The organism is Burkholderiales bacterium, from assembly GCA_015075645.1.
Taxonomy (GTDB): domain Bacteria; phylum Pseudomonadota; class Gammaproteobacteria; order Burkholderiales; family Casimicrobiaceae; genus VBCG01.
Window position 1 is genome coordinate 344367 of record JABTUF010000004.1, and the last position, 57671, is coordinate 402037.

At 71.9% G+C, this 57671-nt stretch carries 45 protein-coding genes and 1 riboswitch (2 of these 46 cut by a window edge); of the genes, 9 read left to right on the forward strand and 36 right to left on the reverse strand.

All coding sequences use genetic code 11. The annotated features are described in order from the left end of the window. The 4 genes from HS109_11875 to HS109_11890 form a co-directional block, all read right to left on the reverse strand. Positions 1-543: the 5' portion of a carbohydrate ABC transporter permease gene (locus HS109_11875; GenBank protein ID MBE7523070.1), read on the reverse strand. The gene continues 294 nt to the left of window position 1, outside the view; the window shows 543 of its 837 coding nt (coding positions 1-543); it begins with the start codon at positions 541-543; its stop codon lies beyond the left edge, outside the window. Positions 544-591: 48 nt separating this feature from the next. Continuing rightward, positions 592-1467 carry a sugar ABC transporter permease gene (locus HS109_11880; GenBank protein ID MBE7523071.1) on the reverse strand — a complete coding sequence of 292 codons (876 nt, stop codon included), beginning with the start codon at positions 1465-1467 and terminating at the stop codon, positions 592-594. A 73-nt stretch (positions 1468-1540) separates the two neighbouring features. Next, positions 1541-2821, reverse strand: a complete 1281-nt coding sequence (locus HS109_11885; protein ID MBE7523072.1) for an ABC transporter substrate-binding protein — start codon at positions 2819-2821, stop codon at positions 1541-1543. A 35-nt stretch (positions 2822-2856) separates the two neighbouring features. Then, positions 2857-3951 carry an ABC transporter ATP-binding protein gene (locus HS109_11890; protein MBE7523073.1) on the reverse strand — a complete coding sequence of 365 codons (1095 nt, stop codon included), beginning with the start codon at positions 3949-3951 and terminating at the stop codon, positions 2857-2859. Between the two features lie 204 nt (positions 3952-4155). Between HS109_11890 and HS109_11895 the strand changes: the two genes are divergently transcribed. Continuing rightward, positions 4156-5028, forward strand: coding sequence for a hypothetical protein (locus tag HS109_11895; protein MBE7523074.1), 873 nt, complete (start codon positions 4156-4158; stop codon positions 5026-5028). Between the two features lie 92 nt (positions 5029-5120). Here the strand turns inward: HS109_11895 and trpC are convergent, their stop codons facing one another. The 7 genes from trpC to rpe form a co-directional block, all read right to left on the reverse strand. Next, positions 5121-5921, reverse strand: a complete 801-nt coding sequence (gene trpC, locus HS109_11900; protein MBE7523075.1) for an indole-3-glycerol phosphate synthase TrpC — start codon at positions 5919-5921, stop codon at positions 5121-5123. 8 nt (positions 5922-5929) lie between these two features. Next, on the reverse strand, positions 5930-6967 hold the full coding sequence (trpD, locus tag HS109_11905) for an anthranilate phosphoribosyltransferase (GenBank protein MBE7523076.1): 1038 nt from the start codon (positions 6965-6967) through the stop codon (positions 5930-5932). 20 nt (positions 6968-6987) lie between these two features. Beyond that, positions 6988-7554: an aminodeoxychorismate/anthranilate synthase component II gene (locus HS109_11910; protein ID MBE7523077.1), complete on the reverse strand. Its 567-nt coding sequence runs from the start codon at positions 7552-7554 to the stop codon at positions 6988-6990. 29 nt (positions 7555-7583) lie between these two features. Beyond that, entirely contained in the window at positions 7584-8879 is a 1296-nt protein-coding gene (locus HS109_11915) for a DUF4397 domain-containing protein (GenBank protein MBE7523078.1), read from the reverse strand. A gap of 64 nt (positions 8880-8943) precedes the next feature. Beyond that, entirely contained in the window at positions 8944-10425 is a 1482-nt protein-coding gene (locus HS109_11920; protein ID MBE7523079.1) for an anthranilate synthase component I, read from the reverse strand. 173 nt (positions 10426-10598) lie between these two features. Further along, positions 10599-11339: a phosphoglycolate phosphatase gene (gph, locus tag HS109_11925; GenBank protein MBE7523080.1), complete on the reverse strand. Its 741-nt coding sequence runs from the start codon at positions 11337-11339 to the stop codon at positions 10599-10601. Then, complete coding sequence (gene rpe / locus HS109_11930; GenBank protein ID MBE7523081.1) at positions 11336-12016, reverse strand: ribulose-phosphate 3-epimerase; 681 nt, start codon at positions 12014-12016, stop codon at positions 11336-11338. Before rpe ends, gph begins: the two co-directional genes overlap by 4 nt. 68 nt (positions 12017-12084) lie before the next feature. Between rpe and apaG the strand changes: the two genes are divergently transcribed. Continuing rightward, a complete protein-coding gene (apaG, locus tag HS109_11935) occupies positions 12085-12465 on the forward strand; it encodes a Co2+/Mg2+ efflux protein ApaG (protein ID MBE7523082.1) in 381 nt (126 codons plus the stop codon). 148 nt (positions 12466-12613) lie between these two features. Continuing rightward, the gene (locus HS109_11940) at positions 12614-13855 is read left to right on the forward strand and encodes a murein transglycosylase A (GenBank protein ID MBE7523083.1); all 1242 of its coding nucleotides are present in this window, start codon (positions 12614-12616) and stop codon (positions 13853-13855) included. An 82-nt stretch (positions 13856-13937) separates the two neighbouring features. On the opposite strand, the gene lipA is transcribed toward HS109_11940, so the two are convergent. The 4 genes from lipA to HS109_11960 form a co-directional block, all read right to left on the reverse strand. Beyond that, positions 13938-14915 (reverse strand): lipoyl synthase, encoded by a 978-nt coding sequence (gene lipA / locus HS109_11945; GenBank protein ID MBE7523084.1) that lies wholly within the window; start codon positions 14913-14915, stop codon positions 13938-13940. After that, complete coding sequence (gene lipB / locus HS109_11950) at positions 14912-15676, reverse strand: lipoyl(octanoyl) transferase LipB (protein ID MBE7523085.1); 765 nt, start codon at positions 15674-15676, stop codon at positions 14912-14914. The genes lipA and lipB overlap by 4 nt, the downstream gene beginning before the upstream one ends. Continuing rightward, positions 15601-16290 carry an RES family NAD+ phosphorylase gene (locus HS109_11955; protein MBE7523086.1) on the reverse strand — a complete coding sequence of 230 codons (690 nt, stop codon included), beginning with the start codon at positions 16288-16290 and terminating at the stop codon, positions 15601-15603. Before HS109_11955 ends, lipB begins: the two co-directional genes overlap by 76 nt. 428 nt (positions 16291-16718) lie before the next feature. Then, positions 16719-17087 carry a DUF2384 domain-containing protein gene (locus HS109_11960; protein ID MBE7523087.1) on the reverse strand — a complete coding sequence of 123 codons (369 nt, stop codon included), beginning with the start codon at positions 17085-17087 and terminating at the stop codon, positions 16719-16721. 447 nt (positions 17088-17534) lie between these two features. On the opposite strand from HS109_11960, the gene HS109_11965 reads away from it, so the two are divergent. Next, the gene (locus HS109_11965) at positions 17535-18161 is read left to right on the forward strand and encodes a hypothetical protein (protein ID MBE7523088.1); all 627 of its coding nucleotides are present in this window, start codon (positions 17535-17537) and stop codon (positions 18159-18161) included. Here HS109_11965 and HS109_11970 read toward each other — a convergent pair. Both HS109_11970 and HS109_11975 read right to left on the reverse strand, forming a co-directional pair. Further along, positions 18145-18417: a DUF493 domain-containing protein gene (locus tag HS109_11970; protein ID MBE7523089.1), complete on the reverse strand. Its 273-nt coding sequence runs from the start codon at positions 18415-18417 to the stop codon at positions 18145-18147. The two genes, HS109_11965 and HS109_11970, sit on opposite strands and share 17 nt — an antisense overlap. A gap of 228 nt (positions 18418-18645) precedes the next feature. After that, on the reverse strand, positions 18646-19848 hold the full coding sequence (locus HS109_11975; GenBank protein ID MBE7523090.1) for a class I SAM-dependent methyltransferase: 1203 nt from the start codon (positions 19846-19848) through the stop codon (positions 18646-18648). 223 nt (positions 19849-20071) lie between these two features. Here HS109_11975 and HS109_11980 point away from each other — a divergent pair, with 223 nt between their 5' ends. Next, the gene (locus HS109_11980) at positions 20072-20578 is read left to right on the forward strand and encodes a flavin reductase family protein (protein MBE7523091.1); all 507 of its coding nucleotides are present in this window, start codon (positions 20072-20074) and stop codon (positions 20576-20578) included. A gap of 41 nt (positions 20579-20619) precedes the next feature. Here HS109_11980 and HS109_11985 read toward each other — a convergent pair whose 3' ends face one another. The 11 genes from HS109_11985 to HS109_12035 form a co-directional block, all read right to left on the reverse strand. Next, the gene (locus tag HS109_11985) at positions 20620-21486 is read right to left on the reverse strand and encodes a D-amino acid aminotransferase (GenBank protein MBE7523092.1); all 867 of its coding nucleotides are present in this window, start codon (positions 21484-21486) and stop codon (positions 20620-20622) included. 46 nt (positions 21487-21532) lie between these two features. Beyond that, positions 21533-22666, reverse strand: a complete 1134-nt coding sequence (locus HS109_11990) for a D-alanyl-D-alanine carboxypeptidase (protein MBE7523093.1) — start codon at positions 22664-22666, stop codon at positions 21533-21535. A 112-nt stretch (positions 22667-22778) separates the two neighbouring features. Then, positions 22779-23540, reverse strand: a complete 762-nt coding sequence (locus HS109_11995; protein MBE7523094.1) for a hypothetical protein — start codon at positions 23538-23540, stop codon at positions 22779-22781. Positions 23541-23546: 6 nt separating this feature from the next. After that, on the reverse strand, positions 23547-24818 hold the full coding sequence (locus HS109_12000) for a D-amino acid dehydrogenase (GenBank protein MBE7523095.1): 1272 nt from the start codon (positions 24816-24818) through the stop codon (positions 23547-23549). 2 nt (positions 24819-24820) lie between these two features. After that, the gene (gene gcvP / locus HS109_12005; protein ID MBE7523096.1) at positions 24821-27793 is read right to left on the reverse strand and encodes an aminomethyl-transferring glycine dehydrogenase; all 2973 of its coding nucleotides are present in this window, start codon (positions 27791-27793) and stop codon (positions 24821-24823) included. A 24-nt stretch (positions 27794-27817) separates the two neighbouring features. After that, on the reverse strand, positions 27818-28198 hold the full coding sequence (gcvH, locus tag HS109_12010; protein MBE7523097.1) for a glycine cleavage system protein GcvH: 381 nt from the start codon (positions 28196-28198) through the stop codon (positions 27818-27820). 12 nt (positions 28199-28210) lie between these two features. Then, positions 28211-28738, reverse strand: coding sequence for a GNAT family N-acetyltransferase (locus tag HS109_12015; protein MBE7523098.1), 528 nt, complete (start codon positions 28736-28738; stop codon positions 28211-28213). A 32-nt stretch (positions 28739-28770) separates the two neighbouring features. Then, positions 28771-29862, reverse strand: a complete 1092-nt coding sequence (gene gcvT / locus HS109_12020; protein MBE7523099.1) for a glycine cleavage system aminomethyltransferase GcvT — start codon at positions 29860-29862, stop codon at positions 28771-28773. Positions 29863-30008: 146 nt separating this feature from the next. Continuing rightward, positions 30009-30104, reverse strand: a riboswitch (glycine riboswitch). A gap of 172 nt (positions 30105-30276) precedes the next feature. Next, on the reverse strand, positions 30277-30597 hold the full coding sequence (locus HS109_12025) for a c-type cytochrome (protein ID MBE7523100.1): 321 nt from the start codon (positions 30595-30597) through the stop codon (positions 30277-30279). Between the two features lie 124 nt (positions 30598-30721). Beyond that, complete coding sequence (locus HS109_12030) at positions 30722-32770, reverse strand: thioredoxin domain-containing protein (protein MBE7523101.1); 2049 nt, start codon at positions 32768-32770, stop codon at positions 30722-30724. A gap of 290 nt (positions 32771-33060) precedes the next feature. Further along, complete coding sequence (locus HS109_12035; GenBank protein ID MBE7523102.1) at positions 33061-34704, reverse strand: hypothetical protein; 1644 nt, start codon at positions 34702-34704, stop codon at positions 33061-33063. 282 nt (positions 34705-34986) lie between these two features. On the opposite strand from HS109_12035, the gene HS109_12040 reads away from it, so the two are divergent. Beyond that, the gene (locus HS109_12040) at positions 34987-35214 is read left to right on the forward strand and encodes a hypothetical protein (GenBank protein MBE7523103.1); all 228 of its coding nucleotides are present in this window, start codon (positions 34987-34989) and stop codon (positions 35212-35214) included. Positions 35215-35275: 61 nt separating this feature from the next. On the opposite strand, the gene HS109_12045 is transcribed toward HS109_12040, so the two are convergent. The 6 genes from HS109_12045 to HS109_12070 all read right to left on the reverse strand — a co-directional run bounded on the left by HS109_12045 (position 35276) and on the right by HS109_12070 (position 51311). Then, positions 35276-39127, reverse strand: a complete 3852-nt coding sequence (locus HS109_12045; GenBank protein ID MBE7523104.1) for an FAD/FMN-binding oxidoreductase — start codon at positions 39125-39127, stop codon at positions 35276-35278. 55 nt (positions 39128-39182) lie between these two features. Continuing rightward, complete coding sequence (locus tag HS109_12050) at positions 39183-39731, reverse strand: hypothetical protein (protein MBE7523105.1); 549 nt, start codon at positions 39729-39731, stop codon at positions 39183-39185. Then, complete coding sequence (locus tag HS109_12055; protein ID MBE7523106.1) at positions 39728-40468, reverse strand: hypothetical protein; 741 nt, start codon at positions 40466-40468, stop codon at positions 39728-39730. The genes HS109_12050 and HS109_12055 overlap by 4 nt, the downstream gene beginning before the upstream one ends. Further along, entirely contained in the window at positions 40465-46830 is a 6366-nt protein-coding gene (locus HS109_12060; protein ID MBE7523107.1) for an acyltransferase domain-containing protein, read from the reverse strand. Before HS109_12060 ends, HS109_12055 begins: the two co-directional genes overlap by 4 nt. Before the next feature lie 129 nt (positions 46831-46959). Beyond that, positions 46960-50820 (reverse strand): amino acid adenylation domain-containing protein, encoded by a 3861-nt coding sequence (locus HS109_12065; GenBank protein MBE7523108.1) that lies wholly within the window; start codon positions 50818-50820, stop codon positions 46960-46962. A 68-nt stretch (positions 50821-50888) separates the two neighbouring features. After that, positions 50889-51311, reverse strand: a complete 423-nt coding sequence (locus HS109_12070; GenBank protein MBE7523109.1) for a DedA family protein — start codon at positions 51309-51311, stop codon at positions 50889-50891. A gap of 98 nt (positions 51312-51409) precedes the next feature. Here HS109_12070 and HS109_12075 point away from each other — a divergent pair, with 98 nt between their 5' ends. Then, positions 51410-54052, forward strand: coding sequence for an AMP-binding protein (locus HS109_12075; protein ID MBE7523110.1), 2643 nt, complete (start codon positions 51410-51412; stop codon positions 54050-54052). On the opposite strand, the gene HS109_12080 is transcribed toward HS109_12075, so the two are convergent. After that, on the reverse strand, positions 54013-55551 hold the full coding sequence (locus HS109_12080; protein MBE7523111.1) for a YifB family Mg chelatase-like AAA ATPase: 1539 nt from the start codon (positions 55549-55551) through the stop codon (positions 54013-54015). The two genes, HS109_12075 and HS109_12080, sit on opposite strands and share 40 nt — an antisense overlap. Before the next feature lie 309 nt (positions 55552-55860). Continuing rightward, positions 55861-56130: an accessory factor UbiK family protein gene (locus tag HS109_12085; GenBank protein MBE7523112.1), complete on the reverse strand. Its 270-nt coding sequence runs from the start codon at positions 56128-56130 to the stop codon at positions 55861-55863. 228 nt (positions 56131-56358) lie between these two features. On the opposite strand from HS109_12085, the gene glnK reads away from it, so the two are divergent. Continuing rightward, positions 56359-56697, forward strand: coding sequence for a P-II family nitrogen regulator (gene glnK / locus HS109_12090; GenBank protein MBE7523113.1), 339 nt, complete (start codon positions 56359-56361; stop codon positions 56695-56697). A 10-nt stretch (positions 56698-56707) separates the two neighbouring features. Next, positions 56708-57671: the 5' portion of an ammonium transporter gene (amt, locus tag HS109_12095; GenBank protein MBE7523114.1), read on the forward strand. It continues 557 nt past the right edge of the window; 964 of the gene's 1521 nt are visible here — the first part of the coding sequence; the start codon lies at positions 56708-56710; its stop codon lies off the right edge, out of view.

A 57671-nucleotide genomic window follows, 5' to 3' on the forward strand; every position in this document is an offset into this window, starting at 1 on the left:
CGGCGAGCAGCCCTCGACGCGCGCCGCCTCGTCGAGTTCGCGCGGTATCGTCTTGAACGTCTGGCGCAGGAGGAAGATGCCGAACGCGCTCGCCATGTACGGCAGCCCGATCGCGAGGATCGTGTCCTTGATGCCGAGCCAGGTCATCGTCCGGTAGTTCTCGACCAGCAGCACGTCCGGCATGATCATGAGCTGCACGAGCACGAGCGAGAACAGCAGGTTGCGCCCGGGAAACTCGAAACGCGCGAACGCGTAGGCGGCGAGCGTCACGAGCACGAGCTGCGCGGCCAACACCATCGTCACCAGCAGCACGGTGTTGACGAAGTAGCGGGCGAACGGCGCCGCCTGCCAGGCCTTGACGAAGTTGTCGAGCGTCAGCGGCGCCGCGAGGACGAGGCGAGTCGAGAACTCGGAAGGGTGGAACGCCGTCCAGAACGCGTAGAGCAGCGGCAACACCCACAGAAAGCCGAGCAGCCACGCTCCTGTGGTCTCGAGGCCGCGGACGAAGCCCCGCGAGTCGTAGACGTGCGTCGTGGCTTCCATCGGAGGATCAGCGCCGGCCCGTCGGAGACGGCGCAATGTCTGGGCAGGTCATCTGTAGTGCGTCCGGCGCTCGAGGACGAAGAACTGGATGAGGGCGGTCAGGCCGAGGATCGCGAGCAACACCATCGTGAGCGCTGCGGCATAGGCCGAGTCCCAGAACCGGAAGCCGATCTCGTAGATGTAGTAGAGCAGCAGAGCCGTAGCGTTGTCGGGCCCGCCGCGCGTCATCACGACGATGTGGTCGACGAGCCGGAACGCGTTGATCACCGCGTTCACGAGCACGAACAGCGTCACCGGCATCAGCAGCGGAAAGGTCACGCGGCGGAAGAAGGTCCAGCGCGACGCGCCCTCGATCGCCGCGGCCTCGGCGAGGCTCGGCGACATCGACTGCAGCGCGGCGAGGTAGAAGATCATGAAGAACCCGGCTTCCTTCCAGATCGTCACCGCCATCAGGCTCGCGAGCGCGGTGGACTTGCTGCCGAGCCAGTTGTGGCTCGCGAAGCCCAGCCCCTTCGTCACCTGTTCGAGCAGCCCGTACTCGGGCGTGTAGAAGAACATCCAGATGTTCGCCACGGCGATCATCGGGAGCATCGTCGGCGTGAAGTACGCCAGCCGCAGGAGCCCGCGGCCGGCGATCTTGCCGTGCACCCAGGTCGCCATCAGCAGCGCCAGCGCGATCGACAGCGGGATCGTGCCGAGCGCGTACCAGAAGTTGTTCTGCAGCGCCTGCCAGAAGATCGGGTCCTCGACCAGTTGCACGTAGTTGTCGGCGCCGACCCACACCGAGGGACGATTGCCCTTCGGCGTCGACAGGAAGCTGTGCCACAGGTTGGCGAAGGCCGGGTAGTGCGTGAACGTGACGAGCAGGATCATCGCGGGCGCGATCAGGAGCCACGCGTAGATCCACTCGCGCGTGCGCGTCATCTCATGGCCTTCGCGTCGGCGCGCGCTCGGCGCGGGCTGCCCCGGGGCAGCCCGCGCCGTGACGCTTCGCCGGTCAGCGGAACGGCCGCAGCAACCGCTCGGCCTCGCGCTGCGCGTCCTTCATCGCGACTTCCGGCGTCTTCGTGCCGGTGAGCGCCGCCTGCAGGCCGTCGTTCAGCGCCTTGGTCACGCGCTGGTTGTCGTGCGTCGAGAGTTCCGCCTTCGCGTACGGCAACTGGTCGCGCGCGACCGCGGCCGGCGGGAATCCGGCGACGTAGGCCTTCATCGCCGGCGTGTCCCACGCGTCCGCGCGCACCGCGACGTAGCCGGTGTCGATGCCCCACTGCGCCGCGCGTTCCGGCGTGGTGACCCACTTGATGAACTTGAACGCGGCCTCGCGCTGCGCCGGCGTGGACTTCTTGAACAGGTAGAAGTTGCCGCCGCCGGTGGGGCTGCCGCGCTGCTTGCCCGCGGGCAGCATCGCCACGCCGAAATCGAACTTCGCGTTGTTCCGGACGTTGGTGAGGTTGCCGGTCGTCGTCCACATCATCGCGACCTTCTTCTCGAAGAAGTCCTTCGGCGTCGTGCCCCACTCGACGATGCCCTCGGGATGGACCTTGTATTTCTTCACCAGGTCGACCCAGTACTGCAGGCCCTCGATCACCTCGGGCCGGTCGTAGTAGGTCTGCGTGCCGGTCGCATTCATCAGGTTGGTGCCGGCCTGGATCGCGAGCGACTGGAACAGCCAGTAGGGGAAGCCCGACGACGGGATCTGGATGCCCCAGGTCGTCACGTTGCCCGAGGCGTCGCGCCTGGTGAGCTTCTGCGCGTACTCAACCTGCTCCTTCCAGTTCTGCGGCGGCTTGTTCGGGTCGAGGCCCGCCTCCTTGAAGAGTTCCTTGTTGTAGTACAGGACGACGGTCGAGCGCTGGAACGGGATGCCCCAGGTCTTGCCGCCGGTCTGGCTGTTCTCCATGAACGCCGGGTAGAAGCTCTTGAGCCAGGCGCGATCCTCGGGCGTCTTGACCAGGTCGTCGAACGGGACGATCGCGTCCTCGTCGATCAGCGTGTACATGTCGGTCGACAGCAGGATCGACGTGACCGGCGGCTCGCCGCTCTTCACCGCGGTCAGCGCCTTGGTGATCGAATCCTGGTAGGTGCCGGTGTAGATCGGCTTCAGCTTGACCCCCGGATTCTCCCTCTCGAAGTCCGCGGCGAGCTTGTCGATGATCTTGGTGATCGGGCCGCCGACGGCGACCGGGTAGTAGAACGGCACCTCGACCTGCGCGAGCGCGATCGACGGTGCGATCGCGACGAGCGCGGCGAGCGCGAGCTGGCGGAAGCGGCGAAGCATGACGGGTCCTCCTTGACGTGCGGTGCGAATCGGCATCAGGCGAGCATCGTCTCGCCGCGGGTTCGGCCGGCAGGCGCGGTCCTCGCGCCGTCCGCTCCGAAGTGGTGCTGCGCGCCGCCCGACCATTCGAGCGACACGTCGTCGCCGCGCGCGAGCGCGGTGCTGCCGGCGACGCGCACGGCGACCGCCGCGCGGCCGGCGCGGCAGGCGACGAGCGAGTCGCCGCCCAGGTACTCGACGCTCTCGACGGTCGCGGGCAGGCCCCGTCCGCGCGCGGCGAACCGGAGATGCTCCGGCCGCACGCCGAGACTCCCGCCGGCGCAATCGCGCGGCAGCAGCGCGGGGCCTTCGGTGCCGTCGACGACCGCGCCGCCGGCGCCCTCGACCAGCGGCAGCAGGTTCATCGGCGGCGTGCCGATGAAGCGCGCGACGAAGGCGTTGGCCGGAGATTCGTAGAGGTCGACGGGCGCGCCGTTCTGCTCGATGCGCCCGCGGTTCAGCAGGATCACGCGGTCGGCCATCGACATCGCCTCGACCTGGTCGTGCGTCACGTACACCATCGTGATGCCGAGCTTGCGTTGCAGCGCGCGGATCTCCTGGCGCATTTCGGCGCGAAGCTGCGCGTCGAGGTTCGACAGCGGCTCGTCCATCAGGCAGACCGGCGCGCGCGCGATGATCGCGCGCCCGAGCGCGACGCGCTGCTGTTGCCCGCCGGAAAGCTGCCCCGGCTTGCGGTTGACGAGGCCCGCGAGCCCGAGAAGGTCGGCCGTCTCGGCGAGCCGGCGCGCGCACTCCTCCTGCGCCACCTTGCGCACGCGCAGGCCGAACAGGATGTTCTCCGCGACCGACAGGTGCGGGAAGAGCGCATAGGACTGGAACACCATCGCGATGTTCCGCTGCGACGGCGGCAGGCGCGTAACGTCGCGTCCGTCGATGCGTATCGTGCCCGCATCCGCGATCTCGAGTCCCGCGATCAGGCGCAGCGTCGTGGACTTGCCGCAGCCGGAAGGCCCGAGCAGCACGTTGAGCGTGCCGGCGTCGAGCGAGAACGACAGGTCGTCGACGGCGCGGACCTTGCCGTCGCCGGTCGTCCAGTGCTTGCTTGCGCCTTCGACGACGATCGCGGACACGCGGGAGGATCCGTTCTCATGGGGCGGCGGCGCAGGGTCCGGCGGCGCCGGGCCGCGAGGTCCGCGGCCTGCCGGCGATGATAGCAAAGGCTCCGGCGCCGCGAACGCGCCGCGTGACGACGGCGTCCGCTCCGCGTACGATGCCTGCGCGGCCGGCCACGACCGTTCCCCCGCATCCCCCACAAGACCCGCAAGGAGCACCAGATGAGAATGCTTGCCCTCGGCGCCGCGATGGCGACCGCCGTGATCGGACTCGCCGGTTGCGCGACCCCCGCCGCGACCGGCATCGACAATTCCTCCATCGGCCAGAGCGCCTTCCGCGAGCACAAGGCGACCTACGGCCTCGTGTTCCGCCTGCCGAAGGACGTGACCGACGTCCTCGACAGCAAGATCTATCCGCCGCTGCGCGAGCGGCTGATCGCGCTCGGACTCGTCGACGAGGCGCGCACGTTCAATCTGCAGCACGTGACCTCGGTCCACATCCACAATGCGGATCCCGGCACGCCGCGCCGGATGCTGGCCGCCCTGAAGAGCGTGCCCCCGGTGGTGCCCGTGACGCTCAAGAACTTCTACCTGACCGAGGCGGCCGCCGGCGCCGGCGCGCCGTGGTGGTTCGACCTCGGCATCGTCAAGAGCGGCAAGGGCTACGAGGCGCTGATGGCCTACAACGTCGTCGCGACCGCGGCGCTGACGCCGCTGCGCGACGGGCCGCTGCCGCGCGTGACCGGCCCGGTCTACGCGAAGATGGGCGAGGCCGCGCGCGACCTCGTGCGGACGGTCGGCGTGAGCGGGGTGAACGTGATGAAGGACGGGAAGCCGACTTCGTCGCACAACCCGCACAACACGCTCGTCTACAGCATGACGCCGTACGACGCGCGCATCCAGGCCGCGATGAAGCCGGTCGCCGACGAGATGAACCGGATCCTGCCCAACGGGATTGAAACGACCTTCCGCGACGTCTCGATCGTCGAGATCGGGTTCATGGGCAACGTCGTGCGCGAGTTCTACCGGATCAGCCTCGTCGACGGCACCGCCTGGGACACGACCAGCGGGCGGCCGGTGAAGCTCGGTCAGTAGCGACGCGGCGCGCGTCGGGCCGCGATCCCGCGATCCCGCGATCCCGCGGTCCGGCGCGCCGGCGGCGCCCGGCAGGCGCCGGACGCCCGGAGTCAGCCGAACAGCGCGGCGAGCCCGGCGCCCGGGTCGGGCACGCGCATGAACGCCTCGCCGACGAGGAACGCCTGCACGCCGCGGCTTCGCATCAGCGCGACGTCCTTCGGCAGCGTGATGCCGCTCTCGGTGACCACGCGCCGGCCCGCCGGGATCTTCGGCAGCAGGTCGAGCGTCGCGGAGAGCGACACGTTGAACGTCTTCAGGTTGCGGTTGTTGATGCCGATGAGCGGCGTGTCGAGGGCGAGGGCGCGTGCGAGTTCGCCCGCGTCGTGCACCTCGACCAGCACCGCCAATCCGAACTCGCGCGCCCGCGCCTCGAAGCGCGCGAGTTGATCGTCGTCGAGCGCCGCGGCGATCAGGAGGATCGCGTCGGCGCCGAGCGCGCGCGACTCGGCGATCTGGTACTCGTCGACGATGAACTCCTTGCGCAGCACCGGCAGCGAGCACGCCGCCCGCGCCGCGACCAGGGTGTCGTTCGAGCCGTGGAAGTACTTCGCGTCGGTCAGCACCGACAGGCAGGTCGCGCCGGCGCGCTCGTAGGAAGCCGCGATGGCCGCCGGTGCGAAGTCCTCGCGCAGCACGCCCTTCGACGGCGACGCCCGCTTGATCTCGGCGATCACCGCGGGCCGGCCCGAGGCGATCCGCGTCTCGATCGCGCCGGCGAAGTCGCGCGGCGGCGGCGCCGCGCGCGCCGCGGCGGCGACCTCGTCGAAGGGGCGCGCGAGCTGCGCGGCGATGACCTCCTCCGCCTTGTCGGCGACGATCCGCGCGAGGAAATCGGAGCGCTTCGCGTCCATCGCGGCGCTCATGCCTTGGCGCCGAGTTTCTGCGTCGTCGCGACGAACGCCTCGAGGCGCTCGCGCGCCTTGCCCGACGCGATCGCCGCGCGGGCGCGCTCGATGCCTTCGCCGATCGAGCCCGCGACGCCGGCCGCGTAGAGCGCGGTCCCCGCGTTCAGGACGACGATCTCGCGCGGCGTGCCCTCCACGTTGCCGAGCGCCTCGAGGATCATCTCCTTCGACTCGGCGGCGTCGGCGACCTTGAGGCCGCGGTGCGACTTCATCGCGAGCCCGTAGTCCTCCGGATGGATCTCGTACTCGCGCACCTCGCCGTCCTTGAGCTCGCCCACCATCGTCGCCGCGCCGAGCGAGACTTCGTCCATGCCGTCGCGGCCGTAGACGACGATCGCGTGCTTCGAGCCCAGCCGCTGCAGCACCCGGACGTGGATGCCGACGAGGTCGGGGTGGAACACGCCGATCAACTGGTTCGGCGCGCCGGCCGGGTTGGTGAGCGGGCCCAGAATGTTGAAGATCGTGCGCACGCCCAGCTCCCGGCGCACCGGCGCCGCGTGCTTCATCGCCGCGTGATGCGACGGCGCGAACATGAAGCCGACGCCGGTCTCGCCGATGCACTTCGCGATCGCCGCAGGCGGCAACATGATGTTCGCGCCGAGCGCCTCGAGCACGTCGGCGCTGCCCGACTTCGACGACACCGAGCGCGCGCCGTGCTTCGCCACCCGCGCGCCCGCCGCCGCGGCGACGAACATCGCGGCGGTCGAGATGTTGAACGTGTGCGACGCGTCGCCGCCGGTGCCGACGATGTCGACGAGGTGTTCCGCGTCGGGCACTTCCACCCGGGTCGCGAACTCGCGCATCACCTGCGCGGCCGCGGCGATCTCGCCGATCGTCTCCTTCTTCACGCGCAGCCCCACGGTGAGGGCCGCGATCATCACCGGCGAGACTTCGCCGCTCATGATCCTGCGCATCAGCGAGAGCATCTCGTCGTGAAAGATCTCGCGGTGCTCGATCGTGCGCTGCAGCGCGTCGGACAGGCTGATGGTCATCGCAGGCTCCGGTGAGGCCGCTACGCGGCCTCGAGGAAATTGGCGAGCAGGTGCCTGCCGTGCTCGGACAGGATCGCCTCGGGGTGGAACTGGACGCCCTCGACCGGCAGCGCGCGGTGGCGCACGCCCATGATCTCGCCGTCGTCGGCGCGCGCGGTGACTTCGAGCGCCTCGGGCAGGCTCGACGGTTCGATCGCGAGCGAGTGGTAGCGCGTCGCCGTGAACGGCGAGGGCAGCCCCGCGAACACGCCGTGCGCGTCGTGCTCGATCGGCGAGACCTTGCCGTGCATGACCTGCTTCGCGCGCACGATGCGGCCGCCGAACGCCTGGCCGATCGCCTGGTGGCCGAGGCAGACACCGAGGATCGGGACGCGCCCGGCGAAGCGCTGGATGATCGGCACCGAGATGCCCGCCTCGCCGGGCGTGCAGGGGCCGGGCGACACGACGATCCGATCCGGCGACCAGGCCTCGACCTGCTCGAGCGTGATCGCGTCGTTGCGGTGCACGTGCACGTCGGCGCCGAGCTCGCCCAGGTACTGCACCAGGTTCCAAGTGAAGCTGTCGTAGTTGTCGATCATCAACAGCATGGCGTTTCGCGCCGACGCTCGCCCGCCCGTCAGCGATCGGAGTTGACGATCGACGCGAGCGCGCCGGCGGTGCCGACGGCGAAGATCGATTTCACGTTCCCGTCGCCGAACGCCAGATCCGCGATCGTCAGCGCCACGGCGCCTGTGCCCGGATCGCGGAAGGTCACGGTGTTGGTGCCGGCGACGATCGGCAGGTAGAGCGACGCCGCGCCCGCGACGAGCGCGGACACGAGCTTCGTGTCGCCGACGAAGACGTCGTAGGCGGCGGTGTCCGAGCTCGCGTTGACGAACCGCACGCTGGCGGCGCCGGCGACCGGCAACCGGTTGTCGTCGAGGAACGCGAGGATGCGCGTGGCGCCGGGCAGTCCCAGGACGACGAGCGTCGACTCGCGGGCCGAACCGAACTCCGCCTGCAGCGTCGCGATCGCCGCGCCGGGCGTGCTCGTCGCCTGGGCCGTGACCAGGCTCGAACCGGCGGTGATGAACTCGTAGGTGGTCGAGGTCGCGTAGGCGAGCGCCGACGCCACGGAGGTGTCGGCGATCGAAACGTCGATGGCGCCGGTCTGCACCGCGCCGTTCACGATGCGCGCCGAGGCGACCCGGTTCGGCAGCACCGCCTGGGTGCCGCCCTCGTTCACGTCGAGCTGCATGCCCTGCGGCAGCGACGCGGTCCCCAGCGTGTAGGCGACGAAGTCGGTCGACAGGTTGCCGCCGAACACCTGCGGGCCGGAGTCGTAGACGACGGACTTGGTTCCCGCGACCGCCAGGCGCACGCTGTAGGTGCCGATCGAGAGACGGAGCGCGATCGTGGACGAGCCGCTCTGCAGGTTGGAGAAGTTCGGCGACAGGTTGTCGTCGACCGGGATCGCCGGATCGGCGATGTAGATGTCGAACGCGGGCAGGCTGGCGGCGACGTTGACGACGCGGAACAGGAAGTTGCCGTCGCCGGCGTTCGACGAGGTGTCGGGCGCGACCAGCGCGAAGGTGAGCGCGACCGTGCCGTAGGACAGCAACGTGTAGGCCTGTTCGCCCGCGAGGCTGATCGTCACGTTGGCGACTTCCTGGCCGAGGGTGGTGGCGAAGAGCTGGAACGTCGTCTGCTCGTTGTCCAGTTCGACGTAGGGCGTGACCTGTTCGAACGCGACGCCCGACCAGAGCGTCGAGTCGCCGACGCGCACGTCGATTCCCGGGCTGTCCACCGCGAGGTTCACGAACCGGACGTCCGCGGGCGTCGGCGGGAAGTAGTTGATCGTCCGCACCTTGCATCCGGCGAGGACGACCGGGGCGGAAGCGGCTGCGACGATCAGGCGACGGCGGGTGACCATGGGCGTGTGCGATCCGGGGCGGGCGATTCTGCGCAATGATGCCATAGGGGAACGGGCCGCCCGGTCACGCCGGAGCGTCGAGACCCGCCTCGACGAGGTCCGCCGCGCGCATCAACGCGCGCGCCTTGTTGAGCGTTTCCTGCCATTCGCCCTCGGGCGTCGAGTCGTGCACGATGCCGCCGCCGGCTTGCGCGTAGAGCATGCCTCCGGCCAGCACGGCGGTGCGCAGCGCGATCGCGGTGTCCATGTCGTCCTGGAACGAGAGGTAGCCGACCGCGCCGGCGTAGACGCCGCGGCGCGACGGCTCGAGCTCGTCGATGATCTCCATCGCGCGCACCTTCGGCGCGCCGGAGACCGTGCCCGCGGGAAACGCCGCGCGCAGCACGTCGAGACTGTCGAGCCCGGGCTTCAGCGTGCCCTCGACGTTCGACACGATGTGCATCACGTGCGAATAGCGCTCGACCACCATGCGCTCGGTCACGCGGACCGACCCGGTCGTCGCGACGCGCCCCACGTCGTTGCGGCCGAGGTCGACCAGCATCACGTGCTCGGCGATCTCCTTCGGGTCGGCGAGGAGTTCCGCGGCGAGCGCCTCGTCGGCCTCGCGGTTGCGGCCGCGCGGCCGCGTGCCGGCGATCGGCCGCAGCGTGACGTCGCGCCCTTCCTTGCGCACGAGGATCTCCGGCGAGGCGCCGACCACCTGGAAGTCGCCGAACTCGTAGTGGAACATGTAGGGCGACGGATTGATCGAGCGCAGCGCCCGGTAGAGCGAGATCGCCGGCGCGGCGAACGGTCGCGCCATGCGTTGCGAGATCACGACCTGCATCACGTCGCCTGCCGCGATGTACTCCTTCGCGCGCGCGACCGCCGCCTTGAACGGCAGCTCGCCGAACTCGCTAGAGGCCTCGGTGCGCGCGAGCGCGGCCTGATAGGGAATGGAGACCGGGACGCGGAGCTTGCGCCGCAGTTCGTCGAGCCGCGCGACGCCGCGCGCCCAGGCGTCCGGCGTCTTCGGATCCGCGTACACGATGAGCGAGATGCGGCCGGCGAGGTTGTCGACGACCGCGAGTTCCTCGGTCAGCACGAGCAGCATGTCGGGGATCGCGGCGAGCCCGGGCGTCGGCGGCTTCGCGGTGTGCGCGAGCCGGCGCTCGATGTGGCGCACCGTGTCGTAGCCGAAGAGACCCGCGAGGCCGCCGCAGAAGCGCGGCAGGTCGGGCAGCGGCGCCGCGCGGTAGCGCTTCATGAAGCCGCGCACGAACTCGATCGGATCGCCTTCGTGGCGCTCGACCACCCGGTCGTCCTCGCTCACCTCGATCGCGCGGCCGCGCGCGGCGATGCGCGTGCGCGCCGGCAGTCCGATGAACGAGTATCGCCCGAAGCGCTCGCCGCCGACGACCGATTCGAGCAGGTAGGTGTCGCGCGTGCCGGCGAGCTTGAGGTAGAGCGACAGCGGCGTGTCGAGGTCGGCGAACGAGGCTTCGACGAGCGGGATGCGGTTGTAGCCTCGCGCGGCGAGCGCGCGGAACTCGGATTCGGTCAACATGGACGGCCCCGGAGTCGAGGGTGCTGCTCGGTGCTGCTGTCGTGGGCGTCCTTGGGGAGAGCGCGGACGCCGGGCGCGGGCGGCGGACTAGGAGCGGCGCCAGCAGCGCCACGCGCCGGTGCTCGGCCGCCACGCGACGGCGCGGCGGACGGAGGGGACGAAGGCGGCGGGGTTCATCGGGGACCTTGCGGTCGGCGGCGCGAAAGGAGGCCGGGCAGTTCGCCGAGGGAATCGACTATAGCATCGGCCGCCAGGTCCTGCACGGTCCGGCCTTCCCGGTAGCCGTAGCTCACGACGGCCACCGGCGCGCCGGCGGCGCGCGCACAGGCGACGTCGTTCGCCGAGTCGCCGACCATCAGCAACCGCCGGACGTCGACGCGAAGCCGCGCGGCGACGAGTTCGAGCGGCGCGGCCGCGGGCTTCTTCGCCGCGGCATCGTCGCCGCCGACGATCGCGTCGAAGGTCACGCCGAGCGGCGAACGGTCGAGGTGCGGCGCGACGAACCGCGTCGCCTTGTTGGTCACGATCGCGAGCGGCAGGCCCGCCGCGTGCAGCCGGCCGAGTCCCTCGACGACGCCCGGGTAGGGCGCGGAGCGCTCGCCGAGCGTCGCCTCGTAGTGCGCGAAATAGCGGGCCACGATCGCGTCGAGTTCGTCGTCCGCGGGCGGCCTCCCGCGCGCGAGTTCGAAGGCGCGGCGCGCGAGGTGGGGGATGCCCTTGCCGACCAGGTCGCGGATCGTCGCCTCGGGCAGCGACGCGCAGTCGGCATCGACGAGCGTCGCGTTCATCGCGTGCGCGAGGTCGCCCAGCGTGTCGAGCAGCGTGCCGTCGAGGTCGAACGCGACGGCATCGACGTCGAAGCGCCTCGCCTCGACCGCCGCGGCTCCGGGCGCGCGGCCGCCTTCGGCGGTCACGCGGCGGCGGCCGCGCGCAAGGCGGCGATCGTCGCGCGGTAATCCTTCGCGCCGAAGATCGCGCTGCCCGCGACGAAGGTGTCGGCGCCGGCCTTCGCGATCGCGCCGATGTTGTCGACCTTCACGCCGCCGTCGACCTCGAGCAGGACCTCGCGCCCGGAACGCGCGCGCTCGGCGTCGACGAGCGCGCGGGCCCGCGCGAGCTTCGCGAGCGTGTGCGGAAGGAACGACTGGCCGCCGAAGCCCGGGTTCACGCTCATCAGCAGCACGAGGTCGAGCTTCGGCAGCGTCCAGTCGAGCCAGTCGAGCGGCGTCGACGGATTGAAGACGAGTCCCGGCCGGCAGCCGGACTCGCGGATGAGCGCGATCGTGCGGTCGACGTGGCGCGACGCCTCGGGGTGGAAGCTGATGAACGTCGCGCCGGCCCGCGCGAAATCGGGCACGATGCGGTCGACCGGCTCGACCATCAGGTGCACGTCGATCGGCGCGCCGCCGGCGTGCGGACGGATCGCCTCGCACACCAGCGGCCCCACGGTCAGGTTCGGGACGTAGTGGTTGTCCATCACGTCGAAGTGCACGAGGTCGGCGCCCGCGGCGACGACCGCGCGCACCTCCTCGCCCAGGCGGGCGAAGTCCGCGGACAACAGCGACGGCGCGATCCTGCAGGTCGTGGTCATGGCCTTCGTGGTAGTGTACCGAGTCGCGATTGCTCGGGGAAACGGCGCCAGCGCGCGCGAATCAGACGATGCAGGATGCCCGCTACGGCATGAGGATCGAGCCGGTCGTGAGCTACGTGGCCGACCAGTCCGATCCGTCGCGCCAGCAGTTCGTGTTCGCGTACACGATCCGCATCACCAACGTCGGCACGCTCGCCGCGAAGCTCGTCTCGCGCCACTGGATCATCACCGACGGCGAGCACCGCGTCCAGGAGGTGCGCGGCGAGGGCGTCGTCGGCAAGCAGCCGACGATCGCGCCGGGCGAGACCTTCGAGTACTCGTCGGGCGCGAGCATCGCCACGCCGGTCGGTACGATGCGAGGCAGCTACCGGATGGTCGCGACCGACGGCTGCGAATTCGACGCGCCGATCGAGCGGTTCACGCTGTCGGTCCCGCGCACGCTTCACTGATGACCGTCGCCGCGGTCGCGCTGGCGTTCGCGCTTCTGCCGCCGGCGCAGCGGCGCGACGGTCCACCAGACGATCGCCACGGCGATCATCAGCGCGACGAGCGATTCGAGGTAGATCCATGCCATCGCGGCCTCGGGCGCATTCTCCCATGATCGCGGCAGCGGCGAGTCCCGCGCGCCTTCACGCACGATCGACGCTGCTGGCGACGCTCGCGGCGGCGATTCTCGCCGGATGCGTGACCGCGCCGCCCGCGCCTCCGAAACCTTCGCCGCCGAGCCCGCCCGCGCCCGACACCGCGTCGCTTCCGCCGCGCTTCCAGGCCGAGCCGTGGAGCGCGCTGCCCGGCTGGAGCGAGGACCGGGTCGAGGAAGCCTGGCCCGCGTGGCTCGTCTCCTGCCGCGCGATGCTCGCGCGGCCGGCGAAGCGCGAGGCCTGGAGCGCGCCGTGCGAGGCCGCGGCGGGCGTCGATGCGCGCGACCGCGCGGCGGTGCGCGCGTACTTCGAGGCGTGGTTCACGCCGTGGTCGGTCGCGTTCCCCGACGGGGGCACGGTCGGACTCGTCACCGGCTACTACGAGCCGCTCTTGCGCGGCAGCCTCGTGAAGACCGGCGAGTTCACCGTACCGCTCTACGCCTCGCCCGACGACCTCTTGACGGTGGACCTCGCGTCGCTCTACCCGGAGTTGAAGGACAAGCGGGTGCGCGGCCGCATCGACGGCAGGCGCGTCGTGCCCTACTGGACCCGCGCCGAGATCGCGCGCGGCGCGGCGCCGACCGAGGGCAAGGCGCTCGCGTGGGTCGCCGACCCGGTCGACGCTGCCTTCCTGCAGATCCAGGGGTCGGGGCGCATCGAACTCTCCGACGGCAGCGTGATGCGCGTCGGCTACGCGGACCAGAACGGGCACCCGTACCGCTCGATCGGAAGGGCGCTGATCGACCGCGGCGAACTCACGCGCGACACCGCGTCGATGCAGGCGATCCGCGCGTGGGCGAAGCGCAACCCCGACAAACTGCGCGACCTGCTCGACCAGGACCCGAGCTACGTGTTCTTCCGCGACGTGCCGCCGCCCGCGCCCGGCACGATCGATGCGACGATCGACGGACCCTACGGCGCGCTCGGCGCCCCGCTGCTCGCCGGTCGCGCGATCGCCGTCGACCCGCGCTCGATTCCGCTGGGCGCTCCGGTCTGGCTCGCGACGACCCGTCCGCGGTCGGACGCGAAGCTCGAGCGGCTCGTGATGGCGCAGGACACCGGCGGCGCGATCCGCGGCTCGGTGCGCGCCGACTTCTTCTGGGGCTTCGGCGACGAGGCCGGAAGCGAAGCGGGCCGCATGCGGCAGGACGGCAGTCTCTGGCTCCTGTGGCCGAAGGGACGCAAGCCGCCCGGCTGAGGTTCAGGAGTCAGTTGACAGTTGTCAGTTGACAGTAGCGCCGGCGTTTCCTGGGGCGGCGCATCGAGCGCCGGGTCGCGACTCAGCCTTCGGATGCGTGCTCGAGCACGCCTTCGGCCTGCCGGTCGGCGTGGTAGGACGAGCGCACGAGCGCGCCGACGGCGGCGTGCCGGAACCCCATCGCGTACGCCGCGCGCTCGAGTTCGGCGAACGCGTCGGGATGCACGTAGCGCTGCACCGGCAGGTGGTCCGAGGTCGGTTGCAGGTACTGGCCGATGGTCAGCATGTCGATGCCGTGCGCGCGCATGTCACGCATCACCGCGAGGATCTCCTCGTCGGTCTCGCCCAGCCCCACCATCAGGCCGGACTTCGTCGGCACGCCGGGCACGCGCGCCTTGAACTCGCGCAGCAACGCGAGCGAATGCGCGTAGTCGGCGCCCGGCCGAGCCTGCTTGTAGAGCCGCGGCACCGTCTCGAGGTTGTGGTTCATCACGTCGGGCGGCGCGGTCTCGAGGATCGCGAGCGCGCGTTCCATGCGACCGCGGAAATCGGGCACCAGCACCTCGATCTGCGTCGCGGGCGAGCGCTCGCGCACCGCGCGGACGCAGTGCGCGAAGTGCTGCGCGCCGCCGTCGCGCAGGTCGTCGCGGTCGACGCTGGTGATCACGACGTACGAGAGCCGCATCGCCGCGATCGCCGTCGCGAGGTGCGCCGGCTCGTCCGCGTCGAGCGGCAGCGGGCGTCCGTGCCCGACGTCGCAGAACGGGCAGCGGCGCGTGCACAGATCGCCCATGATCATGAACGTCGCGGTGCCCTTGCCGAAGCACTCGCCGATGTTCGGGCAGGACGCCTCCTCGCACACCGTGTGCAGCTTCTGCTCGCGCAGGATCTCCTTGATCTCGAAGAAGCGCGGCGACGAGGCCGCGCGCACGCGGATCCACGCCGGCTTGCGCAGCGGCTCGGAGGCGACGACCTTGATCGGAATGCGGGCGGTCTTCGCCGCGCCCTTCTCCTTGACGCCGCGGGCGTCGGTGGCGGGAGGGGGCGAGTCGGCGGTCATGGCGAGGGGCGGGCGATCGTGCGCGCGAGGATCGGCGCGAGCGTCTCGCCGGCGCGCGCCACATCGGTCGCGACGCCGAACTCCGACACCTGCGCCACGGCGAGACCCGGGTAGCCGCAGGGGTCGATGTCCGCGAACGGCGAGAGGTCCATCGCGACGTTGACCGCGATGCCGTGGTAGGTGCGGCCGTTGCGCACCTTCAAGCCCAGCGCCGCGATCTTCGCCTCGACACCGTCGCGCGAAACGTACACGCCGGGCGCCGACGGCTTCCCGCGGGCATCGATCCCCGACGAACCGAGCCATTCTACTACCGCGGCCTCGAGGCGCCGGACCAGTTCGCGCACGCCGAGCCTGCGCCGTGCGAGGTCGACCATCACGTAGACGACGAGCTGGCCCGGCCCGTGGTAGGTCACCTGCCCGCCGCGGTCGACCTTGAACGACGGGATGCCGTTGTCGCGCAGCAGGTGCTCGCGGCGTCCGGCGAGGCCGAGCGTGTACACGGGCGCATGCTCGGTGAGCCACAGTTCGTCGGGCGTGTCGCGTTCGCGCGCGTCGGTCCACGCGCGCATCGCGCGAGAGCAGCGTTCGTAGTCGGTGCGCCCCAGCGTGCGCACGACGATGCCGGTCGATGCGTCGCGCCGGGTTGGCGCGCCCGCGATCCAACGGAGGTCGGCCAACGCCTCGCTCACTTCGGCAACCGGTGTGTCGTGCGCGGCCTGCGGCGCGCGGCGGGCGCGGGTGTCGCGTGCGGGCGCGCCCATCCCGACGCGAGGAACTCGAACGACTCGCCGCGCGAGGTGCCGGACCGCTGCCAGACGACGCGGTCGCGCCGCACCGACAGCCACCAGGTCTGCGGATCCGCATGCACGCGCGACGTGAACGCGTCCGGATGCAGGACCGCGCAGCATGCGCCGTGCTCCGGATCGCGCACCGATTCATAGCGGATCGCTTGGACGCCGGACTCGCGCGCGACGCGCGCGAGCGCCTGGCAGGCGCGGTAGTCGTCCGGGTCGGTCCAGCGCGCGCGATCCGCGACGAACGGCGCGCCCCGCAGGTCGATCGCGCTCGCCGCGACCTTCGCGCGGAACACCGTCTGGGGCTTGTCCGGCATCGCGTCGATGCCGGCCGCGTCCATCAGGTGCCGCCAGCGCCAGTAGCCGAGTTCGGCGCAGGCGGTGCGGATCGCGTCGGCGGCGTAGAACACTCCTGGATCGTTGTCGCCGCGGAAACGCGATCCGCCCGGCGGCGGGCGGTAGCGAAACGGCGTGGCGAGCAGGTAGTCGAGTCGCGCCGCGGCCTCGGGAAGCCCCGGCTTGCCTTCGTCGAGCAGATGCTCGAGCACGCGTTGCTCGTCGAGCGTGTCGACGAGGGACATCGTCGAGGCGACGTGCTGTGCCTCGACGGCGCGCCAGATGCCGCCGGCGTAGCGGCGAGCCGCCGTGCGGATACGTCGCACCGCGGCGGCGGCGCGAAGCGTCGATGCGTCGCTCATCGCCGTGTTCGCGGACGCTCAGCCCGCGCGTCGCCGGGCCGCCCCGTAAGGGCGCGGGCCCCTGGGGCGGCGCCGCAGGCCGCTCGGGGGTCATCCGCGCCCGCCGGGCCGCCCCAAGGGCGCGGGGCCCCTGGGGCGGCGGCCGCAGGCCGCTTCGGGGTCATCCGCGCCCGCCGGGCCGCCCAAGGGCGCGGGCCCCCTGGGGGGCGGCGGCCGCAGGCCGCTTCGGGGGGGTCATCCGCGCCCGCCGGGCCGCCCCAAGGGCGCGGGCCCCCTGGGGGGCGGCGGCCGCAGGCCGCTTCGGGGGGGGGTCACACCCTTCCGCGCGCGGCATCCAGGTACGCGACGACACGGACGAGGCCTTCGACGGAGGCAAGGAGTTCGCGGGGCCGCGCTGCGGCGAACGCGAGATTCGACGTCGCGAGCCAGGTCCTCGCTTCCTCGCCGTGACCCCACAGCGCGTCGAGCGATCGGTACAGCCGCACGAACAGGCGGGCGAGTTCCCATTCCTTCGCCCGGTCGGGATCGAGGACGTACGCCCCGGCACGCATGCGGGACACCGACGCCTCCGAGAGTCCGAGGATGGCGGACACCTCCTTCTGGGTAAAGCCCAGGAGGTCGGCGGCCCGGACAGTCGCCCGCGTCAGCACGCTCGCCGGCGAGGGCGCGGCAGCGTGCATGCGCGTCGCGGGCGAAACGATCAGGTGGGCAGTCATGGTCGTGGACCCATTTCTGCAGCAATAATTCGACCGTTATTTTCCCACAGGAATCGTTGACCGGCAACCGCCGCGGACCGCGGACGTCGGGTGCGCCAGCTGGCGCTGCCCGCTACACTGGCGACATCGCCAGGATCGCACGCCGAGAACACGCCCGAAGGACCGGCGAACTGCCGCTCGATTCATCATGGAACATCCCGAACGACACGACCTGATCGAACCCGCCCGCGCGGCGCTCGCGCGCTCGGGGCGGCACGTTAGCGCATTCGAGTTTCATGGCGTGCGCATGTTCGCCAAACGCCTGGCGCCGCCGCACAGGCACTGGTTCACGACCGGGCCCATGCTGCGACTCATCGCGTCGGCGGCGGGTTTTCCGCCTCTCCGCCTCACGCCCGGCGACATCGCGGCGGCTTGGCGAACGGACTACGAGCTCACGCGACTCGACGCCATGGCGGATGGCGGCGTGCGCGTCGCGAGGGTGCTCGCTCGCGCGAGCGACGTGATCGTGCTCGAGGACGGGGGGCGGACGTCGACCGACGGCTCGAAAGCTGGAACGAGCCGACCCGCAAGCGTGAGCTCGGCAGACTCGCGGACGACCTCGCGCGGTTCCACCGCGCCGGCCACTGGCACGGCGCCGCGCACATCAAGAACGTCACGATCGACGCCGACGGCGGCTTTCGGCGCATCGACTTCGAGGAGAACGCCGGCGCGCTGGTACCGTTGCCGATCGTCCAGTCCGCCGACCTGCTCCAGTTCCTCAACACGATCGCGCTCGCCGGCCCGATCGGCGAGCACGAGTCCGCGATGCTGCTCGCCGAACTCGTCGAGCGGTACTTCGACGGTCACCCCTCGGAGGGCGTCGTTCGCGTCCTGCGCCGGGGGCTGCCCTGGCTCGAGTCGGGCCTCGGACTCGCCGCGCTGTTCGGACGTCGAACCAGCAAGGGCCTGCGCCGTGCCCGCATCGAGGCGCGAGTCCTGTCGGCGACGCTCGGCGGCAGATGCCCGAACCGGTCCGATTCCGCTAGAACACCATCGTGACGCGCGGATGGGCGACGAGCTCGCGGTAGAGCTCGTCCAGCTGTTCGCGTGACGTCGCGGTGATCGTCGCGGTCACCGACAGGTAGTTGCCCTCGCGCGAGGTACGCATCTCGAGCGTGCCGGGGTCGAAGTCGGGCGCATGGCGCAGCACGACTTCGACGATCGCCTGCGCGAAGTCGTCGGTCCGCCGGCCCATCACCTTGATCGGGAAGGCGGTCGGGAATTCGAGCGCGGAGGGGCGCCCTTCGTGGGCCATCATCGAATCCAGCGTCTTCATTGAACCCCATGTTGCGCCCGCCGTGCCGTCGCGCAACCCCGTCGCGCCGAAGCCCGACCCGCAAGGGGGTCGCCGTGGGTCGGACTTCAGTCCGACGGGGCTCCGGGGGACGAAGCCGAAAGCGTCGGGCTGAAGCCCGACCCACGACCCCGGGACTGAAGCCCGACCCACGACCCCGGGGCTGAAGCCCGACCCACGACCCCGGGACTACGGATACATGTACCGCCGCGTCCCCGGATGGGGAAGCCTGCCGTCGGCGAGCGGCTTGCCGGCGAGGATCTGCCACAGCGAGAGCCAGCCGCGGTCGAACGCGTGCGCCGAGCCCGCGAGGTAGACGCGCCAGACGCGGAAGCGCTCCTCGCCCGCCTCGCGGCGCGCGGCATCGCTGTTGGCCTCGAGCCGGTCGGTCCAGTGCCACAGCGTGCGCGCGTAGTGTTCGCGCAACGCCTCGGCGTCGACGGCCTCGAGCCCCGCGGCGGCCATGCCTTCGATCACGCGGTGCACGTGGGTGAGTTCGCCGCCCGGAAACACGTACTCCTCGACGAAATCGCCGATGCCGCTGCCGAGGCTCGCGCCGTGCGTCGCGTTGTGGGTGATGCCGTGGTTCAGCACGAAGCCGCCGGGCGCGAGCACGCGGGCGATCTTGCCGAAGTACTTCGGAAAGCGCGCGACGCCCACGTGCTCGAACATGCCGACGCTCGCGATCCGGTCATACTGCTCGTCCTCCGGCAGGTCGAGGTAATCCTGCATCCGGACTTCGACGCGGCCTTCGAGCCCTCGCGCGGCGATCTCGCGCTTCACGTGCTCGAACTGGTTCTTCGAGAGCGTGATGCCGGTCGAGCGCACCCCGAACTTCTCCGCCGCGCGGAACACGAGACCGCCCCAGCCGCAGCCGATGTCGAGGAAGCGCTGCCCCTCCTCGAGCCTGAGCTTGCGGCAGATGTGGTCGAGTTTCGCGAGCTGCGCCTCGTCGAGCGTCATGTCGTCGCGCTCGAAGTACGCGCAGGAGTAGACCATCCGCTCGTCGAGCCACAGCCGGTAGAACGCGTTGCTGACGTCGTAGTGGTGCCGGATGTTCGCCTGGTTCGGCCGGTGCTGGTGCCGCCACAACCGGTAGCGCTCGCGCACCGTGTCGTGGCCGTGCGCGATGTCGCCGACCAGCGATTCCGCGATCGCGAGGATGCGCTTCGCGCCGCCGGAGAAATCGATGTCGTTGCGGACGTAGGCGCGGGCGAGCGACCCCATCGCCGGCGACGCGAGCGCCTTGAGTCCGGCCCAGGTGCGCGCGACGATCTCGACATCGGGCGCCGGAGAAAGCGCGATCCGGCCGCCGTCGGGGAGGACGAGCGCGACCGGCACGTTGCGGCCTGCGTAGCGGCTGGCGATGATCTTCTGCAGCGGAACGGCCATCGGCGAACGGCGCGCGATCGCAGGGTCGCGGCCGCGGGGTTAGTGTAGCAAAGGCGGCAGGCGGAGATCGAGCGGGGTTCGCGACCGGGCGGCTGCCCGTCCGCCTCTGGACGGCGTCGAGGTCGCCGCCGGTGACGGGGCGCGCTCGTGGCGCGGTGGCCCCCGCCGGCATCCGGTACCATCGGGGACCGCTCGCGCGTGCGCGATCGCCCTCGATGCGCCCTTGAACCGCGCCTCTCCCGCGCCCGCGCGCGCCTTCTCCGAGCACCAGTTCCGCGACGCGCTCGCGCAGTTCGCGACCGGCGTGACGGTGATCGCCGCGCGCCGCGAGGACGGACGCTTCGTCGGCTTCACGGCGAACTCGTTCCAGTCGGTGTCGCTCGACCCGCCGCTCGTGCTGTGGAGCCTGTCGCGCCGCTCGCTCTCGCTCCCGGCATTCGAGGCGGCCGAGCGCTACAGCGTGAACGTGCTCGCGTCGACGCAATCGGACCTCGCCCGGCGGTTCTCGCGTCCGCACATCGATCGCTTCGAGGGCGTCGGCTACCGTCTCGGCTGGTCGCAGGCGCCGCTGATCGAGGACTGCGTCGCGTGGATCGAGTGCTCGCGGCACGCGCGCCACCGCGCGGGCGACCACGTCGTGTTCATCGGCAACGTCGAGACCTGCGCGCGCGGCGCGGGGCAGGGCCTCGTCTTCCACGAGCACCGCTACGCCACGACGCGGCCGCTGTGACGACCACGGCGCCGCATGCGCGCCGGCCGGCCGGCGCGAGGCTATCCGCGGCGTGATCCGGCGGGCTTGTGGTCCTGGAACACCGCGTACATGCGGCGGAACAACGGGCCGGGTTCGCCGCCTCCGAACGGCTTGCCATCGACGCTCGTCACGGCGAGCACCTCCTTCGTCGACGACGAGATCCACATCTCGTCGGCGCCGAGCGCCTCCTCGCGACGTACCGGTCGGATCTCCATCCTCATGCCCGCCGCGCGCGCGAATTCGAGTGTCGCGTCACAGGTGATGCCCGGCAGGATCTGGTGGTCCTTCGGCGGCGCGACGATGGTGCCACCGCGCACGACCAGCACGTTCGACGCCGACGCCTCGGTGAGCTGGCCGTCGCGGAACATGACCGTCTCGATGGCGGCATGGTCGGCCGCGAACTGCCGCATCAGCACGTTGCCGACGAGCGAGGTCGTCTTGAGGTCGCAGCGGAGCCACCGGTTGTCCTCGGCGGTGACGACCGCGACGCCGCGCTCGACCTGTTCGCGCGACGGCAGCGTCAACGGGTTGCTCATCATGAACACCGTCGCGGTCGCACCTTTCGGGAACGCGTGATCCCGCTTCGCGACGCCGCGCGTGACCTGCAGGTAGACCGACTGGTCGTCGAACGGCTGGCGCGCGATCAGGTCGCGCACGACGCCATCCCAGGCCTCGTCGTCCATCGGATTGGCGAGCCGGATGCCGTCGAGGCTCGCCTGCAGGCGCCGCAGGTGGTGCGGCATCCGGAACGGCGCGCGCCGGTAGGCCGGGATCACCTCGTAGACGCCGTCGCCGTAGATGAACCCGCGATCGAGGACCGAGATGCGCGCCTCGCCGATCGGCAGGAAGCTTCCGTTCAGGTAGACGATCTGCGATTGGTCGTTCATCGTAATGTCCTCGTGTCGGGCGCGGGCGGGAGTCGCCGTCGCGCTCCTACTTGAACCACAACCGTACGCTGTCCCACGCGCGGACGAACAGGTTCGCCGGCCCCACGTCGTCGAGGGCGATCAGCGGGAACTCGGCGACCGGCGCCCCGTCGAGCGCGACGCGCACGACGCCGATGCGCTGGCCGCGCGCGACCGGCGCGACGATCGGCTCCATCGCTTCCAGCGTGAGCTTGAGGTCGCCCGCGCGTCCGCGCGGCAGCGTCAGGTAACGGTCGGCGAGGAATCCGGCGCCCACCTCGCGGTTCGCGCCCTTCCACACCTTGAGCGCGGCCACCGGCTTGCTCGCCTGGTAGAGCTCGACGGTGTCGTAGGCCTGGAAGCCGAAGTTGAGCAGTCTCTGGCTCTCCGCGGCGCGGGCGTGGTCGGACGACGCGCCGAGCACGACCGAGACGAGCCGCCGCTCGCCGCGCTTCGCCGAAGCAACGAGGCACCAGCCGGCGGCTTCGGTGTGCCCGGTCTTCATGCCGTCCACGTAGGGATCCGACCACAGCAGCCGGTTGCGGTTGGGCTGCGTGATGTTGTTGTAGCGGAAGTCCTTCTGCGAGTAGAGCGGATAGAACTCCGGATAGTCCCGCACGACCGCCTGCGCCAGTTTCGCGATGTCGGCGGCGGTCGACCAGTGCTGCGGGTCGGCGAGTCCTGTGACGTTGGCGAACTGCGTGTCCTGCATGCCCAGCCGCTTCGCCTCCTGGTTCATGCGCTCGACGAAGGCGGCCTCCGACCCCGCGACGAGTTCGGCGAGCGCGATCGATGCGTCGTTGCCGGACTGGATGATCATCCCGTGCACGAGTTCGTCGACCGACACGCTCTTGCGCGGCTCGATGAACATGCGCGAGCCCTCGACCTTCCACGCCTTCTGCGAGACCGTCACCATCTGCGAGGGCACGATCGTCTTCTGGCGCAGCGCGCCGAACACGACGTACGCGGTCATCAGCTTGGTGATCGACGCGGGGTCGCGCCGCTCGTCCGCCTGGTGCGAGGCGATCGTCTGGCCGCTCGTCGCGTCGACCAGGGTCCAGGCGGCGGCGGCGATGGCGGGAGGTGCGGGAACCTGGGAGGCCGACAGGAGCGGCGTCAGCGCGCTCGCGGCGACCGCGAGCGCCGCGAGAAGTCGGAGCATGCGGAGTGCGCGATGTGGAGCGGAAGCGGATTATAGCTGGATGGGGTCAGAGCCGTAATTCGGGCAACGCCCTGCGTTGCCCGAATTACGGCTCTGACCCCTCAGCGACCCCTCAGCGGAACGGATAGACCGGCAGCACGGCGATGACCTCGCCGGTCGCCTTGTCCACGATCGCGGAACCCGCTTCCATGCGTCCGAGCACCGGTACCCAGGCGAGCGTGTCGACGGCGCGCCCGGTGCGCGCGAGCGCGGCGTCGATCCGGGTCTTCGCATCCGCGTCGCCGCGGTTGAGCTCGGCGAGCGGGCGCGCCTCGGCCTTCAGCTCATCGGCGATCTCGGCGAACGGCACGTAGTAGCGCGGCAGCACCGGCAGGTCGATGCCCGATGCGGCGAGCAGCGCGAGCTTCGACCGTTCGGCGGGATCGTCGGGCATGCGCGCGCCGACGAGGCGCGGGCCGCCGAGCGGCAGCGTGTTCCACGGGGCGCTCGCCGCCGCCAGCGATTCGGGGTTGATCTGGTTCGCGGAGACGACGGTGAAGCGATCGCCGGCGAACACGACGAAGGCCGGCCGTGCCTGCGCGATCACCGAGATGCCGTACACGAACGCGGCGACCTGCAGCGTCGCGATGACCGCCAGGTCGAACGGCAGGCTCTTCTTGCGCGGATCGAACACGACAAGCGTCAGCAGCGGGCCCAGCACCACGTCGACGCCGATCAGGATCAGCATCAATCCAGCGCCGCCGGCGAGCCGGAAGTACGGCTGCGGATACCAGACGAGCAGAAGTGCCGCGAGCACGATCGCGGCGACGAAGGTCGAGATCGCGAGATGGATCCCCGCGGCCTGGAAACGATTGAGCGAGCGAAGTGCGGGCATGCGCGGTCAGGCGGAACGGCGTCCGCCGAGGAAAGCAAAATCGACGCCGGCCTCGCGTCCGGCGATCAGGTCGGCCAGCGCGCGCCCCGAACCGCAGGCCATCGTCCAGCCGAGCGTGCCGTGGCCGGTGTCGAGCCACAGGTTGCGGTAGCGGCGCGTCCGCCCGATCAGCGGCACGTTCGACGGCGTGGCCGGACGCAATCCGGTCCAGAAGGCGACGGACCCGCGTTCGCCCGCGTCGGGAAAGAGGTCGAAGGTGCGTTCGACCAGCGCGCGGCAGCGGCGCTCGTTCATCTCGGTGTTCCAGCCGTTCAACTCCGCGGTGCCGGCCACGCGCAGGCGTTCGCCCAGGCGCGTGAGCACGATCTTCCACGCGAGATCGGTCAGCGACACGACCGGCGCGCCCCGGTGCGCGCCGATGTCGAGCGTGATCGAATAGCCTTTCGCGGGATACACGCCGCAGGGCACGCCGATCGGGGCGAGCAGGAACGGGCTGTAACTCCCCAGCGCGACGACGTACGCATCGGCCGCGAGCGTGCGCGTCGCGCCGCCGGCGTCGCGGACCCGCACGCCGGACACCGCGTCGCCGGCGGCCTCGATCGCCTCGACCGTGGTGTTCCAATGGAAGGCCGCGCCGCGCGCCGCCGCGAGCTTCGCGAGTTCGACGGTGAAGACCTGCGCGTCGCCGGTCTCGTCGGACGCGGTGAAGATGCCGCCGGCGATGCGGTCGCGGCACTGCGCGAGCGCGGGCTCGATCGCGACGCACTCCTCGGGCGTGCGCACGACCCGGTCGCAGCCGTACTCGCGCATCAGCGCGGCCGCAGCGACGCCGTGCTCGAACTCCTTCGCGTCGGTGTAGAACTGCAGGATGCCGCGCTCGAGGCAGTCGTAGGCGATGCCGGTCGCCTTCCGCAGTTCGCGCAGCGCATCGCGCGAGTAGAGCGCGAGGTTGAGGCACTGGATCGTGTTGTGCCGCGTGCGCGCGGGCAGGCATTCGACGAGGAACTCGAGGCCCCAGCGCCACTGCCGCCAGTCGGCGCGCAGCCGGAAGAGGAGCGGCGCGTCTTCCTGCCCGAGCCACTTCAGCACCTTGAGCGGCGCCTCGGGATTCGCCCACGGCTCCGCGTAGGACGCCGAGATCTGGCCGCCGTTCGCGAACGTGGTCTCGAGCGCCGCGCCCGGTTGCCGGTCGACGAGCGTGACTTCGTGGCCGTCGGCGGCGAGATACCACGCGGCCGTGACGCCGATCACTCCGCCGCCGAGGACGACGATGCGCATCGTCAGGCGGGCCGGGGCTCGGGCACGCGTCCGCCGCCGTCGGCAATGCCGATCGCCGGGGAGCTGTCGGCGTCCGCCACCGGAATGCAGGTGCAGAACAGGTTGCGGTCGCCGTAGACGTTGTCGACGCGCCCGACCGGCGGCCAGTACTTCGACGCCTCCTGCGCGACCGACGGCCAGCCCGCCTCGCGGCGCGAGTACCGGTGCGGCCAGTCGTCGCCGCCGACCGCCGCTGCCGTGTGCGGCGCGTGCTTGAGCGCGTTGTCGGCGCGGTCGCGGCGGCCCGCCTCGATGTCGCGGATCTCCGCGCGGATCGCGACCATCGCGTCGACGAAGCGGTCGAGTTCCTCCTTCGATTCGCTCTCGGTCGGCTCGATCATCAGCGTGCCCGCGACCGGGAAGCTCATCGTCGGCGCGTGGAACCCGTAGTCGATCAGCCGCTTCGCCACGTCCTCCACCTCGACGCCGGACGCGGCCTTGAGCGGGCGCAGGTCGACAATGCACTCGTGCGCGACGAGTCCGCCCGGCCCGCTGTAGAGCACGGGAAAGTGCGGCGCGAGCCGCCGCGCGAGGTAGTTCGCCGCGAGGATCGCGGCTTCGGTCGCCGCGGTGAGGCCCGCGCCGCCCATCATCGTCACGTACATCCACGGGATCGGCAGGATCGACGCGCTGCCGAAAGGCGCCGCGGACACCGCGCCGATGGCCTTGCCCGGCGCACCCGCCCCCGGTGCCCGCGGCGGCATGTTCCGGTGTCCCGGCAGGAACGGCGCGAGGTGCGCCTTGCACGCGACCGGACCTGCGCCCGGACCGCCGCCGCCGTGCGGAATGCAGAACGTCTTGTGCAGGTTCAAGTGCGAGACGTCGGCGCCGAACGCTCCGGGCCCCGCGAGGCCGACGAGCGCGTTCAGGTTCGCGCCGTCGACGTACACCTGCCCGCCGTGCGTGTGGACGATCTCGATGATGCGCGTGATGCCCGCCTCGAACACGCCGTGCGTCGACGGATAGGTCACCATGATCGCCGCGAGTTCGCGCGCGTGCTTCGCGGCCTTCGCCTCGAGGTCCGCGAGGTCGACGTTGCCCTGCTCGTCGCAGGCGACGACGACCACGCGCATGCCGGCCATCTGGGCAGAGGCGGGGTTGGTGCCGTGGGCGGAGGCCGGGATCAGGCAGACGTCGCGGTGCGACTCGCCGCGCGAGGCGTGCCAGGCGCGGATCATCAGCAGTCCCGCGTATTCGCCCTGCGATCCCGCGTTCGGCTGCAGCGAGACGGCGTCGTAGCCGGTCGCGGCGCACAGCATGCGCTCGAGGTCGCCGATCATCTCGAGGTAGCCCTCCGCCTGGTCGGAAGGCGCGAACGGGTGCAGGTGCGCGAACGCCTTCCAGGTGACCGGCATCATCTCCGAGGTCGCGTTCAGCTTCATCGTGCACGAGCCCAGCGGGATCATCGCCCGGTCGAGCGCGAGGTCGCGGTCGGCGAGGCGGCGCAGGTAGCGCAGCATCGCGGTCTCGGAGCGGTAGCGGTGGAACACCGGGTGGGTCAGGTACGCGCTCGTGCGCGCGAGGGCGGCGTCGTAGCCGTCGGCCACGCCCGCGTCGAGTTCCGCGACCTTCGGCGACGCGCGACCGCCCGCGAACACCACCCACAACCGCTCGACGTCTTCCGCGCGCGCGGTCTCGTCGAGCGAGACGCCGACCGACGCGTGGTCGATGCGCCGCAGGTTCATGCCGGCGGCGAGCGCGGCGTCGTGGATCGCCTGCGTCCGCGCGCCGGTCTCGACGACCAGCGTGTCGAAGAAGGTGCGCGTACGGACCGCGAGTCCGAGGCGTTCGAGGCCCGCCTTCAGGATCGCGGTCAACCGGTGCACGCGCCGCGCGATCGTCGCGAGCCCGTCGGGTCCGTGGTAGACCGCGTACATGCTCGCGATCACCGCGAGCAGCACCTGCGCGGTGCAGATGTTCGAGGTCGCCTTCTCGCGGCGGATGTGCTGCTCGCGCGTCTGCAGCGCGAGCCGGTAGGCCGGGTCGCCGTGCGCGTCGACGGTCACGCCGACGAGCCGGCCGGGCATCGAGCGCTTGATCTCGTCGCGCGTCGCGAGGAAGCCGGCGTGCGGGCCGCCGTAGCCCATCGGCACGCCGAAGCGCTGGGCCGAGCCGACGACCGCGTCGGCGCCCCATTCGCCCGGAGGTTTCAGGAGCGTGAGCGCGAGGAGATCGGCCGCCACGATCACGAACGCGCCGCGCGCCCGGGCCGCGGCGGCCACCGCCGCGAGGTCCGTGACTTCGCCGTTCGCGTCCGGGTATTGCAGGAGGACCGCGAAGGCGTCCGCGGCCGCCGCACCCTGCGCGGGTCCCACGATCACCGAGACGCCCATCGGCTCCGCGCGGGTGCGCACGACGTCGGCCGTCTGCGCGAACACGCCGTCGGCGACATAGACGGTCCGGCTCGCCGACTTCGTCACGCGGAGCGCGAGCGCCATCGCTTCCGCCGCCGCGGTCGCTTCGTCCAGCATCGACGCGTTCGCGATCGCCATGCCGGTCAACTCGCAGATCATCGTCTGGAAGTTGACGAGCGCCTCGAGGCGCCCCTGCGAGATCTCCGGCTGGTAGGGCGTGTAGGCGGTGTACCACGCCGGATTCTCGAGCACGTTGCGCAGGACGACGCCCGGCGTGATCGTGCCGTAGTAGCCCTGCCCGATGAACGAGCGCAGCACGCGGTTCTTCGCGGCGATCGCGGCAAGCCGCGCGAGCGCTTCGTGCTCGGCCACCGGTGCGGGCAGCGCGAGCGGCGCCTTCGCGCGGATCGCGGACGGCACGATCGCGTCGATCAGCGCCGCGCGGGACGCGAAGCCCAGCGTCGCGAGCATCGCGCGCTCGTCGTCGCCGGAGAGGCCGATGTGGCGCGCGACGAAGGCGTCGCGGCGTTCGAGGTCGGCGAGCGAGGGCCGAGCGGTCGGGGTGCGGATGGGGTCGGACATGGCGTCGTCGGTTGCGTGGTCCTGTCAGTCGCCGATCACCGCCTGGTAGCCGCGCGCGTCGAGCAGCGCGTCCATGGCGGCGGGATCGTCCGGGCGGATGCGGAAGAGCCAGGCGGCGAAGGCATCCTGGTTCACGGACTCCGGCGCAGCGGGCACCGCGTCGTTCGCCGCGACCACGGTGCCTGCGACCGGCGCGTAGACGTCGGACGCCGCCTTGACCGACTCGACCACCGCGCAGGCTTCGCCGGCGGCGACCTTGCGTCCGGCGGCGGGCAGTTCGACGAACACGAGGTCGCCCAGCTGCGACTGCGCGTGGTCGGTGATGCCGATCGTGATCGTGCCGTCGCTCTCGCGGCGTAGCCACTCGTGGCTCGAGGTGTAACGCAACTCCGCTGGGATCTTCATCGGGTCTCCGGATCAGGAACGCGGCGCGCGCGCCGCAGGAAGGAACAGCACCATCGTGATCTTGTCGTGGCCGCGCCCGCCGATGCGGATCGCTTCCGGCTCGCGGCCGAACACGGCGAAACCGGCACGCTCGTAGACGCGGCGCGCGGCGTCGTTGCCCGCGGTCACGGTCAGCACCAGTTGTCGCAGCCCGGGCGACGCGCTCGCGTGCGCGATCACCGCGTCGACCAGCGCGCGGCCGATGCCGCGGCCCGCGCACTCGGCGGGCACGTACAGGCCGAACACGTGCCCCTTGTGGCGCACCTTCACGCGCATGTCGACGTCGATGCCGCAGGTGCCGACGAGCGTCGCGCCCTCGAACGCGCCGAACACCGCGTCGTGCGGGCGCGCGGGGTCGGCGGCGAGCCGTTGCGCGAGCGCGTCGCGCGGTTTCTTCGTCTCCTCGGCCGCATCGGAGGTGAACGCCTCGGGGTGCTCGGCGAGTCCGCGCAGGCGCAGCGCCCGGTACACGTCGAGATCGGCCGGTCCGAGCGCGCGCACGGCGACTCCGTCGTCTCGCCGGGCGGGCGCTTTCATGCCAAGTCGACCTTCACCTGGCCGTTGCGCACGAACGGAGGCTTCACGACGCGCGCGCGCAGCCGCTTGTCGCGCACCTCGACCTCGACCGTCTCGCCGATCGCGACGGCCTTGGGCAGCCGCGCGAGCGCGATCGAGCGGGCGAGCGTCGGACTGAAGGTTCCGCTGGTGATCTCTCCGGCGCCGTGCGTACTGTGCACGCGCTGGTGAGCACGCAACACGCCGCCGGAGTCGAGGAGCAGGAGGCCCGCGAGGTCGCGCGCGGGTTGCGCGCGCGCGAGCGCCGCCTTGCCGACGAAGTCGCGCGGGCTCGCGAGGTCGACGGTCCACGCGAGGCCGGATTCGAGCGGCGAGGTCGCGAGGTCCATGTCCTGTCCGTACAGGTTCATGCCCGCCTCGAGGCGCAGCGTATCGCGCGCGCCCAGTCCGCAGGGTTTCACGCCGGCATCGACGAGCGCGGCCCAGGTGGATTCCGCGCGCGCGGCGGGCATCACGATCTCGAACCCGTCCTCGCCGGTGTAGCCGGTGCGCGCGATGAAGAACTCGCCCGCCTGCGCGGCGGAGAAGGGCTTCTGCGCCGACGTGGGGCCTTCGCTGCCGGGGATCGCCTGCCACGCCTTCGCGCGGGCGTTCGGGCCCTGGACCGCGATCATCGCGAGGTCGGGACGCGGGCGGACCACGAGCCCCGGTGCGGTGCGGTCGCGCAGCTTCGCGAGCCACGCGATGTCCGCGTCCGCCGTCCCCGCGTTCACGACGAGGCGGAAGTGGTCGTCGCGCAGGAAGTAGACGATGAGGTCGTCGCGCACGCCGCCGTCGTCGGCGAGCATGCAACTGTAGAGCGCCTTGCCCGGAACGGCGAGCTTGTCGACGTTGTTCGCGAGCGCGTGGCGCAGGAACGCGCGCGCGTCGCGACCTTCGATCTCGACCACGCGCATGTGCGACACGTCGAACATGCCCGCGTCGCGGCGCACCGCGTGGTGCTCGTCGATCTGCGAACCGTAGTGGAGCGGCATGTCGAAGCCGCCGAAGTCGACCATGCGCGCGCCGGCGGCGCGGTGCAGGGCATGGAGCGGAGTGGTCCTGGCCACGAGCGATCCCCGGTGGGCGAGCACGATGGGCGAGTCCGATGCCTCGAACCCGCCCCGTCTGTCCTTTTACCTGAGAGATTGCCGGCCGGATGGCCGGGTGCCCCTTCGGTGGGCCGCCGGATGCGCGGCCGCTCTCCAGATGACGATTCCCTCCCGCAGTCCCTTTGCCTGAGCGATCGTCGGGGATTGCGCCTTCGGCGGCGCCGGAACGTCGATCCGGCGCGCTCTCCTGCGGGGGGCGGGCGAAATGTACCGCGGCGGTCCGCCGCGGTCAAAGGTGCGCCGCTGCGGACCGGCGACAGCGGCGAAACCGCATCGCGCCGCCTCGATCCGCGGAACCCCGGCGTCGGACCGCCGGAAACGCCGAAGCCGGCTCGCGCCGGCTTCGTGAGTAAGCGAGCGCTTACACCCGCGCTACTTCTTCAGCGCCAGGATGTAGGCGACCATCTTCTTGATGTCGTCGTCCTTGACCGCCGCGTTCGGCGGCATCGGGACCGGGCCCCAGACGCCCGAACCGCCCTTCTTCACCTTCTCGGCGAGCTTGGCAGCCGCGCCGGCGTCGCCCTTGTACTTGGCCGCGACGTCCTTGTACGCCGGGCCGACGAGCTTCTTGTCCACCGAGTGGCACGCGGTGCAGCCGGCCTTCTGCAGCATCTTCAGCGTGTCGTCGTCGGCTTGCGCGGCGCCGGCCGCGAACGCCGCGATGCCGGCCAGCGCGAGGAGCGAAACCTTCATGGTGCGAGTCTCCGTAGTCGGTCGAAACAGTCAATGATAGAGGAACGGCGCGCGCTCCGCCATCGAGGGCATGCCGTGTCGCCGGGAGCATGCGGGCCGGCCTCTCGGGCCGCCTTGACGCGCCTCAAGGCTCGCATCGGGTTTCGAGCAACGCCCTGACGTCGTCCAGGGTTTCCACCGGGGCGGCACAGGTCATCGCGCGGCAGACCCACGCGCGCACGCCCGCGGTCGGCGGCGCGCCCTTGACGAGCGCACCCGGTGCGTCGGCGGGGTCCGGCGCGAACACGAGCGCATGCGCGTCGTCGCTGCGCGCGAGTTCACGCGCCCACCGCCGGGCCGCCTCGCGCGACGCCGGATCGGGTCCGTGCGCGAGCACGACGATCGCGGGAGGATGCTCGAGATCGGCGGCGGCGCGCAGGAGCGTCGAGTACCCGCCGGGTTCGCGGCCGATCGACGGCGCGAAGCGGCGCACCGCGCGCTCCGCCGCGAGGAGGTAGCGCGGCTCGCCGGCGAGGTGCCCGAGCGCGATGAGCGCGCGCGCCGCGACGCCGTTGCCCGACGGTGTCGCGTTGTCGTGCCCGGGCATCGTGCGATGGAACAGCGCCTCGTGGTCGTGCGCGGTGAACCAGAAGCCGCCGCCGTCGTCCTCGAAGCGGTCGCACAACGCGTCGGCGAGCGCGATCGCCCAGTCGAAATCGGCGCGGCGAAATCGGGTGCGCATCGCCGCGACGAGGGCCTCGAGCAGGAACGCGTGGTCGTCGAGGTACGCCGGCAACGCGCCTTCCTCGCCGCGGCGCGTGGCGTGAAGACGCCCGTCGCGCCAGACGGTGCGTGCGAGTGCGTCGAGCGCGCCGGTGGCGAGCACGCCGTAGCGCGGTTCGTCGAGCGCGCGCGCGGCGGTGGCGAGACCCGAGACCGCGAGCGCGTTCCAGCTCGTGAGCACCTTGTCGTCGGTGCCCGGCCGCACGCGCGTCGCCCGCCGCGCGAGGAGCGCGGCCTTCGCCTGCGACAGGAGTTCGCGCGCGCGGACGGGATCGATCGCGCGTTCGTGCGCAACCGTGTCCAGCGGACGGACGACGCGCAGGTGCCACGCGTGCCCCTCGAAGTTCGGCGGACCGTCGAGGCCGAAGAGGCGTTCGACGATCGGCCAGGCCTCGGGCGCGACCACGGCGCGGACTTCATCGGGCGTCCAGACGTAGAACCGGCCTTCCTCGCCTTCGCTGTCCGCGTCGAGCGAGGCGAAGAACGCGCCGTCCTGCGCGAACATCTCGCTCTCCAGCCACGCGACGATGCCGTGCGCGACCTCCGCGTGGCGGGCCTCGCCGGTGACGCGCGCCGCTTTCGCGTAGAGCGCGAGCAGCGCGCCGTTGTCGTAGAGCATCTTCTCGAAGTGCGGGATCGTCCACTGCCCGTCGACGCTGTAGCGGCAGAATCCGCCGGCGAGCTGGTCGTGGATTCCCCCGTCCGCCATGCGGTCGAGCGTGGTCTGCACCATCGCAAGGGCATCGCGGTCGCCGGTGCGCGCGTACCGGTGCAGGCAGAAGTCGAGTTCGGCCGGATGCGGGAACTTCGGCGCGCGTCCGAACCCGCCGTCGACCGGATCGAAGCTCCGCTCGAGCGCGGCGAACGCCGCGTCGGGCGCTCCGGGCGGCAGCGCACCGCCCGCGCCCGGCTCGAGCGAGCGCATCGCGTCGACGAGGCGCGCGTTCTGGTCGGCGATCGCCGCGCCCTGTTCGCGGTACGCGGCGGCGATGCGCGGCAGGAGGTCGAGGAAACCGGGCAGGCCGTGGCGCGCCTCGCGCGGGAAGTAGGTGCCGCCGAAGTACGGCGCACCCTCCGGCGTCAGGAACATCGTGAGCGGCCAGCCGCCGGAACGCTGCGACAGCAGCGCGTGCGCCGTCTGGTAGATGCGGTCGAGGTCGGGACGTTCTTCGCGGTCGACCTTGATGTTGACGAAGTGCGCGTTCATCGCGCGCGCGACGCCGGGATCCTCGAACGACTCGTGCGCCATCACGTGGCACCAGTGGCACGCCGCGTAGCCGACCGACAGCAGGATCGGCCGGTCGAGGTTCTTCGCGAGCGCGAGCGCCTCGTCGCCCCACTCGTGCCAGTCCACCGGATTGCCGGCGTGCTGGCGCAGGTAGGGGCTGGAGGCGTTGGCGAGGCGATTCACAAGTCAGGGAAGGGAGAAGGGGATGAATCGAGGGAAGGGAGAAGAGGGAAGGGGGAAGGGTGCGGCGGAGCGGTGCGATGCGCCTTCGCATGATGCGCGCCTCAACCCCATTCCGGCTTCCGGCCTTCCGACCCACGATGCCCGAGCGCGAAAGGAAAAGAACGAAGGGGGAAGGGTACCGCGTGCCAAGCGCGAAGTCGCATCGCGCTGCGTCGCCGCACCCTTCCCCCTTCTCCCTTCCCTCTTCTCGCCCTTTCCCCTTCCCCCTTCCCTCTTCTCTCTTCCCCGCTCTACGACGCTTCGAACGCCACCCGCTCGAAATCCGCCCCGCGCTGCTCGAGTCGCGTCAGCCTGTAGGTGACCTCGGGGCCGGGATCCATCGAGCGCAGCATGCGGCCCGGCGTGAACGTGCGCGGCGGCACGACGAGCGAGGCCGGCTCCTCCTGCGACTCGCCGAGCAGGATCGACGGGATCGGCGGATCCTCGGAAAACGAGGTCGTGAACGGGCGCATCGCGCGGGTCTTCGGCGCGCCCGGCCACAACTCGAGCGCGACGTCGAGTTCGCCGTCGGTCCCGAGCGCGATGCGCGACACCATGCCGAGCCGCGTGCGCTCGTGGTCGCGCACCGCGACGAGCTGGTCGAGGAACCAGCGGTGCTGCGTGGGCGCGCGGCGCGAGAGCCGGGCCTCGCGCCAGCCGTAGCGGCCTTCGAGGCGCTCCCACGGCAGGCGCCGCTCGGCGTCCTCGCGATGGCGGTCGTAGTCGGTGAGCGCGCCGAGCGTCGCGAGATGCTGCGAATTCGCGTAGGTCAGGCGGCCGAGCGGATCCTGCCGGTCGAAGGTCCGCCCGCACACGCGGAAATAGGCGCCCGGCACGCCGCCGCCGCACAGGTCGACCGCCGCGTGCGTGGTCTCGTCGGGCCGCCTGGCCTGGTACCAGTGGGCGTCGAGGTGCGACAGGAGCGCCACGCACTGCTCGACCGACGGGTCGTGCCCGAGCGCGAGTTCGGCGGGTGACGCGCCGGTCGCGAGGCGCTTGAGCCTGCCGCGCACGCTCGTCGCGAGCTTGCCCGGATAGCCGAAGCGCACCGATTCGGCCGCGCTCGCCGGCGCAGCGCTCACCAGCGTCGCCGCGGCCGCGCCGTCGAGGTCCACGACGATCACCGGTCCCTCGGTCTCGCGTTGTTGCGCGTAGGGGAACACCTTGCGCGCCCACTGCGAGAGCCAGCGGTCGGCGAGTTCGAGCTGCCGCACGCTCATCGCGCAGGGATCGGCCAGCGCGAGCAGGAGCGCGTGCGCGTAGGTCGAATAGCAGGAGATGCCGACCGCGTTCGGCGCGGCGTCGTCGGAGACCGCGGCGACCGTGCAATCGAGCATCTCCGCGAGCCGGTAGTATGCGTGCAGCTCTTGCCAGAGCGACGGCGGCACGACTCGACGGGCGAGACCGTGCACCAGCACGAGTTCCTTGCCGACGTAGAGCCCGCGCTGCAGGAGCTTCGCCTTGACGCCGGCGAGTTCGGGGTCGCCTTCGAGCAGCGGCTTCAAGCAGCTCGAATAGAGTTCCCACAGCGCCTGCCACAGCGCGATCGCCTGGTCCGCGGCCTCGCGCTCGCGCCCGATCGCCGGTTGCGGCTTGCCCGCGTAGCGGCGCGCGAGTTCGGTGTGCAGGTGGCGCGCCGGTTCGCGCAGCACTTCGGCGATGGTCGCGCGTTCACGCGCCGAGAACGCCGCGGCCGTGACCGCGCGCAACTGGCCGATGATCGCTTCGAACGCCTGCGGAACGGTCGCGAAAGGCAGGCTGTCGGCCCATTTCGCGGCGCCTTCCGCGTCGGCGAACGCGAGGCGCACCGAATCAGGGCCGCCGGGCGGGATCGCCCCTGCGGCGGGGAACGCCGGAGCCGCGGACTCGCCCATCACATCGCGCTCCGGATCCATGCCCCTCCTCCGGCTCCGAGGTTGCCCGGAGCGGGGTTCCTTCGTGCAGAACGGCGCCGGGAGGCGTGCATCGGGAAGTTATAGCACAGGGTCATATTCCGGCGCCCTGCCGCCCGGCGGGTGTCTTGCGCCACTTGCGGCCGATTCCCGGAATTTTCCGCACTGCGGCATCGGGTTGTTACCGCGCGTCGGGCACAAGCTGTAGCGCACGATACACCCCAAGGAGCCCACGTCCCGGTCGAACTTCCCCGGGCGCGAACCCCCAGGCTCCTGGAGAACGACATGAACACCGACACCACCGTCCACCGCCTGCGCAAGGCCGCCGCGCTCTTCGTCGCGCTCGTCCTCGGCACGCTCGCCTTCGGCGTGGGACTCCCGTGGATCCTGTCCGACGCCCCGCCGGTGACCGAGTCGCTGTGGGCGCGCGAGGTCCAGTCTCACCTCCCGACGATGGCGCTGTCGGGCGTCACCCTCGCCCGCCGGACGTCCGGCACGATCGTTACGCGCTGAACCCGCGACCGCGCACGCTGCCTCGCTCGCCGAACGACCAGGAGTCAGGACGCGAAATCGCTCACACGAGCACGCGCTCGATGCCGCCGGCGTTGGCCTTCGCGACGTAGTCCGCGAGCCAGGACTCGCCCAGCACGTGCTTCGCGATCTCGACGACGATGTAGTCGGCGTCGGTGCCGGCGTCGTCCGAGAAGCGCGAGAGTCCCTGCAGGCAGGACGGACAGCTCGTCAGCACCTTGACCGGCCCGGCGAAGCCGTCCGCACGCGCCGCGTCCGCGCCCTTGCGCATCTCGGCCTCCTTGCGGAAGCGCACCTGAGTCGAGATGTCGGGGCGGCCCACGGCGAGCGTGCCCGATTCACCGCAGCAGCGGTCGGAGAGCGGCACCTCGGTTCCCATCAGCGTGCCGACGACCTCGAGCGGCGCGTGGGTCTTCATCGGCGTGTGACAGGGATCGTGGTACAGGTAGCGCACGCCCCCGATGCCGTCGAGCTTCACGCCGCGCTCCATCAGGTACTCGTGGATGTCGAGCAGGCGGCAGCCGGGGAAGATCTTCTCGAACTCGTACTTCTCGAGCTGGTCCATGCAGGTGCCGCAGGACACGATGACCGTCCGGATGTCGAGGTAGTTGAGCGTGTTGGCGACGCGGTGGAACAGCACGCGATTCGCCGTGGTGATCGCCTGGCCCTTGTCGTGGTCGCCCGAGGCGGTCTGCGGATAGCCGCAGCACAGGTACCCCGGCGGCAGCACCGTCTGCACGCCCAGGTGGAAGAGCATCGCCTGCGTCGCGAGCCCGACCTGCGAGAACAGCCGCTCCGATCCGCAGCCGGGGAAGTAGAACACCGCATCGGCGCCTTCCGATGCCTTCGCCGGATCGCGGATGACCGGGACGACCGCCTCGTCCTCGATGTCGAGCAGCGCGCGCGCGGTGCGCTTCGGCAGTCCGCCGGGCATCGGCTTGTTGACGAAATGGATCACCTGCGCGCGCAGCGGCGGCCGGCCGACGGTCGCCGGCGGTCGCTTCGCCTGCGCCCCCGCGAGGCCCGCGCGTTTCGCGATCGCGTACGCGAACCGCTGCGCCCGATAGCCCGCGCCGATCATGCCGGCGCGGATCGTCTTGATCGTCGCCGGATCGGTCGCGGTCAGGAACGCCATCGCGGCCGCGGTTCCCGGGCTGAACGCCTTCTTCCCTTCGCGGCGCAGGAAGTTGCGCATCGCGATCGACACGTCGCCGAAGTCGATGTCCACCGGACAGGGATTCACGCACTTGTGGCACACGGTGCAGTGGTCGGCGACGTCGGAGAACTCGTCGAAGTGGCGCAGCGACACGCCGCGGCGCGTCTGCTCCTCGTAGAGGAACGCCTCGATCAGGAGCGAGGTCGCGAGGATCTTGTTGCGCGGGCTGTAGAGCAGGTTCGCGCGCGGGACGTGGGTCGCGCACACCGGCTTGCACTTGCCGCAGCGCAGGCAGTCCTTGATCGAGTCGGCGACGCGCCCGATCTCGGAGGCCTCGAGGATCAGGCTCTCGGCCCCGATCAGCGCGAACGACGGCGTGTACGCGCGGGTGAGGTCCGCGGGCCGCTCGGCGTCGCGCAGCAGCTTGCCCGCGTTGAAGCGTCCGTCGGGGTCGATGCGGCGCTTGTAGTCGGCGAAGGGCGCGAGTTCGTCGTCGGTCAGGTATTCGAGCTTGGTGATGCCGATGCCGTGCTCGCCCGACACGACGCCGCCCAGCCCCCGCGCGAGCGCCATGATGCGCGCGACCGCGCCGGTCGCCTCGCTCAGCATCCCGTAGTCGTCGGAGTTGACCGGGATGTTCGTGTGCACGTTGCCGTCGCCCGCGTGCATGTGCAGCGCGACGAACACGCGGCTCCGCAGCACGCGCGCGTGCGTGGCGGCGACCGCCGCGCGCACCGGCGCGAACGCGAGGCCGTCGAAGAGGTCGTCGAGCGGGTCGCGCAGTTCGGTCTTCCACGACACCACGGTCGAATGGTCCTGCAGCGAGGGAAAGGTTTCGTCGATCCGGTCGAGGAGGTCGCGCCAGCGCGACCGCGCCCTCGCGACGATCGCGCGCGCCTCCTCGAAACGCTCGTCGACGAGCTCTTTCGGCGGGCGAGCCTCGTCGTCCGGCCCCCACGGCCGCAGCGCGTCGGGCCGCTCGAACAACGCCGCCAGCTCGTCGGCGAGGCGCAGCTTGTTGCCGACCGACAGCTCGATGTTGATGCGCTCGATGCCGTCGGAGTAGTCGCCGAGCCGCTCGAGCGGGATCACGACGTCCTCGTTGATCTTGAACGCGTTGGTGTGCTTCGCGATCGCGGCGGTGCGCGCGCGGTCGAGCCAGAACTTCCTGCGGCTCTCCGAGGACACCGCCACGAAGCCTTCGGCGCCGCGCGCGGCGGCCATGCGCACGACCTCGCTCGCCGCGCGCGCCACGGCATCGTCGCTCTCGCCGACGATGTCGCCCAGCAGCACCATCTTCGGGCGGCCGTGGCGCCGCGCCTTCGTCGCGTAGCCGACCGCCTTGACGTAGCGCTCGTCGAGGTGCTCGAGCCCCGCGAGCGTTGCACCGCCGGGGCGGGCGTCGAGGTAGCGCCGGATCTCGACGATCGCGGGCACGCTCGCGCGCACCTGCCCGAAGAACTCGAGACAGACGGTGCGGATCGCCGGCGGCATCCGGTGCAGCACGAAGCGCGCGCTGGTGATGATGCCGTCGCAGCCCTCCTTCTGCACGCCCGGCAATCCGGCGAGGAACTTGTCGGTCACGTCCTTGCCGAGCCCGGCCTTGCGGAAGCGCGCGCCGGGCACCGAGATCGTTTCGACCGATCGGACCGTCTTCCCGTCGCGCGCGAGCCGCCGGACCGCGAACGTCGCGAGCGGCGCGTCGTGGATCTTCGACAGGTTGTGGTCCTGCCGCTCGACCTCGATCCATTCCGCGTCCGGCGTCACCATCCGCCAGGACACGAGGTTGTCGAGGGCGGTGCCCCACAGCACCGCCTTCTTGCCGCCCGCGTTCATCGCCACGTTGCCGCCGATGCACGACGCGTCGGCCGAGGTCGGGTCGACCGCGAACACGAGGCCCTCGGCCTCGGCCGCCGCCATGACGCGCCGGGTCACCACGCCGGCCGCCGCGTCGATCGTCGGCACGCGCTCCGCTCGGCCGGGGAGCGCGCTGCGCTCGACCGCGGACAGCCGCTCGAGCTTCTCGGTGTTGATCACCGCCGAGCGCGGCGTGAGCGGACATGCGCCGCCGGTGTAGCCGGTGCCGCCGCCGCGCGGGATGATCGTGAGCCCGAGTTCGATGCAGCCTTCGACTACGCCGCGCACCTCGTCCTCGGTGTCGGGGTGGAGCACGACGAACGGGTACTCGACGCGCCAGTCGGTCGCATCGGTCACGTGCGACACGCGCGCGAGCGCATCGAACGCGATGTTGTCGCGGTGGGTGTGGCGACCGAGCACGCGGCGCGCGCGCTTGCGCAGTTCCGCGGTCGCGGCGAACGATGCGGCGAACCGGTCGACCGCACGCGACGCCTCCTGTGCGAGTTCGGCCACCTTCGCGTCGCGTGCCGCGTCCTCGCCCGCCTGCGCGAGCCTGCGCTTCTCGATCTCGGCCAACCGGTGGCGCATCGCGTCGACGAGGAGGCGTTGCCGCTTCGGATTGTCGAGCAGGTCGTCCTGCAGGTAGGGATTGCGCTCGACGACCCAGATGTCGCCCAGCACCTCGAAGAGCATGCGCGCCGAGCGCCCGGTGCGCCGTTCGGCGCGCAGCTCCCCGAGCGTGCGCCAGGCGTCCGCGCCGAGGAGCCGGATCACGATCTCGCGATCGGAGAACGACGTGTAGTTGTACGGGATCTCGCGCAGGCGCGGCGCGGCCTCGGCCTCGGCCTCGACGTCGCGCGGGAGGTCCGTCACGGCATCCATCGCTCCACGATCATACCGCAGCGCAACATCGCCGGCCGCGGCGGCGGGCGGGCGATCAAGCGTCGCGTGCAACGGATGCGGCGACGGCGGCCATCGCCGCCGGGCTCGTCGCGTCGAACAGGTCGCTCGGCTTGAAACGCGTGCCGTAGGCTTGGTTCAGCACGGTGACGAGCGCGAACGCCTGCAGCGACGAGCCGCCCAGATCGAAGAAGTCGTCGTGGACGCCCACCGGAGCGAGCGATAGCACCGCTTCCCAGGCGCGCACGACGCCCGCCTCGACCGCGTCGCGCGGCGCGACGCAGTCGCCTGCGAGCGGCGGCCGGTTCGAGGACAGCGGAGGAAGCGCGTCCTCGTCGATGTTCCCGTCCGGGCGCACCGGCAGGCGCGGCAGGAACACGCAGGCGACGGCCGGCCCGCGCGCGCGTGCTTCGTCGAGCGCGGCGGCTCGCGCCTCGTGCGACGCCCCCGGCCGCGCGACCAGATAGACGCACAGGCAGACGCTGCCGTCACTCGCCGAGGAGGGCACCACGTGGGCCGCCGCCACGCCGTCCAGGCTCCCGACGGCCTTGCGCAGTTCGTCCGACGCGGAGCCGGTCGTCGTCATTCGAGCGCGAAGAGCGCGCGTCCCAGCGCGCGCCCGGTCCCCTCGACGGCCGGCGGGCGCAGCATCGAGAACGTGTCGCCTGCGACCACCTCGGTGGCGACGCCTCCCGCGGCGAGGCGGGGCCATCCGGCGAACATCACGTCGTCCATGGCCGCGCTGCGCAGGACGCGAAGCGGAAGGTCGAGCGACGGCGCACGATAGTCGACGCCGGCCTGGATGTGCGCCTTGAGCAGCGTTGCCAGCCGGTCGAAAGTGGCGCGTTCGAGTCCGGCCGCGTGTTCCAGCGTCCGCCGGACCACCTCGTCGACCGCGCGGCGCGCCGCCGCCTCGGAGCCGGCGATGTCGTCGGGCGCGAAGCCCCGCGCGACGGGCGCGAAGCCGTCGAGCACGACCACGCCGCGCACCCGCTCGCCGCGCGCGAGCAACTCCTGCGCCATCGCCCAGGCGACCGCGCTCCCCAGGCAGTGGCCCCCGATGAGCCACACGCGCTCCCGACGCGTCGCGAGGAGTTCGTCGACGTTCGCGCGCGCGATCGCCTCGATCGAGCCATGCGGCGTCCGGTCGTCTTCGAGGCCGGCGTAGGCGAAGCCCAGTACTGGGCGCGGCGGCACGAGCGCCCGGGCGAGGCGCACGAGCGAGAGCGGCGTCGTCCCGACCGAGGGCAGGAGCACGAGCGGCGCACCGCCTTCCGCCGCGGCCAGCGTGCACGACAGGGGCGCGTCCGCGCGACCGGTCATGGCGCTTCCCGCTCCGCGCGGACCGACGCCTCCTGCGCCTCCGGCGAACCGGCTCGCGCCGCCTCGATGCGCGAGGCGAGTTGCGCGATCGTCGGCGCGGCGAGGAAATCGGTGTTGCGGATCCGCAGGCCGAAGTCGCGCAGGATCGCGTGCAGGACCTGGATCGACTCGATCGAGTCGCCGCCGAGATCCACGAAGTCGTCGTCGATGCCGACCGGTTCGAAGCCCAGGGTGCGCTCCCAGAGTGCGACCAGGGCGCGCTCGACCGGTGTGCCCGGGGGCCGGTAGGCGGTTGCAAGGCCATCGCGTCCGCGTTGCGCTTCCGCTGCGGGACGTGACCGCGCCTCGAGGTTCGCGACGTCGGACGTCCTGCCGGTGGCGAGCACGAACGGCGGCGCGCCGAGCCAGTTCAGCGAACGACGAAAGACGTCGAGCCCCCAGGCTACGGGCACCCCTTCGCCGTAGTTCGACTCGAACGCGCGCGCGAGTTCGCCCCGCGCCGCGGCTTCCCGGTCGACCGCGAACACGATCTTGCCGACGTGCTTCGCGCGCGCCATGCGCCGGAACCCTTCGCCCGCCGTGTCGAGCGGCACGATCGCCGTGGGCGGCGGCGTGAGTTCGCCCCGCGCGAACCGGTCCATCAGCGTGTCGAACATCGCCGGCAGCCGCGGGTGTGCGCGGTCGACCATCTGACCCAGGTCGAACGCCGAGAACGTGAGGTTGCGCAGGAACGGCGCGAGCGCGAGGTTCGCATCGGCGAGCAGGTCCCGCTTGCCGATCTCGACGAACCGGCCTTCGGGTGCGAGCACGGAGAGGCTCGCGGGGATGAACTCGCCGGCGAGCGAGTTCAGCACGACGTCGACGCCCTCCCCGCCGGTCGCCTCGCGAACACCCTCGACGAAGTCGAGCGAGCGCGAGTCGAAGACCGCCTCGACGCCGAGCGTGCGAAGGTAGGCGCGCTTGTCCTCGCTCCCGGCCGTCGCGAAGACGCGGGCGTGGAGCGCGCGCGCGACCTGGATCGCGGCGAGGCCTACGCCGCCCGCGCCGGCGTGGATCAGCACGCGCTCGCCGCGCTGCAGTCGGGCGAGATCCTCGAGCGCGTGGCACGCGGTCAGAAAGACGATCGGCAGGCCCGCCGCGCGCTCGAAGTCGAGATTCGCCGGCATCGCGACGGTCGCGTGCGCCGGCGCGATCACGTGGGTGGCGAGCGCGCTCCGGGCGATCGTCACCACCGCGTCGCCGACCGCGAGGCGCGTGACCCCCGCGCCCACCGCGCGCACCACGCCGCTCGCTTCGCTGCCGGGGACGTAGGGGCCTTCATGCGCGCGCGGCATCTGCCCGAGCGCGGTGAGCACGTCGCGGAAGTTGAGCCCGGTGGCCCGCACCTCGACCAGCACCTCGCCCGGCCCCGGCAGCGGCGGCTCGAAGGGTTCGAGCGCGAGCGAATCGAGGTTGCCCGGTTCGGTCACGACCACGCGGCGCGCTGCGCCGTTCGTGACCTCCGGACGCTCGCCGAGGTTCGATCCGGCGATCCTGCGCACCAGGAAGCCCTCGAGTTCGACGAGCACCGAGCCCGAGCCGTTGGTGACGACGATGTCGTGGACGGTTTCGTCGCCGGCGCGCCGCTTCGACGTGTGCGCGTAGATCTCCCGCTCCAGCGGGGCGTGGACGCGAACCGCGTCGTAGGTGTAGGGGACCACCTCGGCGCCGACGCCGCGCAGTCCCTGTGTCGCGGCGTCGAGGAGCGCCGGGTGCAGGTCGTACACTGGAAGGTCGTCGAGGAACGCATCGGGCAGCACGATGCGGCTGCGCACGAACTCGCCGTCCTCGCGCTCCCAGCGCCGCCACCCCCAGCGCGGCCCGCCGGAGAGCCGCGCCCCGCCGAAATCGCGCGCCCGGGGCACCGCGGCCCAGTCTCCCGGCTCGGGCGGCAGCCCGGCGATCGACGGCGGCACGGCCGTCTTCCGCGCGAACCCGGTCGCGTTCACCTCGAAAACCCCGCCGCCGCCCGAGGTCCGCGACGCCAGTTCGAAGCGTTCGTCGGCGCCCGAAGGTTCGAACCGGATCTCGAGGTCCATGCCGGGCCCCGCCGTGAAGAGCGGGCGCCGGAAGACGACGTCGTTCAGCTCGACCGCCCCGTCGCCACCGGCGTGGTCGCGAAACGCGGTCGTCACCAGTTGCAATGTCGTCGTTCCCGACAGGATCGGCCGGCCGTCCAAGCGATGGTCGTCGACCACCCACATGCCGCGCCGCAGGCTGCCGCGATAGCAATGGCGCTCGCCCTGAAGTCGCTCGCGTTCGCGCAGGATCGGATGGTCGAGCGGCGTCGTCTCCAGGCCCGCCGCACGCTCGCGCTCCCGCGCCTGCGACGCCTCCAGCGACTCGCGCAGGCGATCGACCGCGATGCCGACCTCCTGCCACGGCCCCCAGCCGATCGCGCAGGCGACGCCGCCGTGGCGCTCGGCACGATTCGCCGCGAGCGCATCGAGCACCGCGTTCGCGGCGGCGTAGTCGAACTGACCGGGGAGCGGCGTCTGCGTCGCGGTCGACGACACCGGCAGATAGAGGTCGAGCGGCGCGTCGCCGAGGAGTTCGTCGAGGTGCAGCGCGCCGACCGCCTTGGGCGCGAGCACGTCCGCCGCATTGCCGGCCGTGCGCTGGAGGACGAGTTCGCGCGACGACGTGCCCGCCGCGTGCACCACGCCGTGCAGTTCGCCATGACGTTCGCGCACCGCATCGAGCACCGCCGCGAGATCGGTCCGGCTCCCGACGTCGGCGCGCACGATCGTGACGTCGGCGCCGCGCGCGCGCAGCGCGAGGACGCGCGCGAGCGCGCGAGCGATGCGGTCGCCACCGCGCGCGCGCTCCGGCCATTCCGATTCCGGAGGCGGCTGCCAGCGCGCGGTCAACACCAGGCGCGCGCGGCAGGCGTCGAACAGCGCCTCGGCGAACAACAGGCCGAGGCCGCCGGTCCCGCCGGTGACGAGCACGACGCCGCCTTCGCGCAGGCGCGGCCGCGGTCCGCGCGGGGGCTCGGGCAGCACGTAGAGCCGTTCTTCCGCGCGGCGGCCCGCCCGCAGCGCGACCAACGTGGCGTCGGTGTCCGCCTGAGCCTCGTCGACCAGCATGGCGGCGAGCGTCTCGCGCTCGGCGGGCCGCGGGTCGGCCGGAACGTCGACGACGCGCAACCGCAGCCCCGGCATCTCGCGGCGCACCGCGCGCGAGCCCCCGAGCAGCGCCGCCTGCGCCGCGCTGCGCTCGCCCTTCTCGCCATCGATCCTCGCGAGCTGGTCGGTCAGCACGAAGACGTCGAGATCCGGATCCCCTTGCACTTCGAACGCCGCCTGCGCCAATGCGGCGAGCGCGTCGAGCCCGCGGCGCTGTGCGGCCGCGAACGAAGGCGCGTCGTTGCGCACGCCGTCGCGCCCGTCGAGCGCGGTGGCGAGGAGCACGCGCGGCCGGCTGCCCGGGCGCAGCGCGAACAGGCGCAGCCAGTCCTCGCGAGAGGAGGGATCCAGCCGGGGGGCTCCCGTGGGCGCGCGATCGAGCCGCCCCTCGGGTTCGGCGAGGACCGCGTCGACGCCGGCGGCGGCGAGCCGCTCGTGGACCGCGCCGGCGATGCCGTCCGCCGCGCCGACGACGAACCACGGCCTCGACGTGTCGATCGCCGCCGGCGTGGCGAGCGGCATGTCGGCGAAGCCGCGCTCATAGAGCGTTCGCTCCGCCTGTCCGGAGGCCGCGTCGGGATCGTCGTACCAGGTGCGGCGGCGCTCGAACGGATAGGTCGGCAGCGCGACGAGCGACGCGCGTCCGGCGTCCTCCGCGGCCTCCGGCACGGGCTCGGCGCCCGAACACCACAGTCCGGCGAGCGCGTCGTGGAACGCGCGCGATTCGTCGTCCGGTCCGCGCTCGGCGGGCACGAGCGCACGGGCGCGCGCGTCGGGGTCGTGGCGGCGGACGAGCTCGCAGAGCGCCGCGCCGGGCCCCATCTCGGCGAAGACCGGATTGCCCAGCGCGAGCAGATGGCGCAGGCCGTCGGAGAAGCGGACCGGGCGGCGGATGTGCTCGGACCAGTACGCCGGATCGGTCGCCTGCGCCGCGGTGAGCGGCTCGCCGGTGAGGTTCGAGATCACCGGGATCGACGGCGGCGCGAGTTCGACGCGGCCGACGACCGCGGCGAATGCCCGCTGGGCCGGTTCCATCGTGCGCGAGTGGAAGGCGTGCGAGGTCTCGAGCCGCTGAGTGGCGAGACCCTCCTCCGCTGCGGCCTTGCAGTACGCGTCGATCACCGCGGCGGGTCCGGCGACGACGGTCACCGTGGGCGCGTTGATCGCGGCGATCTCGACCGTCGGGGGCAGGCGTTCGGCGACGAGGTGCGCCGGCGCGAACACCGCCGCCATCGCGCCGGACTCGCAGCCCTGCATGAGCCGCCCGCGCGCGGCGACGAGGGCGAGCGCGTCGTCGAGCCCGAACACGCCCGCGACGCAGGCGGCGACGAGTTCGCCGAGCGAATGGCCGAGCAGCGCCGAGGGCGCGAACCCGCGGGCGATCGCGAGGCGCGCCGCCGCGTAACCCAGCGCGAACATCGCGGGCTGCGCGTTCATGGTGTCGCGCAGTCGCCGCTGCGCCTGCACCTCGTCCGCGACCCCCTCGCCGTAGCCCAGGAGCGCGACGAGGTCGAGCGAAGGGGCGAGCGCTCGCGCGCACGCGTCGATGGCCTCGCGCCAGACCGGCTCCTGCGCGTAGAGCGCCCGCCCCGCGCCGTAGCGCTGAGCACCCTGTCCGTCGAACAGGAACACGAGCGAGGCCGGACCGGCGCGCGCGACGCCGGTCGCGCGCAGCGCCCCTTGCGCCAGGTGCTCCGGGCCGACGCGATCTCCCTCGACGACGCAGCACGCGCGGTGGGCCCAGCGCGAACGGCCGTGCATCAGCGTGCGCGCGACCTCCGCCGCGCCGGGCCGCTCGCGCGCGAGGTGCGCCGCGAGTTCCTCGGCCGTGGCCGTGAGCGCGGCGGGAGTACGCGCCGACAGCGGCAGCAGGTGGAAACGGCGCGCGCTCGAACGCGCCCTCCGGCGCGGCGCCTCTTCGAGGATCAGGTGCGCGTTCGCGCCGCCGAACCCGAACGACGAGACCGCCGCGCGGCGCGGCGAGTCGCCGTCGGGCCAGTCGCGCGCGTCGGTGTGCACGACGAAGGGGCTCGCCTCGAAGTCGACGCGCGGGTTCGGCTGCGCGAAGTTCGCGAGCGGCGGCCGGATGCGATGCCGGAGCACGAGACAGGCCTTGATGAAGCTCGCCACGCCGGCCGCGGTGCGCAGATGGCCGACGTTCGCCTTCACCGATCCGAGCGAGCAGTAGCCGGTGCGCGCGGTGTGACGCCGGTAGACCTCGGTCAGCGCGGCCACCTCGATCGGATCGCCGAGCCTCGTGGCGGTGCCGTGCGCCTCGACATAGCCCACGGTCTGCGGCGTGACCTGCGCCCGGGCGAGGGCCCGCTCGATCGCGCCCACCTGCCCTTCGAAACTCGGCGCGACGAAGCTCTCCTTGCCGGGCGGGCGCCCGTCGTTGTTGGTCGCGCTGCCGAGCACGATCGCGTGGATCGGGTTGCCGGCCGCGATCGCGGCGTCGAGCGGGCGCAGCGCCACCACCCCCGCGCCGCTTCCGAAGATCGTGCCGTCGGCGCTCGCGTCGAAGGGCCGCAGCCGGCCGCTCGCCGACAGCATGCCCTCGATGCCGGCCACGTAGCCGTCCGAGCGGGCGACCATCACGGTGGAGCCGCCGGCGAGCGCGACCTCGCACTCGCCGCGCTCGAGACTCGCGATCGCGTGGTCGATCGCGACGAGCGAGGTCGCACAGGCCGCCATCACGCCCACGCTCGGCCCGGTCAGGTCGAGCCGGTGCGAGACGCGCGTGGTCAGGAAGTCGATCGCGTTGCCGATGCGCACCGGCAGCGCGAGCGCGGGATCGGATCGCAGATCCTTGCCGCGGCAGATCACCTCGTCGAGGTAGTTGCCTTCGGAACCGCCGAACACCCCGGTGACCGGAGCGCCCCGTCCCGGAACGATGCCGGCCGACTCGAGCGCCTCCCAGGCGCACTCGAGAAACAGACGATGCGCGGGATCGGCGAGCGATGCCTCCCGCGCCGAGAGCCCGAAAAAGTCCGCGTCGAAGAGGTCGATGTCCTCGACGACGGGCAGCGCGCGCACGAAGTCCGGGTTGGAGAGCAACGCCTGCGATGCGCCCCGGGCGCGCAGTTCCGCGTCGGTCCTGCGCGTCAGGCAGTCGCGCGCGGCGACCAGGTTGGCCCAGTAGCGCTCGAGTGTCGCGGCGCCGGGCACGCGCAAGGCCATGCCCACGACGGCCACGGGGAAGGCCGAAGACGCTGGCGCGTGCTCGATCATGGCGCTCGATGCTCCGGCGAAGGGTCGGGACTGGCGGCGGGAACCGGACGGATGCTCCGGTCCGCGTGGGGCCGGATCATACGCGAGCCGATGCTAGGCCGATGCTCGCGCCGCGCCGATCGCCGCGCCGATCGCGCGCGCGAGTTCGGGAAGGTGACGCGTGACGAGGGTCACGTGCCCGCCGGGAACGACGAGCCCGACGCAATCGCCGGCGAAACGCGCCCAGCCGGCATCCGGCGACGGATGGCGCCACTCCTGCGCCTGGATCACGACGACGCGCCCGTCGTAACGGCCACCGGCGTAGCGGTCGATCGCGAGGTTGTAGGCGATCTCGAGTTCGGAGCGCCGGTCCTCCGGCCGCAACAGCCGCGGCCGACCCGCCTCGTCGAAGCGCACGTAGCTCTCCGGCGCTCCGCCGTCGCCCTCCTTCGCTCCGGGCGCGCGCGATTCGATCAACAGCACCGCGGGCACGCGCTCGCCTGCCGCGACGAGCTGCCGCGCCATCTCGAAGGCCACGAGCGCGCCGTTGCAGTGCCCGGCGAGGACGACGGGGCCGCCCGGATGGACGCTGCGCAGGGCTTCGAGGCGTTCGGAGGCCATCGCCTCGATGGTCGCGGGCACCGCGCCGCCGTCGAGGCCGTGCGGGTGGACGATGATCGTCCTCTGGTCGGATCCGAGCGCGCGCGCGAGCGCCGCGCTGTAGAAGCCGCCGGCCTCGAAGTCGCCGTGCAGGAACACGAGCGGCGGCCCCCGGGCATCCTCGTTCACGACGACGAAAGGCGTCGCGGCCTTCGGCGCGTTCTCGCGCACGCGGCGCGCGATCGCGTCGATGGTGTCGTCCTCGAAGAGCGCGGAGAGAGGCAGCGCATAGCCGGTCTCGCGCTCCAGCGCGTCGACCATCGCGGCCGCGAGGAGCGAGTGCCCGCCCAGATCGAAGAAGCGGTCGTACACGCCGATGCCGCGCCTGCCGAGGAGGCGCTCCCACAGTGCCGCGATCAGCGTCTCGAACATGTCGCGCGGCGGCACGCTCGCGCCTCCGCCCGGGCGCACCACGTCGGTGGGCTCGGGCAACGCGCGCGTGTCGATCTTGCCTGTGGCGGTGAGCGGCAACGACGGCACCCAGACGATCGCCGCGGGGATCATCGCCTCCGGCAGGATCCGGCGCAGCTCGCGGTTCACGCCCTCCGGCGGGGGACGCGCCGGATCGTCCGGCACGAGCCACGCGACGATGCGGCGCGTGTCGCTGGTCGCGCCGCGCAGGGCCACCGTCGCGGCGGCGACGCCCGTGAGCGAGGTCAGCGCGGCCTCCACCTCCGGGAGTTCGACGCGCTGCCCGCGGATCTTCACCTGCCGGTCGCTGCGCCCGGCGAATACGATCGCGCCGTCGGCGCGCCAGCGCGCGCGATCGCCGCTCCGGTACGCGCGCGCGCCCGCGCCGTCGAAAGGATGCGCGACGAAGCGCGCGTCGTCGTCCGGAGCGGCGCCGAGGTAGCCGGTCGCCACGCCGTTTCCGCCGATCACGATCTCGCCCTCGAACCCCGGCGGCACGGGCTCGCCGTCTTGTCCCAGCACGTAGACCTCGGCGCCCGCGACCGCCCGTCCGATCGGTATCGATCCTTCGCGCGCCTCGCGCAGCGTCACCTCGTGCCAGGTCGCGAACGTGGTCGTCTCGGTCGGGCCGTACACGTGGACGAGGCGCGACGGCGCACCGGCCTCGAGCACCGAACGCACGCGCGCGGGCTCGACCGCCTCGCCGCCGAAGAGCACCTGGCGGCAGGACGCGAACGCCCCGGGAGCGTCGCGCGCGATCGCATTGAACAGCGCCGTCGTCACGAAGAGCGTCGAGACGCCGTGCGCGCGGATCGCCGCGGCGAGCGCCTTCGGCGCGAGCGCGGTCGAGCGGTCGACGACGACGATCGTGGCGCCGTGGACGAGAGGTCCCCACAGTTCGAATGTCGTCGCGTCGAACGCCGGATGGGCGAGGTGCGCGACGACCTCGCCCCGGTCGACACGCGCGTAGTCGGGCTCGACGACGAGGTTCAGCACCGCGCGGTGGGGCACGAGCACGCCCTTCGGACGCCCGGTCGAGCCCGACGTCGACATCACGCATGCGATCGCGGGGTCGCCGGGCTCCAACCGCGCGGGTTCCGTGGAAGGCGGCTCCATGGTGAGGTCCCGGCCGTCGCGATCGATCCTCGCGCGCCGCGCCCCTTCGCGCGGGACGCGCGGCAGCGCCCGCTCGTCGGCGACGATGAGCGAGGTCGGGATACTTCCGAGCAGCGACCGCAGCCGCGATTCCGGCGCGGCGGGATCGAGCGGCACATAGGTCGCGCGCGCCTTCAGGACGGCGAGCATGGCGACGACGAGCGCGCGACCCCGGTCGAGGCACAGGCCGACGCGGTCGCCGTCGCGCACGCCCGCTTCGCGCAGGGCGTGCGCCAGCGCCGAGGCGCGGTCGTCGAGCGTCGCGTAGTCGAGCGATGCATCCCCGTCGACGATCGCCGTGGCATGCGGATGCGCCCTCGCCTGCCGCGTCACGGCATCTTCGATCCGGGCATCCGCCGCGAGCGCGCGGCGCCTGCCGCGGCCCTGTTCGATGCGGGCCGCGCGCTCGGAGCGGCCGAGCAGCGGAAGGCGGCAGATCGCGCACGCCGGATCGTCGGCGATCGACGCGAGCAGCGCGCGGAATCCGGCCACCAGACCCTCGATGGTCGAGCGCTCGAAGAGCGCGGTCGCGTAGTCGACGCGGCCGGCGATCGCGCCGTCGCGCTCGACGAACGTGAACGCGAGATCGAACTTCGCGCCCGGCGCATCGAGGTCCTCGATGCGGGTGACGGCCAGGCCGTCGAACCGCCAGAGGGCGGCGTCGCCGGGGTGCAACGCGAACGACACGTCGAACAGCGGGTGCGTGCTCGCCGTGCGCCGCGGAGCCAGCGCGGCAACCACGCGCTCGAAGCGCACGCCGCGGCGGTCGAATGCCGCGATCGCGCGCGCGCGAACGCGCCGGACGAGTTCGGCGAAGTCCGGGGCGCCCGAGACGTCGGCGCGCAGCGCGAGCATGTTGACGAAGTGGCCGACGCGACGCTCGAGACCCGGCGCGTCGCGACCGGCCACCGGCACGCCGATCGCGAAATCGTCCTGGCCGCACCAGCGATGGAGCAGCGCCTGGAGCGCCGCGAGCCAGATCATGAACGTCGTCGCGCGTTCGCGCCGCCCGAGCACGCCGATCCGGGCGACGAGCGGCGCCTCGATGCCGAAGTGCACGCTCGCTGCGTCCGAATCGGCGAGGGCGGGCCGCGGCCGGTCGAGCGGCAGCGCGAGCGAGGGCAGGCCGTCGAGTTCACGCCCCCACCACGCGACCGCCGCCTCGCCGGAGGATTCGTCGTGCGACGCCCGAGCGTCGCCGTCGCGAGGCGTTGAGCGATCCTCGACCGCGGGGAGCGGAGGGGTTCCGCCGCCGCGGCACGCTGCGTAGAGCATCGCGAGATCGCTCGCGAGGACCGCGGTCGACCAGCCGTCGGCCGCGATGTGGTGCATCGTGACGAGGAGCCAGTGGCGCTCGGCGTCGAGCACGAGGAGACGCGCGCGCAGCAGCGGCGCGCGCGCGAGGTCGAACGGCCGGCGCGATTCCTCGCGCGCCAGGCGCCGCGCCATCGCGTCGCGGACCGGTGATTCCGCCGTACGCAGGTCGACGACGTCGAGCGGGGCCGCGGCATGCCCGGCGACACGCCGCCACGGCCGACCGCCCTCGAGGACGAAGCGGGTGCGCAACGCCGGGTGCCGCGCCACGAGCGCGTCGAAGGCGCGGGCGAGCGCCCCGCGATCGAGCGGCCCCGCGAGAACCAGCGCGTGGAACTCGTTGTAGGTCGCCCCCCCGGGGTGGAGCCGGTCGAGCAGCCAGAGCCCCTCCTGCGCGGGGGCGAGCGGCAGGCGGGCGTCGGGCGGTTCGGCCATCGCTCGGACCAGATTCGGGTCGGCGCGCGACGCCGCGGGCTCCGTCCCGCATGCGTCCGCACCATGCGTCATGATGCCAGCCGCTCCAGCGCGATGGCCAGCACGACGTAGCGCGCGAACTTGCCGGTGCCGATCGCGAGCGCAGCGAGCCGCCAGTCGTGGCGCAGCCACCCCGAGGCGACGCACAAGGCATCGCCGATGAACGGCACCCACGACAGCAGCAGCGCCGCGACGCCGTAGCGTCGGGCCAGCGCGACCGACCGCGGTGCGAGCTTCTCGCTGCCGCCGGCGGGAACGAGCCGCCCGATCGCGTAGGACGTCATGCCGCCGAGCGTGTTGCCGAGCGTCGCGATGCCCACAGCGGGCCACAGCAGCGACGGCGCCGACGCGACGAGCGCGCCCAGCACGATCTCGGAGTTCCCCGGCAGGATCGTCGCCGACAGGAAGCTCGAAGCGAAGACGCCGGCGAGCGCGGCGGCGTCTCCGGTCATCGACGCGACGCGGGCATTCGCATGCGGGCGAGCCTAGCATCACCTGCCGCCGCGGCGCGCGGGGCTAGAATGCGGCGGGGCCGAAGGACGGGAGAATGATGTCTGCGTCGACAGGAGCACCCGCGTTCGGGGCGCGCTTCGAGGCAGTCGCGCGACGGCGCGCCCGCCACGTCGCGTTGGCGGGCGAGGGGCGCTCGCTCGACTACGCGACGCTGGAGGCCACCACGCGCGCGATCGCCTCGCGCATCGAGCGTGCCTCGGGCGGCCGCGAGGGCTTCGCGGCCCTCCACTTCCAGCGCAAGACGCCCTGCCTGCAGGCGATGGTCGCCGCGCTGCGCTGCGGGCGCGCCTACGTGCCGCTCGACCCGGTCGATCCCGACCCCCGCCTGCGCTTCGTGCTGCGCGACTGCGCCCCCGCAGTCCTCGTCACCGAACGCGACGCGGCGGAACGCGCGCGTGCGCTCGCGGATGGCGCGTGCCCGGTGATCGAGATCGACGGCGACGAGGCGCCGGACCCGCCCCATCGGCTTCCCCGCGTCGACGAAGCGGCGCTCGCCTACGTGCTCTACACCTCCGGATCGACCGGGACGCCGAAAGGCGTCACGCAGACCCAACGCGGCATCCTGTTCTCCGCGGACGCTTACGCGAAACGCCTGTCGATTCACGAGCGCGACCGCCTGTCGCACCTGTGGTCGACCGGCTTCGCGGCATCGAGCCTGCACTTCTACGGCGCGCTCCTCTCCGGCGCGGCGCTCTGCGTCTACGACATGCGCCGCGACGGCATGCCGGGCTTGCGCGCGTGGCTCGAAGCCGAGCGCGTGAACGTGGTCCACACGTTTCCCACGGTCTTCCGCGGCCTGTGCGCGGCGATGGCGCCGGGCGAGCGTTTCGCGCATCTGCGCGCGATCGACCTCGCCGCGGAGGCGGTCTACGCGAGCGACTTCGCCTTGTTCGAAGCGCACCTGCGCGAGGACGCGATCTTCGTCGTCCAGATCGGCGCGACCGAGTCGGACGTGATCGCGCAGCGCGTGTACCGGCACGGCGATCCGTTGCCCGCCCGCGCGCTGCTGCCGGTCGGCACCCCGCCCGAGGGCATGACGATCACCATCCGCCGCGACGACGGCAGCGACGCGGCGCGAGGCGAGACCGGCGCGATCGTCGTGTCGGGAGACGGGGTGAGCCAAGGCTACTTCCGCCGGCCGGACCTCGATCACCAGATGCTTCCCGAAGACGCACAGCGCCCGGGAACGCGCTGTTACGTGGGCGGCGATCGCGGCTGGATCGACGAAGACGGATCACTCAACTTCGTCGGCCGCGCCGGCAGCCGCATCAAGCTCCGCGGACACACGGTCGACCTCGCCGAGGTGGACGCCGCGCTCGCCGCGACGCCCGGCGTGGTGCGTGCCGCGGCGATCGCGTCGTCGAGGGCGGAGGGCGAAGAGGCCGACCGCATCGTCGCGTACGTCAGCGCGGCGCCCGGCGCGTTCGCGGACGCCGCGGCATTGCGAACCGCGCTGGCGTCGCGGCTGCCGCCGTACATGCTCCCCGCGGCAGTCGTGTTCCTCGACACGCTGCCCGAGACGGCGACCGGCAAGATCGACCGCCAGGCGCTCGTGCAGCGTACCGCTCGCGAGTCCACGCACGCTCCCGTGTCCGCCGCGCCGTCTTCGTCCAGCCTCGAGAAGCTGATCCTCGCGCGGATGCGCGAATCGCTCGGCGAGCCGGCCGCCGGCATGGACGACGACTACTTCGCGCTGGGCGGCGACTCGATCCGCGCCGCGGATCTGTTCGAGCGGCTCGCACGCGACACCGGCACGACGCTCGCCGCGGCGACGCTGGTCGAAGCGCCCACCGCGCGCGCGCTGGCGCGCGCGTTCGAACGCGCGCGACCGCGGCCGGTCGTTCCGGTGCGGCTCGCCGAAGGCGCCGGTCCGCCGACGCTGTGGTGCATCCCCGGGCTCCTCGGCGATCCGCTGTGGTTTCGTCCGCTGCTCTTCGCGCTCGACCCGGGCCAGCGCGTCGACGGCCTGTCGCTCGCGGCGCTCGAGGCGACCACGATCGCCGCTGTCGCCGTCCACTGCGTCGACGCGATGCTCGCCGACCAGCCGGACGGTCCCTACCTCGTCGTCGGCTACTCGGCCGGCGGACTGATCGCCGTGGAGGTCGCGCGCGAACTCGCGCGGCGCGGGCATGCGGTCGCGTTCACCGGCGTGATCGACACCGTGGCGCCGGGCGAGAGCAGCGGATACCTCGACGCGAACATCCCGTTCTGGCGGCTGCCGCGACGCCACATGCCCGTGCGTGCGCGGCTCGTCGCCAGGACGTGGTTGCGCAGGCTGCTGCGCGGCGCGATCCCGCGCCGCGATCCGGGTACGACCGCCCGCGGACACGCGTTGCTCGACGGACTGATCGGACGCTTCCAGCCCAGCGTACCCGCGCTCGCGCGCGCGTCATGGCGGCACGCGGCGACGCCGGTCGATGCCGAGATCACCGTGTTCCGCGCCGCGAATCCCCCGGCCAATCCCGATCCCGCGCTCGGGTGGGGACGTTACGCGCTGCGCGGCGTGCGGGCATTCGACATCGCCGGCAATCACCTGAGCCTGATGGAAGGAGGCCGGTCGCGCGTGCTCGCCGAACGGCTCGCCGAGGCGCTCCGTGCCGCAGCGCCGCCTGGCGCGATCCGGAACGACGGCGCCCGACCTCAACCGGCGCCCGGCGCGGCCTCGAACACGCGGTCGTAGCGGCGGCAGCCGATCGCCTCGGCCACGTGCTCCTCGCCGATGACCTCCGCGCGCGCGAGGTCCGCGATCGTGCGCGCGACCTTGAGGATCCGGTGGTACGACCGCGCGGAGAGGGCGTGCGTCGCCATCGCTCGTTGCGCGAGCGCCCGTCCTTTCGCATCGGGAACGCAATGGCGTCGCAGGTCCGCGACGGAAAGCCACGCGTTGCTCCGCTGCTGTCGGCCGAGTTGCACCGCGCGAGCGCGCGCGACGCGCTCGCGCACGATCGAGGAGGGTTCTCCCGCCGGTGCGTCGTCGGCAATCGCGATCTCCGAGGGCGGCAGCGCAGGCACCTCGATGGCGAGATCGATGCGATCGACGAGCGGTCCGGAGATGCGCGAGCGGTAGGCGGCGACGCGGTCGGGCGTGCAGCGGCAACGCGCGCTCGGGTGGCCGAGCCAGCCGCAGGGGCAGGGGTTCATCGCGGCGACGAGCTGGAACTGCGCGGGGAACGCGCATTGCCGCGCCGCGCGCGCGATCTGCACGACCCCCGCCTCCATCGGCTCGCGCAGGACCTCGAGGACGCGCCGCTCCCACTCCGGCAGTTCGTCGAGGAACAGCACGCCGCGATGCGCGAGCGAGATTTCGCCGGGCCGCGGATGACTGCCGCCGCCGACGATGGCCACCGCGCTCGCCGTGTGGTGCGGCGCGCGCCACGGTCGTTCGCGCCAGCGCGCGGGATCGAAGCGGCCGGCGAGCGAGGCGATCGCGGCGACCTCGAGCGCCTCGTCCTCGTCGAGCGGGGGCAGGAGCGAGGGCAGCCGCTGCGCGAGCATCGACTTGCCCGCCCCGGGGGGACCGACGAGGAGCAGCGCGTGCGAGCCCGCGGCCGCGATCTCGAGCGCGCGCTTCGCCTGCCGCTGGCCGCGGACATCGGCGAGGTCCGGCAGTCCCGCGTCCCGAACACCCTCCGTCGAGCCCATGCACCGCGCGATCGGCGACAGCGGCGCATCGCCCGACAGGTGCGCGCAGACCTCGAGCAGCGTGCGCGCCGGATGCACGGTCGCCTCGGGAACGAGCGAGGCCTCCGCCGCGCTCGCCCGCGGGAGGACGAACGCGCGCCCGTCGTGTCGCGCCGAGAGCACCATCGCGAGCGCGCCGCGCACCGCGCGCAACTCGCCGGTGAGCGCGAGTTCGCCCGCGAATTCGTGGCGGTCGAGCGCGTCCGCGCGAAGCTGGCCGCTCGCCGCGAGGATGCCGATCGCGATCGGCAGGTCGAAGCGGCCCGATTCCTTCGGGAGGTCGGCCGGGGCGAGGTTGACCGTGACCTTGCGCGCCGGGAACTCGAAGTTCGCGTTCTGCAGCGCGGCGCGAACGCGGTCGCGCGCCTCGCGCACCTCGGTGTCCGGCAGGCCGACGAGATTCACGCCGGGGAGACCGCCGGCGATGTGGACCTCGACCGAAACCGGCGGCGCCGCCATGCCGGCGAGCGCGCGGCTGCGAACGACGGCGACGCTGATGGCGGCCTCCGCGATCGATGCGCGTGCAGGGACGCGCGTCGATGCAAGGTAGCGCCGCCGGCCGCGGCGCGCCTTCGGCCGGAGGGCTGATCAGTTGTCAGTTGGCAGTTGGCAGTGGCGGTGTCTCCGGAGGCGGCGCATTCAGCGCCGTTGGACGGTCTTCGTTGGTCAGGCGGTAGCCCGACCCGCTTGGGTTCGATTCGGCAAACTCCGACCGCACGGTGCTCGAGACACAGCGGTTCCGCAGCGGCGCTCAATGCGCCGCCACCAGAGACACCGCCGCTACTGCCAACTGTCAACTGACAACTGTCAACTGACGTCTGACGCCTTCGCATCCTTGCGTTGCCGCGCCTCGAGCTCGGCGACCTTCGTCTCGAGCGCCTCGAGCTTCTCGCGCGTGCGCGCGAGCACCTTCGCCTGCACGTCGAACTCCGCGCGCGGCACGACGTCGAGCTTCGTCAGCCCGCCGGCGAGGAGCGCCTTCACGTTCTTCTCGACGTCCTTCGCGGGCGAGGCCTCGATCGCGCGTCCGATGCGCTTCGCGAGCTCGTCGAGCGTCGTCGTATTGAACATCGCCATCTTCGTCTCCGGATCGAGTCTTCGGTCAGTCTAGCAAGCGCCGGAGCGATTGCGCGCACCACCGGGGCCCAATCCTCGCGTTTGCGCACCAGCCCGGTGCGCGACACCGCGCACCGCCCGGCGGGCTTTGGCGGTAACTCATTGAGCACAAACGCGTTGTCGCGATGGCACACGCCGTGCTGAAGCAACCCCGACCGCCGCTCCCATTCCCAACGCCACGGAGACACGATGAAACTCGTCACCGCCATCATCAAGCCGTTCAAGCTCGACGAGGTCCGCGAGGCCCTGTCGGCGATCGGCGTCCAGGGCATCACCGTCACCGAGGTCAAGGGGTTCGGCCGCCAGAAGGGCCACACCGAGCTCTACCGCGGCGCCGAGTACGTCGTCGACTTCCTGCCCAAGGTCAAGATCGAGGCCGCACTCGACGATGCGATCTGCGAGCGCGCGATCGAAGCGATCGAGAAGGCCGCCAACACCGGGAAGATCGGCGACGGAAAGATCTTCGTCTTCGATCTCGAGCAGGTCGTGCGCATCCGCACCGGCGAAACCGGCGCGGACGCGCTGTAAGGGAGCCATCATGAAGAAGCTGTTCGTACTGATCGCGCTCGTCGGCGCGGTCGCCTTCGCGGCCACCGCGACGCTCGCGCAGGACAAGGCGCCCGCGGCCGCGGCGACGCCTGCGGCCACGGCTGCCGCCGACGCATCGGCCGCGGCGCCGGCGGCAGCCCCTGCGGCGTCCCCCGCCGCCGCCGCCCCCGCGCCGACGCCCAACAAGGGCGACATCGCGTGGATGCTGACGTCCACGCTGCTCGTCATCATGATGAGCATCCCGGCGCTGGCCCTGTTCTACGGCGGCATGGTGCGGTCGAAGAACATCCTGTCGGTGCTGATGCAGGTGTTCGTCGTGTTCTCGATGATCACGGTGCTGTGGTTCGTCTACGGCTACAGCCTCGCGTTCACCGAGGGCAACGCCTACATCGGCGGCTTCGACCGGCTGTTCCTCAAGGGAACGTTCGACCCGTCGACCGGCGCGTTCGCGATGGCTGCGACGTTCTCGAAGAACACGCCGATCCCCGAGCTGCTGTTCGTGGCGTTCCAGGCGACGTTCGCGGCGATCACCGTGTGCCTGATCGTCGGCGCGTTCGCCGAGCGCATCAGGTTCTCGGCGCTGCTGCTGTTCTCGATCCTCTGGTTCACGTTCGCCTACACGCCGATCGCGCACATGGTGTGGTTCTGGATGGGCCCGGACGCCTACACGGATCCGAAGCTCGTCGACGCGCTCACTGCGAAGGCCGGCATGATCTGGCAGTGGGGCGCGCTGGACTTCGCCGGCGGTACGGTCGTGCACATCAACGCCGGCATCGCGGGCCTCGTCGGCGCGTACGTGCTCGGCAAGCGCATCGGCTACGGCCGCGAAGCGATGCCGCCGAACAACCTGCCGCTCACGATGATCGGCGCGGCGCTGCTGTGGACCGGCTGGTTCGGGTTCAACGCGGGTTCCGCGCTGGAAGCAGGCAACCCGGCGGTGCTCGCGTTCGTCA

What these genes read in the sequence shown, in the direction of transcription:
- gcvP (MBE7523096.1), bottom strand. Translation starts at nt 27,793, where the DNA reads ATGTCCGACCCCATCCGCACCCCGACCGCTCGGCCCTCGCTCGCCGAC.
- HS109_12025 (MBE7523100.1), bottom strand. Translation starts at nt 30,597, where the DNA reads ATGAAGGTTTCGCTCCTCGCGCTGGCCGGCATCGCGGCGTTCGCGGCC.
- HS109_11885 (MBE7523072.1), bottom strand. Translation starts at nt 2,821, where the DNA reads ATGCTTCGCCGCTTCCGCCAGCTCGCGCTCGCCGCGCTCGTCGCGATC.
- HS109_11990 (MBE7523093.1), bottom strand. Translation starts at nt 22,666, where the DNA reads ATGCTCCGACTTCTCGCGGCGCTCGCGGTCGCCGCGAGCGCGCTGACG.
- HS109_11910 (MBE7523077.1), bottom strand. Translation starts at nt 7,554, where the DNA reads ATGCTGTTGATGATCGACAACTACGACAGCTTCACTTGGAACCTGGTG.
- glnK (MBE7523113.1), top strand. Translation starts at nt 56,359, where the DNA reads ATGAAACTCGTCACCGCCATCATCAAGCCGTTCAAGCTCGACGAGGTC.
- HS109_12065 (MBE7523108.1), bottom strand. Translation starts at nt 50,820, where the DNA reads ATGGCCGAACCGCCCGACGCCCGCCTGCCGCTCGCCCCCGCGCAGGAG.
- HS109_11940 (MBE7523083.1), top strand. Translation starts at nt 12,614, where the DNA reads ATGATCGCGGCAGCGGCGAGTCCCGCGCGCCTTCACGCACGATCGACG.
- HS109_12045 (MBE7523104.1), bottom strand. Translation starts at nt 39,127, where the DNA reads ATGGATGCCGTGACGGACCTCCCGCGCGACGTCGAGGCCGAGGCCGAG.
- HS109_11975 (MBE7523090.1), bottom strand. Translation starts at nt 19,848, where the DNA reads ATGGCCGTTCCGCTGCAGAAGATCATCGCCAGCCGCTACGCAGGCCGC.
- HS109_12055 (MBE7523106.1), bottom strand. Translation starts at nt 40,468, where the DNA reads ATGACCGGTCGCGCGGACGCGCCCCTGTCGTGCACGCTGGCCGCGGCG.
- HS109_12085 (MBE7523112.1), bottom strand. Translation starts at nt 56,130, where the DNA reads ATGGCGATGTTCAATACGACGACGCTCGACGAGCTCGCGAAGCGCATC.
- HS109_11920 (MBE7523079.1), bottom strand. Translation starts at nt 10,425, where the DNA reads ATGTTGACCGAATCCGAGTTCCGCGCGCTCGCCGCGCGAGGCTACAAC.
- HS109_12000 (MBE7523095.1), bottom strand. Translation starts at nt 24,818, where the DNA reads ATGCGCATCGTCGTCCTCGGCGGCGGAGTGATCGGCGTCACGGCCGCG.
- HS109_11880 (MBE7523071.1), bottom strand. Translation starts at nt 1,467, where the DNA reads ATGACGCGCACGCGCGAGTGGATCTACGCGTGGCTCCTGATCGCGCCC.
- gcvH (MBE7523097.1), bottom strand. Translation starts at nt 28,198, where the DNA reads ATGAAGATCCCAGCGGAGTTGCGTTACACCTCGAGCCACGAGTGGCTA.
- HS109_11960 (MBE7523087.1), bottom strand. Translation starts at nt 17,087, where the DNA reads ATGCACGCTGCCGCGCCCTCGCCGGCGAGCGTGCTGACGCGGGCGACT.
- HS109_11985 (MBE7523092.1), bottom strand. Translation starts at nt 21,486, where the DNA reads ATGAACGACCAATCGCAGATCGTCTACCTGAACGGAAGCTTCCTGCCG.
- HS109_11895 (MBE7523074.1), top strand. Translation starts at nt 4,156, where the DNA reads ATGAGAATGCTTGCCCTCGGCGCCGCGATGGCGACCGCCGTGATCGGA.
- trpC (MBE7523075.1), bottom strand. Translation starts at nt 5,921, where the DNA reads ATGGACGCGAAGCGCTCCGATTTCCTCGCGCGGATCGTCGCCGACAAG.
- HS109_12050 (MBE7523105.1), bottom strand. Translation starts at nt 39,731, where the DNA reads ATGACGACGACCGGCTCCGCGTCGGACGAACTGCGCAAGGCCGTCGGG.
- HS109_11995 (MBE7523094.1), bottom strand. Translation starts at nt 23,540, where the DNA reads ATGCCCGCACTTCGCTCGCTCAATCGTTTCCAGGCCGCGGGGATCCAT.
- HS109_11955 (MBE7523086.1), bottom strand. Translation starts at nt 16,290, where the DNA reads ATGTCCCTCGTCGACACGCTCGACGAGCAACGCGTGCTCGAGCATCTG.
- rpe (MBE7523081.1), bottom strand. Translation starts at nt 12,016, where the DNA reads ATGACCACGACCTGCAGGATCGCGCCGTCGCTGTTGTCCGCGGACTTC.
- apaG (MBE7523082.1), top strand. Translation starts at nt 12,085, where the DNA reads ATGCAGGATGCCCGCTACGGCATGAGGATCGAGCCGGTCGTGAGCTAC.
- HS109_12070 (MBE7523109.1), bottom strand. Translation starts at nt 51,311, where the DNA reads ATGACCGGAGACGCCGCCGCGCTCGCCGGCGTCTTCGCTTCGAGCTTC.
- HS109_12075 (MBE7523110.1), top strand. Translation starts at nt 51,410, where the DNA reads ATGTCTGCGTCGACAGGAGCACCCGCGTTCGGGGCGCGCTTCGAGGCA.
- lipA (MBE7523084.1), bottom strand. Translation starts at nt 14,915, where the DNA reads ATGACCGCCGACTCGCCCCCTCCCGCCACCGACGCCCGCGGCGTCAAG.
- lipB (MBE7523085.1), bottom strand. Translation starts at nt 15,676, where the DNA reads ATGGGCGCGCCCGCACGCGACACCCGCGCCCGCCGCGCGCCGCAGGCC.
- HS109_11915 (MBE7523078.1), bottom strand. Translation starts at nt 8,879, where the DNA reads ATGGTCACCCGCCGTCGCCTGATCGTCGCAGCCGCTTCCGCCCCGGTC.
- HS109_12035 (MBE7523102.1), bottom strand. Translation starts at nt 34,704, where the DNA reads ATGGATCCGGAGCGCGATGTGATGGGCGAGTCCGCGGCTCCGGCGTTC.
- HS109_12040 (MBE7523103.1), top strand. Translation starts at nt 34,987, where the DNA reads ATGAACACCGACACCACCGTCCACCGCCTGCGCAAGGCCGCCGCGCTC.
- trpD (MBE7523076.1), bottom strand. Translation starts at nt 6,967, where the DNA reads ATGACCATCAGCCTGTCCGACGCGCTGCAGCGCACGATCGAGCACCGC.
- HS109_11970 (MBE7523089.1), bottom strand. Translation starts at nt 18,417, where the DNA reads ATGGCCCACGAAGGGCGCCCCTCCGCGCTCGAATTCCCGACCGCCTTC.